Source organism: uncultured Pedobacter sp., from assembly GCF_913776295.1.
GTDB lineage: Bacteria > Bacteroidota > Bacteroidia > Sphingobacteriales > Sphingobacteriaceae > Pedobacter.
In genome coordinates this window covers 1-57,671 of sequence record NZ_CAJYOJ010000045.1, presented here as the reverse complement: position 1 = coordinate 57,671, position 57,671 = coordinate 1, and the positions used below count along the sequence as shown (strand labels likewise).

Here is a 57,671-nt window from a genome sequence, read left to right as displayed (position 1 = left end):
ATGCCGTCAATTTGCCACTGCTCAATCATATCGTCAAGAAACTCACTCTTTTCTCTATCAACTTTCATAGTTTTGGTTATACACGAAGATATGCTTTTTAGTCATTAGTCAAAAGTCTTCAGCTAATAGACTCCGGACTTCAAACTAATAACTTCTGACTAATCTATATAACCTCCTTAATCTTCTTATTGTTCCCTACAATCCAGATTACATCGCCGTTATCAAACACAAAATCCGACGAAGGGTTTAAGATGCGTTCAGCTCCTCTTTCTATACCTACAATTAAAGCCTGCGCTTTTTCGCGGATACCAGCATTTCTGATGCTCATGCCATACACAGGCGATTCATTATGAACAACAACTTTTTGCAGGGACATTTCTTTATCCGGGAAATTATTTTCTGCGGTTATTTCCGGAGCGTTAACTTCCAAAAGTGATTTAACCGCTGCAAGTTGGTCGTCTGCACCAATCAGTAACAGCTTATCATGTGGATAAAGCCGCTCATCTCTGCCCGGTGTCGGGATATTATTTCTACCACGTTCAATTAAGGCAATATTTACCCCATATTTTTCCCTGATCATTAGTTCGTTCAGCGTTTTTCCAACCACTTCCGATTCGGGTGATACCTTAAGCTCGGTAAGATGGGTATCCCAAGGTAAAATATCCGGTTTTTGATTTTCCCTGGCATTTAAATTCCGGATAAAACGGCGTTCCAGTTTATCGTAAAACGATTGCAGTTTTCTGGAGAAGATAACCATTCCCAGCACAATTAAAACCAAAGCAATCATCGCTGCAACCCATGTATCAAAAAACTCATACATCAAAAATCCGACGAAAAATATGCCGAGTGCAATCCTGAAAAACTCAATAGCAATCAGTGGACCGCGCGTATATTTTTTATTTAACCATAGGTGGGAGTAAGCGGTTTTCTGGATCCGGCGAATAGAAAGCGCCCAAAGAAAGGGGGACATTAAAATAAACGAAAGCGCAACACTGATTAAGATGGAAGGCAGACCGTTGGTGATATTTTTTACCATAAAAGGCTGTAAAAACCTTGAGGTAAGAAAAATAATGGCAATAATAATTACGGAGTGGATAATGGTGTTAAAGATATAAGAACGTAACAGGATTTTCCAATCGCTTAGTGTTGTAATTCCTGCGGTACTGGAACTATATCTCTGAATCCCATCTAACCATTTTTGTGGTAAAACCCGGTTTAAAAAGTTATAAAAACTTTCTGATGACTTGATTAAATAGGGCGTGGTAAAAGTGGTGATGGCTGAGGCTGCTACGGCAATCGGATAAAGAAATTCGCTGGTAACCTTCAATGTTAAACCCAGTGTGGCTATGATGAATGAGAATTCGCCGATTTGTGCAAGGCTCATTCCCGCCTGTACAGATGTTTTTAAAGGCTGACCGGATAATAAAGCACCTAGGGAGCTGCTGATCAATTTACCAACTATTGTAGCGAGGGTAACAATAAGAATCGGAAATGCATAATCAACCAAAACTTTAGGATCAATTAACATACCCACAGAAACAAAGAAAACCGCGGCAAACAAATCTTTAACAGACTTTGTCAGGTGCTCTATTTTTTCAGCCTGGGTCGTTTCAGCTAAGATCGACCCCATAATAAATGCGCCAAGTGCGGGAGAAAAACCAACTTTTACCGCCAGCAATACCATAACCAGGCACAAAGCCAGGGAAACCACCAACATGGTTTCATCGTTCATTAATTTTCGCGTAGCTTTTAAGAAGGTTGGAATGAGGAAAATGCCTGCTAAAAACCATAATACGAGAAAAAAGGCAAGCTTTAATATCGAAATGAGCATTTCTGAACCAGCAAATTGCTGACTTACCGCTAATGTAGAAAGGAGTACCAGTAACAAAATGGCAACTAAATCTTCCACAATCAGCACACCAAAAACCAGTCCTGCGAATTTCTTATGTTTTACGCCAAGTTCCTCAAAAGCCCGGATGATAATCGTTGTGGAAGATACGGATAAGATCCCGCCAAGGAAGATGCTATCCATTGTATTCCAGCCCATCAGTGAACCAGCTGCATAGCCAATTAAAAGCATAAACAGCACTTCAACAATGGCAGTAATTGAAGAAGAACCGCCAACTTTGACCAGCTTTTTAAAACTAAATTCTAAACCTAAACTGAATAAAAGAAATATGACACCTATTTCGGCCCAAATGGTTATGCTTTTCTGGTCGGTTACTGTTGGCAGAAAACTGAAATGCGGACCAACCATTAAGCCAGCCAATATATAGCCTAGTACGAGTGGCTGTTTAATTTTTTTAAATAATAATGTTGTTATACCTGCAGCAGCGAGTATTAATCCTAAATCGGCAATTAAATCTGGTAAATGAATCATTTGATTTTTAAAATATTAAAAACTAAAAATTTTAAATTCGGCTGAGGCAACGGCCAATGGTGATAATCGCTGGCAGCCATATGATTGTTTGATTTACCAAAAAACGTGTTTTGGATAGAGCATCTTAAACAAGCACCAATAATTATACTTTAATCTTTTGATTATAACTTTGGTATGGTTGGTTTTGTTCTTAAGAAGAAGAAATAGCAAAAAAGTGATCAGAACAAAAGCACTGAAAGATATTTTTACAGAGGAAATATTGATAAAATCTTTTTGCAGGCTTTCGTTATCCTGATTAAAACCGAAGTGTTGCTTGATGATCTTTTTCTTCGTAACAAAACTTATTTTTGTGTATTTTGATTGCACCTCATTTCTGTTTTTCTGTGATGCTGCACCTGCAAAATTTATGGAAAGGGATAGAAATAAAATGATGTAAAAAAGCCTCATTGCCGCTAATATAGCTAAAATAAGGCTTTTTCGGAAGGAAAATATTGATTAAATTTGTGTAAAGCAGGTTAAGCGATTTCTAAAATCCAAATCTAATGAAAGAAGTAACCGTAAAATATAAGAGCAATAAAACCTTGGCAGCATTGAGAGAATTAGGTAAATATTTGAATTTTTCTATTGATTAAACTAGTGCTATGGCCGCAAAAGAAAATGAGAGAGAAATCAATGGTATTCCAATAATAGAAGGAGATAAGTCCATAGATATTTCCCAATTGCATGATGTGTTTACAGATAAGAATTTAAGTGCAAAACAACTTAGAGAAATTGCATGGGAACGGAAAAAATAATTTGTGATACGGATGTATTGATAGATTATTTTGATAAAAATAATAGCCGTAATGGATCTACTACAGTGTTGCTTGAAAGAGATATCGGATTAGATAATATTATTTCATCCATTACTAAAATGGAGTTATTGTTTGGGGCGACAAACAAGTCAGATCTTCATATTATCAACAAAAAGCTAAGCAGATTTAGTATTGTGTTAATTAATGAAAGGATAAACTTAACTGCAATTAACCTAATACAAAACTATAAATTAAGCCATGGACTCGCTTTAGCTGACGCACTAATCGCTGCTACAGTTCTTAAAACCAAACTAAAGTTGTTTTCTTATAATGTGAAAGATTTTAAATTTATTACTGATTTAAGTTTATATCCGCTGTAAGATTAACCGCCAAAATAAGCTAAAGTAGCTTCCTTATCTTTTTGTAACTGAACAGTTAAAGCTTCTAATCCGGTAAATTTTACATCGTGGCGAAGAAATTTTAAGAAATTCATTTTAATATCCTGTCCATAAATTTCCCGGTTAAAATCGAAAATATTAACCTCAATATTTCTGGTCATCCCGTTAATGGTCGGCCTTTGCCCGATATAAGCCATACCTTTGAAGGCTTGAGGGTTTAGGGCTGAGGGTTTCGGGTTGAGTATTTCGGACTTCGGACTTCGGACTTCAGACTCCATTTCAACCGTAACCGCATAGATACCATCGCCTGGGATCAGTTTGTAAGTTTCTTCTATAAAGATATTTGCTGTTGGGAAGCCAATTGTCCTGCCTATTTTATCGCCTTTAATCACCCTTCCAAAAATTGAGAAAGGATAGCCGAGGTAATCGTTTGCCAGGCTAACATCGCCGGCCAAAAGTGCCTGGCGGATTTTGGTTGAACTTACCGCCACATCGTGGATATCCTGCTCCATAATTTCTTCAACCGTAAAGCCGAAATGAGCGCCGGCAGCTTTTAAAACGTCTAAATTGCCAGAGCGGTCTTTCCCAAAACGATGGTCGTAACCAATAATAATGTGTTTCGTGCCGATATGGTCAACTAAGATGTTTTTAATGTAATCTTCTGGCAGCTGATTAGAAAAATCGCGGGTAAAAGGTGTAATAATCAAATGATCTACGCCTAAACCTTTTAAAATTTCCGCTTTTTCGTTAATGGTATTGATCATTTTCAGATCCTGGTTTTCAGGATCAATAATCATTCTGGGGTGTGGGAAAAAAGTTAATATCACACTTTCGCCATGATCGGCCTTTGACTTTTGCACCAGTTGTTTAATGATTTTCTGATGTCCGAAATGCACGCCATCAAAAGTACCGATGGTAACAATGGCATTATCTAATTTTTTAAATTCCGAAAGGTTATGGTATATCTTCAATGGGGTTGGGATTAATGTAATGCATGGCGTTTTACTACGCCGCCTTTTAAATCGGCAATCTGCTGTTGGATCACAAAAGCATCCGAATCAATCTGCCTGATAGCAGTTTGCAATTTGCTCATTTCCAGCTTGGTAACAACGGTAAAAATGATATCGATATCTTTTTTTTCTCCATATCCGCCTTCGCCTTTGTAAATCGTAACACCACGTTTCATATCGTTGATAATGAAATCCTTAATGGCCTCCTGATGGTCGGAGATAACCGTGACCCCGGTGTATTGCTCTAGGCCATTTACGATAAAATCAATGGTGCTGGATGCTGATAAATAGGTTAGAATGGCATACAGTGCCGTTTCAATGTTGAGGAAGTAAGCAGCGAATGCAAAAATGATTACATTTAAAATCAGGATGATATTTCCTACGGTTAAAATGCTGTTTTTGCTGATGTAAAGTGCTAAAACCTCGGTACCATCAATTACACAGCCACCTCGCATAGCCAATCCGATTCCCCCGCCTAAAAATAAACCGCCAAAAAATGCAATCAGCAATTTATCGTGCGTAATGGGCTGGAAAGGAAGGATAATCAAAGCCAGTGAAAGTGTAGCAATGGCGATAGCTGTTTTTAGTGCAAAGCCTTTACCAATTTGCCTGTAGCCCAGAATAACAAAGGGAATGTTGATGAAGACGATCAGGTACGATAAATTCCAGCCGGTTAAGGTGCTTACCAAAAGGGATATACCAGTAACACCACCATCTATAAAATGACTGGGCATTAAAAAGCTTTTTAAGCCAAAACATGCAGAAGTTACACCTGCAATAATCAAAAGGATTTCCTTTATAAACCTGGTGTTCCTGTTTTTGATATGGTTCATACTCCTGCTTCAGTTTTAACTTCTTCTTTCTTACTGCGAATATAATTAACAAGTTCTAATACCTCAAACGCGTCTTTTAGCATAAAGTTTCCGCTTCGGGTACGGGTTAATTTGGAAAGGTAGGCACCGTTATTTAAAGTTTTACCGAAATCGGATATTAAGGAGCGGATGTATGTGCCTTTGCTGCAAACAATCTTGAAATCGATTTCGGGCAATTCAATCCTTGTGATTTCAAATTCTGGTACATTTACAAAACGTTTCCGTAATTCCACTTCTTCGCCCAATCTGGCTTTTACATATAAACGTTCGCCATTAACTTTCACAGCTGAATGAGCAGGCGGATATTGTTCTATATCGCCAATAAATGGCTTGCAGGCCGCATAAATTTCTTCTTCACTAATGTTACCGATATCGAATGTTTCATCAACTTCGGTTTCCATATCAAATGATGGAGTAGTAGCACCTAATATCATGGTACCGGTATATTCTTTCTCCTCAGCCTGAAAAGTATCGATTTGTTTGGTCAGTTTACCTGTACAGATAACCAGCAGGCCGGTAGCAAGGGGATCTAAAGTGCCGGCATGGCCAACCTTAAGTTTTAGTGGTTTTAAAGAATTACGGATTTTGCCCACCACATCAAATGATGTCCATTTGTACGGTTTGTTAATTAAAAGCAATTCGCCTTCGGCAAAATTGAAATCTTTGAATTTAGGATTTTCGGTGCTCACAAATCTTTTTTGCGCAAAGATACGGATTCAATATTGTTTTTTACCACAGATGAAAAGGATGCACACCGATTACCATTATCGGATTAACCTGTGGTTAACCGTTCGGGATTATATTATTTGTAAATTATGTCCGCTCAGCAACAGGATGATAATGATTAAACCTGCAGCAATCCGATACCATCCAAAAACTTTAAAACCATGTTTGTTCAGGTACCCGATAAAACTTTTAATGGCCAAAAGTGCTACAATAAACGCAACAACGTTTCCGATAATCAACATATTGGTTTGATCATGGGTAATGGTATGCCCTTCCTTATAGAAATCATACAGTTTTTTTGCAGTTGCCGCAAACATCGTTGGTACAGCCAGAAAAAACGAAAACTCTGCTGCTACCTTTCTGCTTAATTTTTGGCTCATCCCCCCCACAATAGTGGCTCCTGAACGAGATACACCTGGCAACATGGCAATACACTGGAAAAAGCCTATTTTAAGCGCTGTTAAATAACTTATTTTTTCCTCTTCATCAACCGTTGGCTTATTAAACCATTTATCTACAAATAATAAAATAACACCTCCAATTAGCAGTGAAATACCAACAGCCATAGGGCTTTCTAATAATTCATCTATTTTTTTGCTCAATAACAAGCCAAATACTGCTGCTGGAATAAAGGCCACAAGCAACTTAATATAGAAATTTATTGATTTAAAGAATCTTTTAAAATAGAGTACTACCACCGAAAGTATGGCGCCTAATTGAATTACGATGGTAAAAAGTTTTACAAATGGTTCTGACGCAATGCCCATTAATGACGAGGTAATAATCATGTGGCCAGTACTCGATACCGGTAAAAATTCAGTTAGTCCCTCCACAATGGCAAGGACAACAGCTTCAAAAGAATTCATATCGTTTAGTTAATGGGTTATTCCCACTCCAATTTTATTTTATAGTTTTTTAATTTTTTGTCTCGTGAAATCAATACTAAATTCTCAGAAATGGCTTGAGATACAATAATACGATCAAAAGGATCATTATTAATATATTCAAGGTTTAATAATGTAGTAAGATGTGTTTCATTAATAGATACAATCTCAATCTAGTTTCTTTCTGCAAATCTAAAAAGCTCTTCGAATTCAATTTCTAAATTGAGTTTTCCGATTTGTTTTTTTATGGCAATTTCCCAAAAAGAGGCAATACTCAAAAAGCAAGATACATCAATGTCAGATAACTTTTTTTTAATTGAAAGTGGTAATTGGTCATCACCAGCAACAAACCATAAAAAGGTATGGGTATCTAATAAATAGGCCATTAAATATAATCAGCAAACATTTCTAAAGGCTCGTCAAAATCATCTGATAATTTGATCTTACGTTTTGCATAACCAAATTCGCGTGATTTTAGTTTTGGCTTACCTTTATGTTTTGTTTTTAAGAATTCAACAAAATCTGCAACTTCCTGCCTAAGGTTTAGGGGAAGCGAATTAATTTCAATCTGCAACTTTGTTGTTGTCATATTATAAAGTTAAAAAACACTTTACTTAATACAAAGCATTTATTTTTTTAAAATGGCATAAATACCAAAAGCGAAACCTGCCAATACCACCATCGGTGCTAACAAAGTCCGTCTGAAATCGTAAATGTTACCTGTGCTCCCCATCATCAGGATAAAACCAACTGCTACAATTGCAATGCTGATTAACAATAACTGATAATTTTTTTTGGTGAAAACCAATTCGCTTTTAACGTCCTTTACCACCGGACCTGTTTTTTTTTCTGCCATTATCTATAAAGATGATAAGATTTTAAACGTAAATATCTGCTTACTGCAAACCATGTACTAATACCTGTTATAAAAATACCTACAATTAACAGGCCTATAAACACAAAGCCAAATTCCTGGTAGTTATTTAAAATAATAATTTCAGGCACTTCCTTACGTGCATAAATTAAAGTGGCCAACAAAATAATAATGGCTATAAATGCGGCAATTAAGCCATGCAAAGCAGCATACAGTAAGAAAGGACGTCGGATAAAATTTTTCGTTGCACCAACCAGCTGCATACTTTTAATTAAAAAGCGCTGTGAGTAGATGGCTAGCCTGATGGTGTTGTTAATTAATGCGATAGAAATAATTAATAACAGTGCGGCGAAGGCTAAAATGATTAAACCAATGGTGTTGATATTTTTGTTTACCATATCAATTAAAGAACTTTGGTAAACCACTTCTTTCACTACAGGATTTTTGGAAATACTGGTTTTCAAAGCATCGATGCTTTTATTGTTTGCATATTCCGCTTTTAAATATACATCGAAGGTGGAAGTTAGTGGATTGTATCCTAAGAAATTAACAAAATCCTCACCTAAATCCTGGGTCAGGTTTCTGGCTGCAAGTTCTTTATTTACATATTGGGTCTGCTTTACCGCCGGGTTGGCGTTAAGCTCCTTCTGGAAAGCCAAAACGTCGGCTTCTTTTGCGCCCTCATCAACAATAATGTTTAAAACAATGTTTTCTTTAACGTAGTTAGAAAGATTTTTGGCATGTACAAGCACTAAACCAAGTAGCCCCAGCATTAATAAAACCAACGCAATACTGATGATAGTAGAGATGTAAACGGTTTTGGTTTTCTTAGATGCATCACTTACTTCGAATTCTTCCATGTATTTCATTTTTGTTTCTGCGAAAATATAAATTATACCTGATAAACACCAATTAATGATTGTTAAATGAATACTAACGTTCGCGATCGGTTTTTAGTTTGAAGATTAAATTTTGTATCAAATCTGATTCTTTTTTAAAGGCGGTACGAAATTTGCTTAAATGGCGTTAATTAAGGATATCCTAAAACTAAATTGAACTATGAAAAGACAAATTACCATGTTGGGCTTATGCCTACTGATCGCCTCTACCATTGTTTCCTGCAAAAAAGATAGTACATCTTTAAAAGCTCAGATGTTAGGGAGATGGACGTTAAATAAAATCGTAACTTCTGGCTATACTGCTGAAGAAACATTGAAAGACCCAAAAAAAATGAATGGAACAGTTAATTATGGTACATCCAGTGATTATATTGATTTCAAATCAAATAATGATGACCAGGTAGAGTTGAGTTTATCAGGTAACAGAACGATCGGCACTTATGTAATCATCTATTCTGATCAGTTTACCATGGACATTAACGACGGGTTGAATTATTGTAAGATAAACAGTATCACGGCGAACAAATTAGAGTTTACAGCCAAAATTGATAAAACAAACGTAACTAAAGTATATTCTTTATCAAGATAAGAACTTAATCCCCCGATTATTTGCTGCGCCATTGATTCCAAGATCAATGGCGCTTTTTTTGTTGCGTCGGTTTTTGCGAACTGATGCCAAGGTAATGTGGTGTCAGTTGTTGCCAACTGACACTGAGTTATAGTAAAAGATAATTAAGATTTCACTTATCGTGAATGCCCGGATAGTCGGATGGAAGCATCTGGCTGCATAAAAGAATTGCAGATTTTAGTTATAACTTATTCTCCTGTTGTATATATTCCGGCTAAATATTATCCTGTATCTGCTTTTTAAAGCCCCTTAATTTCTGTATTTTCGCCCCTTTAAAAAATAAAAACTTGCAATGGATTACCAATTCAAAGAAATAGAGCAAAAGTGGCAGAAATTTTGGGCAGATCATCAAACGTTTAAAGCCGAAAGTAATTCTGAAAAACCAAAATACTATGTGTTAGATATGTTCCCTTATCCATCAGGAGCAGGCCTGCACGTTGGTCACCCACTGGGTTACATTGCATCAGATATTTTTTCAAGATACAAACGCCTTAAAGGCTTTAACGTATTGCACCCCATGGGATACGATTCATTCGGATTACCGGCTGAGCAATATGCCATACAAACCGGGCAACATCCGGCCATTACCACCGAAGCTAATATCGCGACCTACCGCAGACAGTTGGACCAGATCGGTTTTTCTTTCGATTGGAGCAGGGAAGTACGGACCAGCGAACCATCTTATTATAAGTGGACCCAATGGATTTTTATGCAGTTGTTCAACTCCTGGTACAACATTGAAAACGATAGGGCTGAAGATATCAGCACGCTGATCGAAAAATTTAATTCCTCTGGTACAGCCGATGTAAAGGCAGTTTGTGATGACGACACCAAAGTGTTTTTGCCAAGCGACTGGGCAACCTTTACCGAGGAAGAAAAACAGATCGAATTGCTTAAATACCGCTTAACCTATCTCCGTGAGAGTACCGTAAACTGGTGTCAGGCGTTAGGAACGGTATTAGCGAATGATGAGGTGAAAGACGGTTTTTCTGAACGCGGCGGTTTCCCGGTTGAGCAGAAGAAAATGATGCAATGGAGCATGCGCATTACGGCTTATTCAGATCGCCTTTTGCAAGGTTTGGATACCATCGATTGGCCAGAGCCGGTTAAAGAAATGCAACGTAACTGGATCGGTAAGAGCGTAGGTGCATCGGTAAAGTTCAAAATTGAGACTTCTGACTCCGGACCCCGGACTTCGGACTATATTGAGGTTTTCACCACCCGTGTGGATACCATTTTTGGTGTTTCATACCTGGTTTTGGCTCCGGAACATGAGTGGGTTGCCGAATTGACCACTCCCGAACAAAAACAAGTTGTTGAAGATTATATCGCATTGACGAAAAAGAAATCAGAGTTAGACCGTATGGCCGATACCAAAACGGTTTCTGGTGCTTTTACAGGTACTTACGTGATTAATCCGGTAAGTGGAGAACGCGTGCAGTTGTGGATTGCCGATTACGTATTGGCAGGATACGGAACTGGTGCTGTAATGGGAGTGCCGAGTGGCGATCAACGCGACTGGTTATTTGCTACACATTTTAATTTGCCTATTGTACAGATTTTAGATGCGCAAAAAGATATTGATGTGCAGGCAGATCCAACAAAAGAAGGTAAGTACATCAATTCTGGTTTTATTAACGGATTAGAATACAAAGAGGCGGTTGCCTTTTTAAATAACTGGTTAGAAGAGCGTGGCGCAGGCAAGGCAAAGGTAAACTTCCGCCAGCGTGATGCGATTTTTGGTCGCCAGCGTTATTGGGGTGAGCCGATTCCGGTTTACTTTAAAGATGGATTGCCTTATCTGGTTAAGGAAGAAGAACTGCCATTGTTGCTTCCTGAAATTGATAAATATTTACCAACTGAAAGCGGAGAGCCGCCATTGGCCAGGGCCGAAAACTGGTTGCCAAAAGATGGCGGACATTATGAACTGAGCACCATGCCGGGCTGGGCAGGAAGCAGCTGGTACTGGTACCGTTATATGGATGCCAATAACAACGACAATTTTGCCTCGAAAGAAGCGGTTGAATATTGGAAGGCTGTTGATTTGTACATCGGTGGTTCTGAACATGCAACCGGCCACTTATTGTACAGTCGTTTCTGGAATAAATTTTTGAAAGATTTGGGTTATACCAAAGAAGAAGAGCCTTTCAAAAAACTGATCAACCAGGGGATGATTCAGGGCAGAAGTAATTTTATTTATAGAGTAGGTAATTTTAGTTCGGCTTCAACAGGAGATATAGATCCTAATTCAATCTTAAGAAAAACTTTTATTTCTTTTGAAATTGTAGATAAAATCCAAAAAATATTTAAAAAATATTTAAAGTTTAAATCAATTTCATTTCATAGAGATAACTTTTCCACATACGGAGATGGAAGCGTTGAGTTTGAAAAGCAAGAGTTGGATTTATTAAATAAATTTAATACTTCATTATTTGATGTTTTAGGTGATATAAGGACTTCTTCGATAACAATCTATCCAGATACTTTTGTGCCTATACATGTAGATGTCAACATTGTTGAGAATGATATTTTAGATGTTAGTAAGCTGAAAACTTGGCGACCAGAATTCGAAGAAGCTCAATTCATTCTAGAAGGCGGAAAATACATCTGCGGTGTTGAGGTTGAAAAAATGTCGAAAAGTTATTATAACGTAGTTAATCCTGATGATTTGATTGAGCGTTATGGTGCTGATACTTTGCGCATGTACGAAATGTTCCTGGGTCCGTTGGAGCAAAGCAAACCCTGGAATACCAATGGTATTGAAGGGGTATTCAAGTTCCTTCGCAAATTCTGGAGATTATTCCACAACGAGTCATGGGAATTCACTGTATCTGATGCCGAACCGACGAAAGCGGAATTAAAATCGTTGCACAAAATCATTAAAAAGGTGCAGGATGACATTGAGCGTTTCTCGTTCAACACTTCTGTATCCAGTTTTATGATTGCAGTAAATGAATTAACAGATCTGAAATGTAAAAACCGTCAGATTTTGCAAGATATGGTGATTATTCTTTCGCCTTATGCGCCACATATCTGCGAAGAACTTTGGGTATTATTGGGTAATGAAGCAGGAACTTTATCATACGCTGCCTATCCGGCATTCAAACCGGAGTATTTGGTGGAAGATGAATTTGCCTATCCGGTTTCCATCAACGGTAAAATGAAAATGAACCTGAATTTGAGCTTAACTTTAACTCAACCTGAAGTAGAAGCAATTTTATTGGCCGATGAGCAATTCCAGAAATTTTTAGATGGAAAAGAGCCGAAGAAAATTATTTTCGTTAAAGGAAAGATTATTAATGTAGTAGTATAGAGAGGTAGAAGGCGGAAGGTAATAAGGTAGAGGGCTTTCCTTACTCTTGCTCAAGCTAAAAATATAAAAACCCGGGTTACGTTTCGTAATCCGGGTTTTTTGTCTTTTCGGGAGAGATTTCAATAGAAGGGGCGTCATCTCGACTGAAGCGTAGCGAAATGGAGAGATCTAATTCGCAGAGTTTTGGGATTCTTGGCAGCGCCGCCATTGACAGAATCCCTATTGCGGTCGTCATTCCCGCGCAGGCGGGAATCTTAAAGCTTATTACAGTAAGATTCCCAATCAAGTTGGAAATGACGTGACGCTTTTTAATTTCCTAATCACCCTGTAGCTACTGCATGGTCAGCATCTTCCTGCTATAAAGACCCTGAAATAAATCCGATGGTTATCGGATCAGGGTGACGGAGCAAATTAAATAAACGGATATTTGATGTTTAAAGATGAATCAAAGCTTCCATCCTCCAACCTTCAGCCTCACTAATCTCTCTTCCTTCTGTTTCCGCCAAATCTCCTGTTGTTGCTGGCGTTACGCGGTTTGCCGCTTATGTTGCCATCGCCGCCTTTTTTAGCACCGCCACCACCTTTAGATTGAGCCTGTGGCTTACGTTTAACCTGGTTTTTAGCCAGCATATTTTCCCAGCTTAAAGGATAAGGATGATCATCAACAATAGGCAAAGTAATTTTAATCAGTTTCTGGATATCCAGTAAATACTCATTTTCTTCGGCATCACAGAACGAAATGGCAAAGCCGTTCGCGCCCGCACGGCCTGTACGACCAATCCGGTGAACGTAAGATTCAGGAATGTTGGGTAATTCATAGTTAAAAACGTACGACAGCTGTTCGATATCAATTCCGCGGGCAGCAATGTCTGTAGCAACCAATACCCTGATATTTTTATCTTTAAAATCATTTAACGCACGCTGTCTGGCATTTTGCGATTTGTTACCGTGAATGGCAGCGGCTTTAATGCCAGCGTGACCCAGATCTTTTGCAATCCGGTCGGCACCATGTTTGGTCCGGGTAAAAACCAGTGCCGTTTCAATGGATTTATCCTGCAAAAGATGAATTAAAAGTTTCTTCTTATCCGGTTTGTCTACAAAATAAATGGATTGGTTAATGGTTTCGGCTGTTGACGAAACCGGAGTAACCTCTACCTTGGTGGGGTTTGATAAAATGGTGTTGGCCAGTTTCTGGATTTCATCGGGCATGGTTGCCGAGAAAAATAAAGTCTGGCGTTGGGCTGGCAATTTAGCCACTACTCTTTTCACATCGTGAATAAAACCCATATCCAACATCCGATCAGCCTCATCTAAAACGAACAGTTCGATGGTATTCAGATTAATAAAGCCCTGGTTCATTAAATCAAGTAAACGGCCAGGGGTGGCCACTAAGATATCAACTCCTTTTTTCAATGCCTCTACCTGCGAATGTTGGTTTACACCGCCAAAAATGACCAGATGGCGCAGATTTAAATTTTTGCCATAAGCCTTAAAGCTTTCCTCAATCTGGATGGCCAGTTCGCGTGTTGGCGTTAATACCAGTGCCTTGATATTTTTGGTTGCTTTGGTATTGATGTGTTTTTCGTGCAGTAACTGCAGCATAGGGATGGCAAAGGCAGCTGTTTTCCCGGTACCGGTTTGTGCGCAGCCTAATAAATCCTTGCCTTTTAATATGGTTGGGATGGATTGCTCCTGTATAGGTGTTGGTTGTGAATAACCTTCGGTCTCAAGAGCTTTTAAAATGGGCTCAATGAGGTTTAATTCTTTGAATAACATGTATGTTTTTATGTAATATTTATCGAAGAAGCTAGAACAATCAATTATTGAAGGACTAACTTGCGGAGAGAATATGCCATTCAGAATGGCAAGCCCTTATTCCTGCTTCGTCGGCAAAGATACAATAAAATGTGGAAAAGCAAACCTTGCCTATTTGTGCGGTGATATACCATACAGGATATAGGTACAAAGCTGTTGTAAGGAAAGCCGAATAAAATAATTGGTATTTTAATTCAATGCGGCTGTAATTATTTATTTTTTTGTATATTTATTTTATTCTTAATGTATTTTTTATGCTTAAAGTTTTGTATACATAACACATGATTTAAATATTATAACTTCTAACCAACTATCTAACCAATTATTACACTATGAAAAAAACAGTACACCGCCATTGTAGGCATTCGATTCTGATTTATTTGCCAAAGGTTTAAAAGGCAAAAAAGCCGATCAATCCAGTTATTTACTAAAAAATGCGGCAATTGAAGCCGTTGTGTGCCGCGCATTGCCATTTTTTTAGCTCAAAATCCTAAATCATAATAACCTATGAAACAAAATCTATCTTTTTTCAGGAGAAGTTATGTACTCCTGTGCCTGATTATGCTGTTTGTATTTAAGGCAAATGCCCAAACCAAAGTAACCGGGAAAGTTACTGGCAGTGATGATCAACAACCCATCGTTGGGGCAACGATAAAAATCAAAAATGGTCCTGGCGGTACCACAACCGACGCTAATGGTACATTTTCTATTGCTGCAAAACCAACCGATGTACTCGTAGTTTCCTTTATCGGGTACAGATCAAACGAAGTTGCGGTAAGCGGTCAGACGAGTCTTTCCATCGTTTTAATGGCCGAAAACAATAAATTATCAGAAGTAGTGGTAACAGGTTACTCCAGTCAGCGGAAAAAGGATCTGACGGGTGCTGTGGCAGTAGTAAGTATGGGGCTGTTAAAAGCACAGCCCGCTGCCAGTGCAGTAGAAGCATTGCAGGGCAAGGCTACGGGTGTACAGATCATCAACGATGGAGCGCCTGGTTCTACCCCGCAAATCCGCATCAGGGGTATCAGTACGATCAATAACAATGAACCACTTTATGTAATTGATGGTGTCCCTTTTGAAGGCAAGCTATCCTGGCTTAACCAAAATGACATTGAAAGCATGCAGGTGCTAAAAGATGCTTCTTCAGCTTCTATTTACGGATCGCGGGCCAATAATGGGGTTGTAATTATTACCACAAAAAAAGGGGTAACAGGATTGCCGAAAATTACGCTCGATTCTTATTATGGTACACAGGCACCACGAAAAGGCAGCTTCCCGGAAATGATGAACCCGCAGCAATATGCCCAGTACGTATTTGATGGCTATACCAATGCGGGAAAAGCAATCGCAGCTGGAAAAAACTATGGTTCCGGGCCTACTCCTGTGCTGCCTGATTATCTGGTGGCAGGTTCAAAACTAGGTCAGGACGTTACCGCTGCAGATGCAGATCCTTCCAAATATAATTACAGCCGCGATCCCAATCTGTTTTATCAGATTACAAGGGCAAACAAGGAAGGAACCAATTGGTTTGATGAGATCACGGAGTCGGCACCGGTACAGAATTACCAGATCAGCGCTACAGGTGGTGGTGAAAATGCAACCTACGCTTTTTCAGGCGGGTACCTCGATCAGAAAGGAACCATAAAATATACCGGATTTAAAAGGTACAACTTAAGATCAAATACCAGTATATCGGCTTTTAACAAGCGTGTTCGTTTTGGCGAAAATGCGCAATATAGTTATTCTGAAGGTTTTGGTTTTGGTGTTAATCCCAATACGCCAGGCAGTTATCAGGATCAGGGCAGCGCATTGGGTTGGGCTTATCGTATACCAACCATTATCCCGGTGTATGATATTGCCGGAAATTTTGCAGGTAGCCGCGGTAGCCAACTGGGAAATGCGGAGAATCCCCTCGCTTTTCTTTACCGTGCAAAAGACAATAAAAACAAAAATAATTTCTTCTTCGGAAATGTTTTTGCTGAAGGCGATATTATCCCCGGCCTGGTGCTAAGAACCAATTTTGGTTTGCGTTACGAAAACTTCAATGGCCTGTCTATGCGTTATCCAAACCTCGAATTCTCTGAGGGGAATAACTCCAATAACCTGAACGAGTACCAGGGATACAATACCGAGTGGACCTGGACCAACACTTTAAATTACAGTAAGGTTTTTAACGAAGTACACCGTGTAAATATTCTGGTGGGTACAGAAGCCATCAGGTCAAGATCACGGCAGTTAAATGCAGGCAGAAATGACTTCTTTATTTTAGGCAATCAGGATTATTATTACTTGAGTACCGGCTCTTCCAATATCAGCAATACCAGTTTTGGTTCCATAGGCTCGCTGTTTTCTGTATTTGGAAAAGCAGATTATTCTTATCGCGATCGTTATCTCGCCAGTATTACCTTCAGACGTGACGGTTCTTCAAACTTTGGTCCGAACAATAAATATGGTAATTATCCGGCAGGGAGTGTAGCCTGGAGATTATCGGAAGAAGAATTTATGAAAAGCATTAAATGGCTGAGTGATTTAAAGCTCCGTGTAGGCTACGGCCAGACGGGAAACCAGCGGATCCCACCTTATCAGTACATTAACCGTTTCCAAAGTTCCATTATCAATTCTGCTTATGCCGTTGGTGGCGCAAACGGATTAACTACGGGCGTATGGCAAAATGCTTATCAAAACGCCGATGTAAAATGGGAATCGTTAAAAGCGCTGAACATCGGACTTGATTTTAGTTTATGGGGAGGTGCAATAGATGGATCGGTTGATTGGTACGACAAAAAAACGTCCGATATGCTTTACAACCTTCCATTACCTTCCAGTGTGGTTGGTTTAGGTAGCTCGCCGTTTGTGAATATTGGTGATATGAGCAATAAAGGGATCGAGTTTAATGTGGCTTATCATTACGGTATTAAAGATGACAGTCCGCTTAAATTTGATGTGGGTGTAAATTTCTCTAAAAACAAAAATGAGATTGTGAGGCTGGCCCCTGGTATTTTTAACCAGATTTATGGTAATTACAGAAGTTTACAAACCAGTGTGCTGCAGGAAGGTGCACCATTTGGTTCTTTTTTTGGGTACAAAACTGCCGGAATTTACCAGAGCGCAGCCGATATTCAGGCCAATCCATCTTATGCCGGTGCCAGGGTTGGTGGTTTACGCTATCAGGATATTAACGGTGATGGCGTAATTGATCCAAAGGACCGGACGATTATCGGAGATCCTAATCCTGATTTTACCGTGGGTGTAAACTTAAATGCCTCCTATAAAAACTTTGATATTGCCGCATTTATCTATGGTGTTCAGGGCAATGATATTTTTCAGGCCACACGTTATTTTACCGATTTCCCTTCTTTCGATGGGGCAAAAAGTACCAGGCTGTTAAACGCATGGAGTCCTTCCAATCCAACCAGTTTAATACCTTCTGCCTATGCAGGCGCATCAGATCTGGAATTTGCCTCATCAAGCTATTATATTCAGGACGGAAGTTTTTTAAGGTTAAAGAATATACAGCTTGGTTATTCGATTCCTACAGCTAAGGCATTTGGTGCCAATTCGCCCATCAGCAAATTGAGGGTGTATGTTAGCGCAACCAATTTATTTACGATAACGAAGTATACTGGTATGGACCCGGAGGTGAGTCAGATTACAGATACTTTTTCTGCACCGGGAGTAGATCAGGGTGTTTATCCTTCTCCACGTCAGTTTTTAATTGGTATTAATGTTGGATTTTAATTAAAAATAAAGATGAAACATATAAAATATATTCTGCTCTCCTTTCTGATCTTTTCTACCTTCTCGTGTAAAAAAGAATTTTTGAACCTGCAACCGCAGGGCGAACTGACAGAAGCACAACTCACCACACAAGATGGGGTGGAGGGTTTACTGGTAGGTGCCTACAGCCTGCTAAATGGTAACGTAAACGGTACTTATGGTAATTATGGCGCTGCACCCAGCCAATGGCTTTTTGGAGAAGTAGCTTCGGATAACGCCCATAAAGGTAGTAGTGTTGGCGATCAGCCCCCTATGAATGCCATTGAGCAACATTCTCCAACCAGTACAAACGATAACTTATCGAATCTTTGGGACAGGTGTTTTGAAGGCATTCAGCGCTGTAATAACACCCTTAAAATACTGGCCAATTTACAGGCAGGCAATGGTTCTGCCAAATTTAGCGATGCCCGTGCCAAGGAAATACAGGGTGAAGCCCGTTTGTTGCGTGCGCATTATTATTTCTTTTTGGTTAGGGTATTTAAAATGGTGCCGTATGTAACAGAGGCCAGCAGTGGTACATTTGTACCTAACGATAAAGATATTTATCCTAATATCATAGCTGATCTTCAGTACGCAGTAGATAATTTGACTACAACCAAACCCAAAAATCAAAAAGGGAGGGTTGATAAATATGCGGCCCAGGCTTATCTTGGTAAGGTTTACCTGTATCAGAAAAAATATACGGAAGCTTACGATTTGCTGAACGCGGTAATTTTGGCTAAAGCAGACTTAACCACCATGCCTTATTCGGATAATTTTGATATCACCAAAGAAGACGGTCCGGAAACCATTATGTCTGTTCAGCACTCCGTGGGTACTGATGGAACCGGTGGAGATAATGGAAATGTTGGCGATATCCTGAATTTCCCGTATGGCAACACCCCGATCAACTGCTGTGGATTTTTCCAGCCAACAATTGATTTGGCGAATTCTTTTAAGGTTGATATAGCTGGATTGCCTTTATTGGATGGCAGTTACCGTAACAACCCCTATAAATCAGATTTTGGTTTAACCGGATCAGCAAAAGACAACTACGTAGTAGATAAAACCTTACCTTTTGATCCACGTATAGAATCGACCATTGGCAGGCGTGGTGTTCCTTATCGCGATTGGGGGATTATGGCAGGCGATACCTGGATTCGTGATGCTTCAAATGGCGGTCCTTTTGTTGCCGTTAAAAACACCATAGAGGCTGCACAGATTGCCAGTGGCACCGCGCCGGGCACCACCAACGTAACCGGATTAAATGTAAACCTGATCCGTTTGGGCGATGTATACCTCATGGCTGCAGAATGTGCGGTAGAAAAAGGCGACCTGCCGAGGGCTTTAGTACTTGTAAATGCGGTAAGGGCCAGGGCTGCAAAAATTACCCCGCAACAAATAAACGATGCGCCTGCTGCTGCCTATAAGGTTAGTCTGTACACCTCATTCCCTAATGTTACCTATGCCCGAAATGCCGTTCGGTTTGAGCGCAGACTGGAGCTGGCAATGGAAGGTCACCGGTTTTTTGATCTGGTACGTTGGGGCATAGCGAAACAAACACTCGAAAGCTATTTCTCTTTTGAAGGTGGATATTTCGATTATCTGAAAGGCATAACCTTCGAAAGCAGGGATGAATATTTTCCTTTACCACAGGATCAGATTGACAGAAGTAAGGGTACATTAAAACAAAATACCGGATATTAGATGAATTTATAAATGAAAGCTGTATCATAATTTGTGATTTCGCATCCAATTTGTCACGTTAAGCCTGTCGAAACGCCTTTAAAGCATTTGGAACAAGGTTCTTCGACAAACTCTGGATGACAATTCCACTTATGATACAGCCTCTTACGTTTTAATTCACAGCCAACTAAAGAAAATCTTATGTAACCTTGTAGCCATTTTGGTCATAATAATGATTCTTTCACTCGTATATTTTTCAGCCTCTGATCAATAAAAAAGCGTAACGCTTGGATAAAGGTTTTTAGGTGAGTGAAATATGGTTACTGCAGTAAGTAAAATAAACCCGACCGACAGCGTTATCCCGATTAGAAAGGGTTAAATTTCTACGACCTTTTATCGGGATTAAGCAAAGGGCGGGGCCACAGTAACCGAAGCAACACCGCAATTGCTTTCCTAAAAAAACAGATATTATAAACCTGAGTTCGATGATTGATATGACGAATTGGTATGGGTAAGGGTGTTTAGAACACAGCTTTTCATCAAATAATTATCGAGTTCAGGTTATAACAGTTTGCTATTAATAAGGTTATCAGATGATAATTTCCCCATCTTAATACTACTTCTCTTCTTTGAACCTGCTAAAAAATAACAGTGCGATTAAACAAAGTCCAAAACCGACCACACCATTTAACCTTAATCCATAATCATTGCCGGGGTCTTTGCCATAAATGGTGAGCATAGCAAAAATGGCAATCCCCAGGGTTTGACCAAGTTTCACAAAAAGATATTTCACCGCGAAGAACATACCTTCATGGTTTTCGCCTGTTTTTAAGGTGTCTCTTTGGGCGATATCGGCCAAAATTGCAGTAGGTAAAATGCCAAGTGCTGCCAGTGGAAAAGAGGCCGATAATACGAGCATATATATCTGCGTATATGGCCCTAAAGGTAATTTACCCAAAAAGAAAATAGTAACAAAGATTAAGCACAACACCGCAAAGGCAAGCAATACAAAAGGCTTTTTGCCGATTTTAGCAGAACCGAAATTTACGATTGGATAAAATAACAAAGAGGCCATCACCATGGCACCCATAAATTTGCCTCCTTCTGATTCTGGTAAACCCAATAAAACGGTACAAAAGAACAATAAACCGCTTGATATGATGCTCAATGCGGTATAGAAGGCAAAGTCAGAGATAAGGTAGTATTTAAAATTGCTGTTTTTAAACGTGCTTTTTATCGCTGGCCATAACGGAACGTGAGTAGGCTTGGCCACCGAAAATTCTTTTTCGTTGATGAATAGAATGGGCAGCAACATCACCAATCCGGATACGATGCATAAACCCCATATGGCCGACTGAATGGCTTCACTGCGGTTGGCTACCTGAAAATTAGCTTCAACCAGATCGGCAAAGTTATTGGTGCAGGCCGATAAAATAATACCGATAACAAAGCCCACTTGCTGGTAACTGGATAACTTAACTTTTTGTCTAGGGGTGTTGGTTACTTCGGCCAGTAAGGCATTGTAGGGAATAATATAGGTGGTAACCGATATGAAAAACAAACAAAGCGTGATGGTGAGCCACCAGGCATTATGCAAACTTTCTGTTTTTTGAATGGGATAAAAAACCAGTCCGCAGAAAAGCATAGCCGGCACAATAGCCCATTTCATAAAAGGCATCCTGCGACCATTTTTATTGGTACTCGCATCACTTCTGGAGGCGATGAAAGGATCGTAAATGGCATCTACCAGTCGGCCAGAGGCCGCAATGATCGAAAGGATATTAAATGCACCCAACAAAACAAGTTGTGGTACCAAAGGCGGTAAGCCGGCGTTACTTGGGGGCAGGTAAAAATAGGGAAGCATGACGATGATGATGTTGGTCATCGTGCTCCAGCCAATCATACCCGCGGCGTATGCAATTTCTTGTTTTAAAGAGAGTGTTTTGTTCATTAATTATTTAAAAAGTGTTTTCTAAACCTCACAGGTTTCAAAAACCTGTGAGGTTTAAACCCGGGATCAATTATTTCTTGTTGAACCATCTGCTTATAAAATAAATCGCCAGAAAGCCGGCAAAAATGTATAAACCATTAAGTGCTGCATTTTGATCGTCAGCGTAAATACTGAAAGCAACAAAGGTATAAGCAGCAATAAATATAATAGGCAATATAGGATATAAAGGAACAGTATAGATGGTTTTTTTATCAAGATGTGCGGTTCTTTTTCGAAGAATAAAAATGGTAGCTGCAGAACTGGCCATACTGATGCTTTCTAAAAAAATGGTATAGTTTAAAATTTTATCGAAGGTTTTGGCATAGAAAATAATCACCACCGAAATCAAGCTGAAAACGGTTAAGCTAATGGTTATCACTTCTGTTTTTTTGTTCATGCTGCTAAAAATTTTTGGCAGCGCGCCTTCTTCGCCCATGGCAAACATGGCTCTTGGGTTACTTAGTAGGTTGACGTTTACATAACCCATTACCGAGAAAAAAATAATGACCGAAAGTGCATTAAATCCGGCCGGACCAAATATTTTTGAAGCTAATATTGCTGCTATACTCTCAGCTGATTTTAGTTCTTCGAAGCCGATTACTTTCACATAGACATAGTTAATGGCCATGTAAAGGATTACAATAATGGTTAAACCGATAATAATGGAACGTGGAATTACTTTTTTGGCTTCTTTAACCTCGCCACCAAAGTTGATGGTCTGCGCATAGCCCGCATAAGAAAAAGAAACGGCAATTAAGCAGAGGCCTAATGCCTTTCCATAATCAGACCAGGTTGGTAAAGCACCGGTTGCGGTTTTAAAAACCGGCGTAACACTTTCAGCTTGTCCGCTAAAAAATACGGCGCAGATGAGCGTTAAAATCATTCCGATTTTAATTACCGTTAATATGTTTTGTGTTTTGGCACTCGCTTTTAAGCCTAACAGATTAATTAGATAAAATACCAGAATGGTGGTAATAGCTATCGCTACTCTTGATGTTTCGGTTTGGATACCCGGGGGTAAAATAATTTTACTCAGGTATTCTGCTCCAATAATAGAGATGGCCGCTACCGATGCTGCACTTGAAATAATTACGATGCAATTAATGGCAAAGGCGATGGAAGGGTGGTAGGCTACCGAGAAAATTTTATAGTAGCCACCGGTTACGGGAAAACGCGAACCGATTTCGGCATAAGTTAATGCCCCGCAAAAAGCTACAAAACCGCCGATAAACCAGGCCAGGTAAAACAGTTCGGGAATTTGAGCTTTTGCAGCCACGTTTACAGGTGTACGGAAAACACCCATCCCAATAACCAAACTCACCACAATCATGGATAAATCAAAGAGCGAAAGCTGTTTTTTAGGTTGCATCAATAAAGGATATTAAATAAAGTGATGAAGATAGGGAAATTATGTAAAGATGGAAGGCGGAAGAGGCAAGATGGGGGTGTAATTGTTCTTTTGGTCATTGGTCATCAGTCTGTTGGTTATTTGTCATTAGTTCACTGGGCTATTCGTTTCTTGCTATTGGCCATCATACTATCAACTATTAAACTATGAACCATCAAACTATGGACCATCAACCCGCTGAACGGTCATTATCTGTTCTGCCTGTTCCATGCTCCATGTTTATATGTTGAAACTTTCTTTTGCTTGCCTCACAGAATAAATCTATTATTGTATGATAATTCTGAGAGACTTATTTGAAAAATGTTTTTATTTCGATCATCAGGGTTATTTCTATAAATTCTTCATCACTTTGCAGGTCAAAAAATGCAGGGTTTTTCATTGAAGAGCAGATAAACACATTATGGCAGAAGTAATTTATAACGACGACAGTATCCGCTCATTGGATTGGAAAGAGCACATCAGGTTACGTCCGGGTATGTATATCGGTAAACTTGGCGATGGCTCTGCACAAGATGATGGTATTTATGTTTTGTTAAAGGAAATTGTAGATAATTCTATTGATGAGTTTGTGATGGGAACCGGAAAAACCATCGAAATTACACTATCCGAACAAAAAGTTAACGTTCGCGATTATGGACGGGGCATTCCACTAGGTAAAGTAATAGATTGTGTAAGCAAAATCAATACGGGTGGGAAGTACGATAGTAATGCTTTCCAAAAATCGGTAGGTTTAAATGGAGTGGGTACAAAAGCAGTAAATGCTTTATCGACCAGCTTTACCGTTCAATCGTACCGTGACGGAAAAACCAAAAAAGTGGAGTTTTCAAAAGGTGAAATCGTAAATGAGAATCCGGTAATCGACACTACACAACGTAACGGTACCGCCATTACTTTTTATCCTGACGAAAGTATTTTCAGAAATTATCACTATATCCCTGATTTTGTGGAGAGCATGGTTTGGAACTACGTTTTCTTGAATACAGGTTTAACAATCAATTTCAATAATCAGAAATATTTTTCAGAGAGAGGCCTTTACGATCTGCTTTCCAAATTTAATAAGCCCGAAGAAATCAGGTACCCGATTATTCACATGGTTGGCCCCGATATCGAAATTGCGATGACTCACGGTCAGCAATATGGCGAAGATTACCATTCGTTTGTGAATGGGCAGCATACCACACAAGGTGGAACCCACCAGGCAGCTTTTAGGGCAGCAGTAGTGAAAACGGTTCGGGAGTTTTTTAAAAAAGAGTTTGATGCTGCTGATGTGCGTTCATCCATCATTGCAGCCATTTCCATCCGTGTACAGGAACCTGTTTTCGAATCGCAGACCAAAACTAAACTGGGATCTCAGAACATGGGACCGGAAGGGCCATCTGTAGCTACCTTTATCAACGATTTTGTTAAAAAAGAACTGGATGATTATCTACACAAAAACCCTGATGTTGCCGATGCCCTGTTAAAAAGGATTATGCAATCGGAGCGGGAGCGTAAGGATATCGCAGGAATTAAAAAACTGGCTAACGACAGGGCTAAAAAAGCATCCCTACATAACAAAAAACTACGCGATTGTAAGGTTCACTTCAACAGCACGCACGAAAAACGTTACGAAACTACGTTGTTCATTACCGAGGGAGATTCGGCGTCAGGTTCAATCACCAAATCACGCGATGTGGATACCCAGGCGGTATTTAGTTTGAAAGGAAAACCCCTTAACTGTTACGAACTGACCAAAAAGGTCGTGTACGAAAATGAAGAATTTAACCTGCTGCAACATGCTTTAAATATTGAAGATGGTTTGGACGGGCTTCATTATAACAATATTGTCATCGCTACTGATGCCGACGTGGATGGAATGCACATTCGCCTGTTGATGATGACTTTCTTTCTGCAGTTTTTCCCTGATTTGGTAAAAGCAGGCCATGTTTATATTTTGCAAACACCGCTTTTCAGGGTTCGGAATAAAAAGGAAACCATTTATTGCTATAGTGATGAAGAACGTAAAAATGCAATCGAAAAACTGGGCAATAAACCCGAAATCACCCGATTTAAAGGATTAGGTGAAATTTCTCCGGACGAATTCGGTTTGTTTATTGGCAAAGACATCAGATTGGATCCTGTTATTTTAAAAGATCAGACAATCAAAGGCCTGTTAGAATATTACATGGGAAAAAATACCCCAGACAGGCAACAGCACATTATCCGCAACCTCAGGATAGAGAAGGATGAAGTAACTGAAGAGCCTAAAGTGATTACGGAAGAGGTAGCTTAGCTTATCCATGGTTTATGTCTTCCTCGAGCCAGTGATGAGTGTGTTAGAAGATCCTTCAACTTTACATATTAAAGAAGTCAAGTTTTCAAAACTTGACTTCTTTGTTAGTGGCTTTCCTTCAAAAAAACCTACTACTTCGCTACCATTTGGGAGAATCCATTAATGCGGTCATCATCTCGACCGAAGCAAGGCGCAGTGCCTGCCCGCCCGTACAGGCGGGGAGAGATCTTTGTACTAAGCTATTGAAATCAAATTTAAAAGATTTAGCTGCGCTGAGCCTTCGGGTTCTCCACTGCGGTCGAAATGACAATACTTCGATATTATTCAGATTTCTTAATATCTGTACATTTTAATATCTGTACATTCATATTGATTTTTATACAATAAATTATCACTCAGAATGATTGCTGTGATCTCAAATTGTTATTACTCCTCAGGTGCATTTACTGTATTTTCCGGATGCTGCGGTGGCAGTACATCTACCTTTTTCTCAACAATGGTGATTTTGGTGAACACCGCGTATTTACTGGGAGCGATGCCATTATCATACTTTTCGGCATAAGCCTGGGTAAATTCAGCGCCAAAATAGAGGATAATTGATGTATAATAAATCCACAATAAGATCACAATGATGGAACTGGCCGCTCCGAAGGCAGAACCCGGATTGCCTTTTTCGATATAAATTCCGATGAGGTATTTACCCAAACTGAACAGGATAGCCGTAAATAAAGCACCGATGATTGCCGATTTCCAACGGATGATCACATCTGGTAAGACTTTAAAAATAACAGTAAAAACAGCGGTTACGGCGGCAAGCGTAATCACGTTGTTCAAAATATAAATCAGCAAGGTCATGGTGTCGTTGGCTACCGGGATAACTTCCTTTATTTCGCTTTGTGAAATCAGGTTGGCTAATTTTGAACCCAAACCCACTACTACACTATTGATCACCAGCGAAACCAGTAATAAAAAACCCATTGAAACGATTAAAGAAAATGACAACAATCGGTTAGAAAGCATTTTCAGCCAACCTTTTTTGGGTACAGCCTTTACCTTCCAGATCATGTTGATACTATCCTGTATTTCAATAAAAATGGCCGTAGACCCAATGATCAGCGTAGCTATACCAATAATTAAACCAATGGTAGATTGACCAGATTTATTGGCATGCTCCACAAAACCCTGAATTTGTGTAGCTGCATCATTGCCCACCATTTCGGTCACCTGGCCATAAAACTGGCCCCTTGTTTTTTGGTTTCTTTCGTCGCCAAAAAACAAAGTGGCTGCCGAGAGGAGAATGATAATGAGCGGGGTAAGTGAGAAAATAGTGTAGTAAGCCAATGAAGCACTCAATTTAGTTACCCGATCTTCTACAAAACCTTTTCCTGCAGCAACAAAAAGGTGATAAAGCGCAATAAAGAAATTTTTGATCTTGGTGATTACTTTCATCTGAAAATTAAAACGGATAGCCTATGCCTATATTAAAAATTAAATTTTGTCTGCGCCAATCTTTATTGCCAAAGGCAATATCATCAAACACCCATCTTTGTCCTTCAGGCAGATATGGTTTTCGCACCGGGAAGGCCACATCTAAACGGACTACAAAGATTGTTGCATCTACACGTAAACCAGCTCCGGTACCTACTGCCAACTCGTTGAAAGCATTCTTTAATTTAAAACCTGATCCTAATCTTGCTGTTTCTGGCTTACCTGGCTCTCCAACATCTTCTTTTCTAAGCCAGATATTTCCGGCATCTACAAACAATGCGCCATATAAAACACTTACAATTTTAAAACGAAGTTCTGAATTAAGCATTAACTTAATATCACCACCCTGATCGGCAAAAAGTGCAGTGTCTGGAACTTTATAGGTACCAGGCCCTAAGGTTCGTGCCGGAAAGGCCCTGATATCGTTGCTACCGCCTGCAAAAAACTGCCTTACGAAAGGTAGTGAACTACTATTGCCATAAGCGTAACCATAGCCCAGGTTTAAACGGTTCGCCCAAACCAGGTTGCGGTTGATTTTATAAAAATCTCTTAAATCAGCCTCAGCTCTGATAAACTGCGTAAGTGGGGTATTAAATAAAGTTTTCTGCCCCTTATCGTTTGTTGGCGTAAACAAGCCCCAAACATTGCCACCTGTTTCCAAACCGCCATAAAAATAAACGTTGTTACGGCGATTGGTTTCCATTTGGTTAGTGTAGGTAAAGTTATAATTACTACCAATGATAAACTGATTTTCAAGGGTATTTCTTAATAAGGGGTTTTGCGTAAATATCCTTTCCCTTGTCGTATCAGATGGGAAAGAGGTTGATACGTAACTAATTGAAATCGGATTCAAGTTATGTTCTTTGTACTGATTTTCCTTAAAATTATAACCATACTCACCTTTTATCGCGTGTAGGGTATATTCAGAACCACGGTTTAGCATCTGGTAAGAAAGCGATGTAATGGTTTTCGGGATAAAAGCATTCGTGCTGTTAGGTTTGTAAAATGGTACAATCAGCCTTGGGAAAGTTAGTTTTCCTTCAGCTGTAAATGATAAGGAGTTTCGGCCCAGCGAAGTACCTCTAACCTGTGTTTCGAAACCACCACTCACACTCACATCCAATTGCTCTGCGCCCCTGAACAAATTTCGGGTAGTTTGGGTAACCTTTAATTCTGAACCTACAAAGTTGTTTGATTTGCTGGTACCGGTAACCGAAAAACTCAATGAATTTTTCTTTAACGGGGTAAGGTAAATATTCAGGTCCAACTGATTATTTTTGAAACTATCAACCGGTAAAAACTCTGCCCTCACATCTCTGAAAGCACCAATATTGACCATTCTGTTTAACGATTGATTATGATCTTTACGGTTGTAATGTTCACCTTTCTGGAAGAAAACCAAACGGTCGAACAACCTTGGCTTAAAGGTATTGCGGTCATCATAAATGCTGAAATCGTGATATTCAAGCGGTTTTAACTTTCTTAAGAGGGTGTCTCTACGGAGGCTATAGCTTGGATAAATGTTAATATCCCTAATGCTGTAAGGTTTCAATGCAGCGTCAGGCGTAATGTCTTTAACTTTGATGTTTACATTTACCAGATTTTTGCCTATGGTGCTATCCACCTGCATAATCAGGTAATCGGGACTAAAGTAAAAGTATCCCTGCTCTTTAAGGTCATTGTCAATTCTGATGCGCTCGTTTTTGTAATTGTCGAGGTCGTAGTAATCTCCTGCCTTTATTAGGGTTTTATTTTTATTCTGATTGATGATTTTAGTCAAAACGCCGGTATCAGGAGGGAAAGTAACTTTATTGATTTTATACCGGTTACCCGTTTCTGCAGTGTAAACGGCTTTACCTTTTTTGTCTTTCACTATTGTATCGCCGGTAACAGATGCCTGTAAATAACCCTCGCTAATTAAATAGCTGGTCAGTACATCATTATTATATTTTAGTTTTACCTCACTCACTAACACAGGAGGTTCACCCTGTCTGCGTAACCAGTTCCTAAAACCTTTAGGTTTTTTTGGTTCGCCTGCCAGGTTATAAATACCCAGTTTATATCTTATACCTAAAATAGAGCTATTGGGGCGCGGTCTTGTTTTACTTTCTAAATCTTTTTTTACCTGTTTTTCATCATCAATTTTACCTGATGAATCCGGATTGATCTTTACTTCGGCACCTGTATATAAATGTTGCCCCGGCTTTAACGATTTGGTGGAGCTACAAGCAGCCCAAACTAAGCAGGCCAGTACAAATAAAATTGGTCTAATTAGTTGTCTCATTTTTAGGTTTTTGTTCAATGTTTCTTCTGTTGCGTTTTTTCTGGAAAATCTCTCTGAATTTATTGTAATCTACTACCAGGGTAAAACCCAAACCGGTTTCGATAATCTGTCCCTGCACAATTACATCGTTTTGGTTGCGTCGGTAAGCTCTTAACCGATATCTTCCGTCGGCTGATAAAGCATATTCAACATTTACATTTCCGCCAATATCTGTCGATTTTTCGCCTGGTGCCTGCGGTCCTTCCAATGCGAAAGAACTTCCCACGGTTACCGTAAGCCTATCGTTTAATAATTTTTTTGATAAACCGACTTCCAGGTCTGTTTTTTGCTGAAGTGAGCCGGTAGAATAATCTTCTGATGAATTTACACCAAAATTCAATTCTACACCTTGAATTAAATCGGAAGCAAGGTTATTTAACTGTTCTGTCAACAATTTACTCACACTTGATCTGGCCAGGGTAGAAACACCACCGCCACCGCCTGCCAAACTTTGGAAAGGGTTATTAGCGATAAACCTGTTCAATGCCAATAGTGCAAAAACCTGTTTATTTAATTCACTTTCATCGCGGTTTACATTGATCAATTTGGTGTAAACCGTACCATTTAATGCACCACGTTCGTTTTCCGGCAAATCAAGTTTGAAAGAAATAACCGGTTTCAATAACTCACCTTTCATCATCAGATAAACCTGGAAAGGCAATTTGGTTTTGGCCTGGATATTATCCGGCTCATTGATCAGATCGATAGGGGCCGCATTCACTTCGTACAGTGCGGTTAAGTTCACATTAGCTGAAGTAGGTTCGCCTGTCCATACAATGGTACTTCCTTTAACCAGTTTGAAGGCTTTTTTGCCTAGCGGGCCAACAGATAAATTGTATGAACCATCAATAATTTCATAGCGGCCTGTTAAACTAATCTTTCCACTTGGGTCCATTGTTGCATTCAGGTCGGCTTCACCTTTGATATTCAGGGCATCACCATTTGACGGATCAACCACCACATTCAGTTCGGCTTCAGGATCAATGGTGATGGCTGCAACCAGGTTAATGCCTTTCATGGCAGATTTACTTATGCTATCTACTTTTAAAGCTTTCTGACCATTAAACGGAGGGGAGTCAGCATCAATAAACTGGACAATTCCTTCCTGATCAATAACTGAAGGGTCGTTTGACGGTAGGGCGAAGAAGAATTTTGTGCCTTTGTTCACCCTAACATTCATGTTCACATCAGGCTGATTCAGATCACCGCGTACTTTAATATCGCTGGTTAAAAATACCGTTCCGTAGATCATATCATTATCGGCTGCGGTCGAATTGATTGCCCTGAAGTTGTTCATGTTGATATCCAAACCAAAACGATAGTCTCTGAAATTGCTGGTATAAACTTTTCCGTTGATGGTGGCTTTCTGATTTAAGGAATCGATCAGCGTAAAGTTGTTAAAACTGATTCCTTCATTCGTAAACGAAATCTTCTCGTTAGGCAGTCGGAAATATGAATTCACGTAGGCCACTCTGACCCCCGCATTGTTGAAAGTTAAATCGCCCAATATTTTTGGAGCAGTTAGTTCGCCTTTCACACTTAGTGCCCCTGTTAGTGTACCCGTTCCGTTTTTAAGCTGACCCGCAGATAAACTCTCAATATTTTTCATTTCGATCTTATCTATATTCACGGTAAGATCTAACGCACTTTTCGGTGCGGTATAATAGAACCCATTTACCCTTAGTTCATGCACGCCGGTTAAGGCCACATTTACCTCAAAGGCATTTTCAGTATTGTTGTTTACTGCCAAACGCAAGGTACCCAGCTGATCTTTCTGATAACGCAACTGATCTATGGTAAGGTTTGCTTCAAATTTTGGTGTACTGGCCAAATCTTTAACATTGGCAGTTCCGTTTAAACGGCCACCAACCAAAGTGGTATCAGTTTCGGCAAATTTGGTCAAGGTTTCCAGCTGGAAATCTTTAAAAGCTACAGCTAAAGGTGCATTGGGTTGGGTAGGATTACTGTTAACGGATAGTGACTGGCCATTGTTGCTGATCTGAAACTGGTTAACCAAAATGCCGGAGGCACCGAACTGGATATAGTTATCCTGCGATACCATCCATTTTTGATAATCGAGCAGGAGTTTCTGCGGATCTAAAGAGAATTTAAAATCTTTATTGATCGATTGGAAATTACCACCAATAACGTATTTGTCTTTCTTCTGCCTGTCACGCAGGAAAATGTTAACACCTAAATTGTTATTTGCTGCATCGCCACTCACTTCGGTGTTAAAAAGTGCTACAGACGGACTCTGGAGGCTTTTAACGGTTAAGCTATAGCCTAATTTATTGTTATCGTTATTAATATTTAAAACCGTTGTATCTACTTTAAAATCTCCATAAACTACCTGAGGGAAATTACCCTTAATCTGCAGACTATCTTTCTGCGTATCAATCAATCCGTAAAACTGAGAGGGTTTAAATACCGTTAATTCCGGCACAAAATTCTTCAATAATTTAGAATCATAAACCTGAACAAAAAACCTTAAACGCTGATCCGGGATTTTGGTTACGGTGCCAAAAGCATAATATTTATTGATTTCATTAATGATGGCACTGCCTACTTTGGTGAGTTGATATTTTCCGTCAATCTTTGCCGAAAGTATTTCGGATTTAAGGGTAAGTTCATTTTCGGTGGCCGTAGATTTTGCCCGTATCGAAATCGTGTCGACATTGATTCTTTGTTTATCTTTTACCAGTTGTAAACCGGTAACATCCACCGATCCATTTAAGTAATCAGCATCAGCAGTGAGCAGATCTACTTTAACTACACCGGCAGCGCTTAACACCGTTGGACTGAAGTTGAGCGCCTGTAGATTTACCTGTTTTAAATTCAGATCAGCTTTTACCGCCGGATATTTACCTGCAAGATTTACTTTTGCATTTAAATTAAAGTTGGCATTGCTATCGGGCATGTTGCTTTTGATGCTAATGCGCTGGTTGCTGTAATCACCGGCAAGTGTTAAATTACGGTAAGTGTATTTATTATAATAAGCATTTAATACTTTGGCATTAAACTTTGCATTGATTTTTTTAGGATCGAGGCCTGTACCTACCACATTGGCCCTAACCGAAACGCGACCGAGTTTAGGCTGCATTTTTAATAGGCGGCCAACGTTGAAATTATTTAAACTAACATCTGCCTTGTAACTTTCTTTGCCTTTAGGGCCATTCATTCCCGCAACTACCACCGCGCCTCCCATATCGGTATTAATGTTTAGGTTGGTGTTAAAATCAGTCATTGAGCCTTTAAAATTACCTTTCGCATCGATCACGTTAGGCAGTTCAATGGAAGGGGGAAGTGATTTTTTAGGTACAGCTACCAGAATATCGCCCTTGGTGACGTGAAGCCTTTTGATGTTTAAATCGAGAAAGGTTTTGTTAATGTCGGGTAAACCTTTTGCTTTCCCACTGATATCAATCTGCGTATTTTTTAAACCGCTAATCTGTAGTCTTGGAATATTCAGGTCGTTCAGATAGCCATTAACATCAGCATTGATTTTTATCTTTTCGTTGCGATAATTTGCGGGTACAGCATTGCTAAAATATCCGGCATCCTTTAAACCAATGGTGGTGTTTTTAAGGGCTATATTCAATTTTACGCGTTCAGGATGTTTGGTCAGATCCTCCATTGACGTAAAATTTAATTCCGTAGCATTTTCAATACTGGTATTTGGTGTTTTCAGGATAAAATTGCTCAGCTTGATCTGTTTATCATTGTACACCGCATCGCCACGTAATTCATCCAAAACAAAGCCGCTTTTCTCTTTCAATGATCCATTTTTAACATTGGCTTTTATTCCTGCCGCACTATAGCTTACATCGCTGGCACCTAAGTTTAACTGATTTATTTTAAGATGGTTAAAGTCCATACCTTTAGGCGCGGGTTTTGCGCCCAGGTTATCAAACTGTACATTGTTATCGGCTAAGCTGATATTCTTGATGATTAATCCCAAAGGTGACTTTTCTGGAACAACGGTATCTTTCACTTTTTTTAAATCATTGCTTGGCGCCGGCTTAAATGCGAAAAGAATATTCGATTTATTTAAGTGTGCATCATCTACCGAATATTTACTATTGGTTAAATCTACTTTCAGGTTTACCAGGCCCAGATCGTTTACATCTGCAACTGCCTTCGTTGTCGAAACCTGGTCGTCGTAGTTTACCTTAACATTACTGAAAACGAAATTCTGTACCTCAATTAACGGCAGTTTACCCTCTTTTTTTTCCGTACTATCTACGCTGTTGGTAATGTGCTGTACCAATTTAACCAATGGTTTTTGTTGTAAATAACGCAATGAAGTATTTACCAGGGTCAACTCTTTAATAACATAGTGCTGGTTGGCCAGGTCGAAATCTTTGATTTTCGTTTTAAATGCACCTAAATATAATTTCACATCATTACCTGCAACATCATCGCGGTAGTTAATGCCAATATCTTCGAAAGAAACTTTATCAACAGAGAATTTAAGGGTAGAAGTGCTATCTTTTTTTACCTGCTCCTCTGGTTTTTTTTGATCGCTGGCAAAAGCGTCAACCAGAAAGGAGAAATTAAAGGTGGTATCAGGGTTGACGCGCTTTACATTTGCGCGTACGTTTTTAAGTTCAATGTTATTGACTTCGACCGTGTTTTTTAACAATTTGAATAAACTGATATCAACTGCAAGTTTCTCCGTATATAATAAAGTATCACCCTTGAGGTCTTGAATGTAGAATTTGTTCAGAACCACGTCTTTTGGCAAAGCAATTTTGATGCTTTCCAAACTGACTTCTGTTTTGGTTTTGTTTTTAAGATAGTTGATCGCTTTCCCTTTAACAAAATTCTGAACAGCTGGAATATTTAGAGCAAGGGCCACACCAACCACCAGAAAGATGATGGAAGCAATTACCCACAATAAAATTTTAAGACTTTTGCGTACGTATTTATTCAAAGCTAAGTGTGTTTGGTATTTAGATAAATGCCTAAAGCATGCCGATAAAATTAATTTTAGGGCAGGTTTACTAAATAATACAAAAAATAACCTAAATTGTTCGCCCGCTGTAAAAAAAATTAGCATTAGCGGTTCCAAATCACTTTGAAATGAATTCAATAAATTTGAATATAACTTTTGAACAATATGCTGGTATTTCGGAACTGACATTGGCCGATAGAAACCTTTGCGAAAGTGCAGAACAGGCTTTACGTAGTTCTTATTCGCCATATTCTAAATTTAGAGTAGGTACGGCCATCCGCCTGGCCTCAGGAGAAACTGTTTTAGGCAGCAACCAGGAAAATTTAGCCTATCCCTCAGGACTTTGTGCAGAACGGGTTGCACTTTTTAGTATTGGGGCAACTTATCCGGATGCGGTGATTGAAAGTATGGCAATTACGGCCCAGACCGATAATTTTGAGATTTCAAAGCCGGTAACCTCTTGCGGAGGTTGCCTACAGGTGATGGTCGAATTTGAACGCAAACAAAACAAACCTATTGAGGTAATTTTTTACTGTTTAAACGGCGAAGTTTTAAAAGTGCCGAGTGTAAAGAGTTTGATACCATTTGCTTTTGTTGAGGATCGGTTGGAACGGTGATCAGTTTTCAGTTCTAAGTTGTTAGTTTGCAAAGCATGTTATATGTTATGATTTCAGCAGTATCTTATTGAGGTTTATATTTATTTTCGCTGATTTAAGACTTAATAGAATTTACGTTATCCTGCTTTTCAAAACATGACAAGCAAATCTTAAGTTCCGCAGGTGAGGACCAGATGGATAGCTGTCATACTGAACGTAGTGAAGGATTTTTTAATCTTTTTATTTTTTACAGTAGAAGAAAGGTTAAGAATATAAGCTTTTCTGCTCTATACCCCATTAATAGCAACACAAAACTATCCACCTAAACCGGATCGAAGGGGAGATCCTTTTTTGTGAATGAGCATGGTTTGCGGGCAAAAAAGATCGCATCGGAAAGCCGGACTGACACTTAATGCAACTACGGAACCCTGCTTTCCAAATCAACATAATTAAGTTAAAATTTAGGCAGGTTAGACATCACTGATTGGATTTATCAATCCTGAACGCAGTAGCGGATCTTTTTTCGCTTCTTTTACCATATAAGACATTTAAGGTAATATAAGCTTAACCCTGCTTTTCAAAACATGACAAGCAAATCTTGATCTCGTCAGGTGAGGACCAGATGGATAGCTGTCATACTGAACGTAGTGAAGGATTTTTTAATCTTTTTATTTTTTACCGTAGAAGAAAGGTTAAGAATATAAGCTTTTCTGCTCTATACCCCATTAATAGCGGCACAAAACTATCCACCTAAACCGGATTGAAGGGGAGATCCTTTTTTGTGGGCCGAGCATGGTTTGCGGGCAAAAAAGATCGCATCGGAAAGCCGGACTGACACTTAATGCAACTACGGAACCCTGCTTTCCAAATCAACATAATTAAGTTAAAATTTAGGCACTTCCGACATCAGCCGATAGGATGGGTGCACTTTGCAAAATGTGAATAACCTCTCTTCACGCTGTGCCATCATTTTTATTATATTTACGGCTGCCAATTTCTGTAGATAAATGAGTGAAGAATTAGATCAAAACGTAAACGAAGAGCACAAACATACCATAACCCCAATCAACGGTTTATACGAAAACTGGTTTCTCGATTATGCGTCTTATGTAATTCTTGATAGGGCCGTTCCGCATATCAACGATGGTTTAAAGCCTGTTCAACGCCGTATTATGCATTCTCTTAAAGAGATGGATGACGGACGCTTCAACAAAGCGGCCAACGTCATTGGTAATACGATGAAGTATCATCCGCATGGTGATGCCTCCATCGGCGATGCGATGGTACAGATTGGGCAAAAGGATTTACTGATTGATATGCAGGGTAACTGGGGCGATCCGGTTACGGGTGACAGCGCTGCAGCACCACGTTATATCGAGGCGCGTTTATCCAAATTTGCCAATGAAGTGGTTTTCAATCCTGATACGACCGAATGGCAGTTAAGTTACGATGGGCGTAACAATGAACCGATTACTTTACCTGTTAAATTTCCATTATTGCTTGCGCAAGGCGCAGAAGGTATTGCAGTAGGTTTGGCTACCAAAGTAATGCCGCACAATTTTATCGAACTGCTGGATGCATCGATGGAAGCCTTACGGGGCGTGCGCCCCAATATTCTGCCCGATTTCTTTACGGGTGGTATGGCCGATTTTTCGAACTATAACGAAGGTCAGCGCGGCGGCAAAATCCGGGTACGTGCCAAAATAACCGAAAAGGATAAGAAGACGCTGGTTATTAGCGAAGTTCCGTTCAGTACTACTACAGGATCCGTGATCGACAGCATTTTATCTGCCAATGATAAAGGCAAGATCAAGATCAAAAAGATTGAAGATAATACGGCCGCCAATGTTGAAATTGTGGTGCACCTGGCGCCGGGTATTTCGCCTGATGTAACCATCGATGCCCTTTATGCTTTTACCGCCTGTGAGGTATCGATCTCGCCAAATACCTGTATTATTCAGGACGATAAGCCGCACTTCTTAAGTGTGAACGATATCCTGATCGAAAATACAAAACACACCAAGGGTTTACTTAAAAAAGAACTCGAAATCCGCCTGCACGAATTACAGGAGAAAATTTTCTTTAGTTCCTTACTCAAAATATTTATTCAGGAGGGCATGTATAAGAATCCTGAATATGAAAACTCAGCCAATTTTGATACCGTGGTTGAGGTATTACATATTTTATTTGAACCATTTAAACCATCGCTTTACCGCGAAATACTACCTGAAGATTTTAAGAAGCTGATTGATAAGCCAATGAGTAGCATCACCCGTTTTGATGTGAAAAAAGCCGATGAGCAGATGAAAAACCTGGAAGATGAAATTAAGGTGGTTAAAAATCACCTAAAACATCTGACTGATTATGCCATTGCCTGGTACCAGAAACTGAAGGATAAATACGGAAAGGGAAGGGAACGTAAAACCGAAATCCGTTTGTTCGATCGGGTTGAAGCGTCGAAAGTTGCCCTGGCCAACGTAAAATTATATGTAAACCGTGCCGATGGTTTTGTGGGTTCGGGCTTACGGAAGGATGAATTTGTGGCCGATTGTTCGGACATTGATGAGATAATCGTTTTCCGTGAGGATGGAAAATGCATCATTACCAAAGTAGCCGACAAAACTTTTGTGGGTAAAGGCATTATCCATGTGCAGGTTTTTAAGAAAAACGACGAGCGCACCATTTATAATATGGTTTATAAGGATGGAGCAAGCGGTACTTCCTATATTAAAAGGTTTGCTGTAGTAGGGGTAACCCGCGATAAGGAGTATGATTTAACCAAGGGATCGAAAGGATCTAAGGTTTTATATTTTACCGCTAATCCTAATGGAGAAGCTGAAGTGATTAATGTAGCGCTGAAGCCGCACTCTAAATTGCGTAAACTGCAGTTCGATCTTGATTTTGCTGAAGTGGCCATCAAAGGACGTGGTTCTCAGGGTAATATCGTTTCCAAATACCCGGTTAAGAAAATTGTGCTGAAGAGTAAAGGCGTTTCTACTTTATCCGGACTAAAAATCTGGTACGATGATTTATTAAAGCGACTGAACGTTGATGGTCGCGGAAAATACCTGGGTGAATTTGATGGCGACGACCGTATTTTGCAGGTACATAAAGATGGATACTACGAATTGAGTTCTTTTGAACTGAGCAATCATTTTGATGATGGGTTAATTTTGATCCAGAAATTTGATCCCGAGCAGATTTTTGCCGCAGTGCATTTTGAAGGCAAAGCACAAAATTATTTTATAAAACGTTTTGTGTTCGAACTGCAGGCCAATGGCAAGAAAACCATCTTTATCAGTGAAGAACAAAAATCGAAGTTGTTATACCTCACTTCAAATCCAGCGGCAAAAGTTATTGTTGATGTGTTAAAAGGCAAAACTCAAATTCCGGAAACACTGGATTTGACCTTGGCAGAACTGATTGATGTTAAAGGATTAAAAGCGAACGGTAACAGATTATCTCCGCATGATGTTCAGAAAGTTGCTTTAGAAGAACCTGAAATAGTTGTTGAAGAAACAGATGAGAAAATTACGGAAGAAGGTGGCGAAGAGGAGTCAATGTATGGATCGGAAGCTGTTGATGAGAAACCGGTAATCGATGAGGGGACTGAATCCACAGTAACGGATGAACCTGTTGTATTACCACCAAAACCAAAGTTCGAACGTACAGAAGTGCCAGCGGTTAAGGCTGAAGAACCAGAAGTTAAAGAAAAGCCTGCTGCAGTAGAAAAACCGAAATCAGAGCTTGATGTAGAAAAAAAGGAAGATGTTAAAGCCGGTGATAAATCCAAGATAGACGAAAAGCCCGTAAAAAAGGTAGATTTCGAAATCACCAACCCGGATGATATCGATATTGACGATAAAGGGCAGTTGGGATTGTTTTGATAAACTCTACAGCTATCAATTTAATTCAATTGGTTATCTGCCGTTCATCATTCCAACATAGATAGGAATTCTAATGCGATGAGCTTTGAGAGTGTCGCATGCGTGGGAAAAATTTTATTTTTACATTGATATAGGTATGAGGAATTAATTCGCCGCTAAAAGTTTAATTATATTGCTATTTCAACCATAGTGTAGAGGGTTATGAAATCATAGTGTTTTTGATTTCATCTTCAATAAGTTTTTTGAAAAGGCATCAGTTGGAAATCCGTTAATTTTTGCCGTATTGATTGCAGTTTCCTGGGTTTTGATCGCTTTTTTAAAGTTTTGCAACGAATAGAATAAATGTGCCAGGGTATCAAAATTATTTGGATTTGGATCTAATTTAATAGATCTTTTACTCCATTTTACAGCTTTTAAAAGTTGCTCGCGATTTTTGGTGCCGGATGAATAAAAGTTCCAAGCCACCTCATTCAATCCATCTGGGAATGACTTTGCTTTCCATCCTGGTTTAAACCGCGATGTACTATCGGTCCTCTCCAGTAACTTTAAATTTTCAATACTATCGATGCCAATGCCCATATAATATTTATCATAGTGATGGGTGGCCAGCTTAAAATAGCTACTAGTGTCTTTAACAGCATTATAGTAAAAAAGCATTTTTTCATTATAGATTTTTTGGCCATTAAATTGGTTATTTTGCCATTGGTTTTTATGGAAATTGGCTGTATTCTGAGCATCAGCCAAACAAATCGTTTTTATGGCAGTAAACATGGTGTTATTTGAAATAACATTCAATATAAATGCCCTTGTTTGTTCTGGTTCCTTTCTGAATATACTGTCTATTATAACCCGATTTGCAAAAACTTTTCTGTAAGCAATTCCATTAATGATTGGACCTGCTTCCAATATGTATAGTATTGTTTGATAGTCGTTAAAAGATGCCGGACTTAATTTTTTGGCGTATTGTTCGATATAATATGCATTATTCGTTACACCCCGCTTTTTAAGTATATTGATTAATCGTTTTAATTTAGTGATGTCAGAAGTATCTTGTAAATAATCTTCTTTTGCTCTTTTAATGGTTGTTTCTTGTGAGGCTTCCTCTGCCTGTTTCAATATATCTAGAAATTGTTCCTTTGGCGCTTCAGATTCTAAGCTTCTGTAAAACAACTCCATATCGCTATGTAAAAAAATATAGGTTGGGCAGTTTTGGATATTATAATATTGAATTATTGATTTTAAAGTAGTGTCGCCATAATTTGTTTCGTAAGAAATAAAATGTGCGTTTACCTTATTTACGATTTCTGGATCGTTAAAAAGCAGGTTTTGTTTTTCTCTATTTGTGTTTTCTGACTTGATGATCACCAAAACATCCTTTTTAAGATATCGGGCTGATTGTAGTGCATGATACAGGGAAGAGCTATAATGAAGTTTTTGGGCCAATAAAATAGAAGGCAAGAAAAATAAGATAAGGAGAGAGAGTGAAATTTTCATAATAATCGCTTTCCATAAAGATAGAGAAACCTAAATGAAAAAGGAATAGAACTGATGATGTGTTCCGTTACAAAGCAGCAAAGGAGTGATATCATAACTATAAATTTGGCTTTTGAGCTTCCAGTGAATCAATATGAGTATTTTATTGGAATTTAAATATGTTCCGAGACTCAACATGACAGTATCTTATATGAATTTCTTTCATGATCCTTTGAATATCGAGGCTCGACCAATATGTTAGTCCGGTATATGCATTGATAAAAACAATATTTTATTGCTCATGTATTCATTGAGGTAAGTAGATTAGGGGTGGCTTATTATATTTTAAATCTCATTAATATAAAAAACCTATATTTGCCTCACTCAAAGGGGTGCTTGTTGATGCTGCAATTTCTGTTGCCGTCAATTTGCTGAGATTATACCCATTTAGAGGTTTAAGGCAAAAGGCTTAAGGTTTAGGGTTATTTAACCTTAAACCCTACACCCTAAACCTTCTACCTTTAATGAACCTGATGCGGATAATACCGACGTAGGAAAGAGGTTAGCATTACCTTGCTGTTTTGCCCTGAAAGCAGTTTTCAATGATTTTAACAAATATTGTAAATGAGTTTTCAAGACTGGTTTAAGCTTTTTCAGGAGCAGATTTTACACACCTCATTAATCGAATGGCTGGCTGTGGGTTTTGGTGTAGCCGAAGTTTTATTGGCAAAAAAAAATAGCATCTGGCTTTATCCAACCGGAATAATTTCTGTTCTATTGTGGATGTTTTTACTGCTGGGCGTAAAACTATATGCTGAAGTGCTTCTCAACGTCTATTATCTGGCAATGAGCATTTATGGTTGGTTTATCTGGAAAAAAAGAAAGCTGGATGGCGAAAACCAGGTATCTTGGTCAGGCAATAAGGAATTAACCATTGCAGTTTTGATCTCTATTGTAGGTTTTGGGGTGCTTTATCTGGTATTGAGGCATTATACTGATTCGGATGTACCTTTGTTTGATGCTTTTGTATCTTCAACAGCATGGGCAGGCATGTGGTTATTGGCCAAACGCAAAATTGAAAACTGGATATTCCTGAATATATCCAATATTGTGGCCATCCCATTGCTCTTCCACAAAAAACTTCCACTAATGGCCTGTTTAACAACGTTTTTGTTCATCGTAGCTATATTTGGTTTTTTTGAATGGAAAAAGATCATTGACAAAAATAGACTCAGCATAGCCTAATCATCCTTTCTACTCACCAGTTATGAACAAAACATTAAACCCTACCTGGCAGGAAAAAGTTAAAGCTTATGCCGCAGTTTCTGAAGAAATGGGCAGGTTACATCCCGAAATTCTGGAACTTGCCTATCAGGAAAATTGGTTTAAGCTTTTCGTACCAGAGGTTTACGGTGGGCCAGGGAAAAAGCTTCCGGAAATTTTAAGGTTGGAAGAAGAATTAGCAGAAGCCGATGGAAGTTTAGGCTGGACCGTTACACTTTGTGCAGGCGCAGGCTGGTTTGCCGGATTTCTAAATCCTGCATTGGCCGCAGAGATTTTCGCTGACCCTGAGGTTTGTTTTGCAGGAAGTGGCGCTGTTGGTGGAGTAGCAGTTAAAACTCGGGAAGGTTATCTGCTTAATGGGAAGTGGAGTTACGCCAGCGGTGCATTACATGCTACTATATTTACCGCCAATTGTACCCTCCAAAATGAAAGCGGTGATGATATTCTGGATGAAAACGGATTGCCTAAAATCAAGTCATTTATTCTTAAAAAAGAAGAAGTAAATATTTTACCAGGCTGGTCGTATTTTGGTTTAATAGCTACAGGAAGCCATGCTTTTGAAGTTTGTAATTTAAATGTGGATGAAAATCGGACTTTTGAAATTAACCAGCAAATTGAAGTGGCCGATTGCGGGTTTGATTTTCCTTTTTTGCAGCTGGCAGAAACCACACTGGCAGTAAATAGCTTAGGAATGACCAATCATTTTATTAAACTGGTTGAACAATCTTTTTATGCCCGGTCTGGATTGGGAAGATATAGCGAAACGCAGATTTTGTTTTTTAACAATGTGCTTAACAACTGCAAAGCTGAATTGTTAAGCCTACGTACGCAATTTTACCTTTCTTTTGATCAGTCATGGGATGAGTTAATGAATAAGGGTAAAATTAGCGATGACAAGTTAAAGGAGGTAAGTTCAAACAGCCGTAAATTGGCGCATGCCTGTTGGAAAATAGTAGCCATGTTGTTCCCATATTGTGGTTTAGAGGCGGCAAAGAAAGAGTCGGAAATCAATAGGGTTTGGAGGGATCTTCACACCGCCAGCCAGCATGCCTTACTTACTTTTGATAGCTAACTATTCTAAAAGTGCTGATTTAACTTTATCTTTGAAATCTACCATAAACTTGTTCAGTTTAGGTTGTATTACAAAGGCGCAATATGGTTTTGACTGGTTGTGGCCAAAATAGTTTTGATGATAATCTTCTGCTTCATAAAATTCGCTTACCGGGGCAACTTCTGTAGCAATAGGCTTGTCGAAAATATGTTGTTCTGTTAAATCTGCAATCATTTTTTCTGTCTGCTTTCTCTGGTCCTCATTTTCATAAAAGACTACTGATCGGTATTGAGTGCCAACATCGTTACCTTGTCTGTTTAAGGTTGTTGGATTGTGGGTTTTAAAGAATATCAATAAAAGTTCAGCGAACGTTATAATAATTTCATCAAATGTGATTTGAACCACCTCTGCATGCCCGGTATCGCCGTTACATATTTCCATATAGGTGGGATGTTTTAAATCCCCTCCCATGTAGCCTGATGTAACCTGGCTTACACCATTTAAAGTTTGAAAAACGGCTTCGGTACACCAAAAACAGCCTCCGCCAAATGTTGCTATCTGCATAATCTTCTTAATATAAAATCTATTCCAAATTTTAGATTAATTCAAAAAAAAGACATTTTTTTGATATTGCAATAGGTTTAGCGCTTGATTATTCTTACAGGTTTTGATTCGCGCTGATTTTATAATTATGAACAGCATTCGTTAAGGGATTAAAAAAAAGCCTGTAATGTTGATTACAGGCTGGAAACTTATTGATATTGTATATATATCGGCTTTGGAGTTAGCTTTAACAGCTCTTCCGGAGTCATTAACCGCTTTGGTTCTTTTTTCAGGTCATTTTTGTAAAACAACTTAAAACCAGTAAACTGTACCGGTTCGCTTTGTATAAAGTGGCGATAGGTGCCTTTTTTTAATTCGGGTTCGCCCCATCCATCCATGTGCATCACTACCTGTACTTCCGGACGTAGTTTAATGTTAGCTGAATTGGTTACCATTTTTTTTGTAAAGCGGTGTAATACAAATACTTTCGGAGGCAGATTGTGCTTTTTAACAATATCTGCAAGGTATTGTGTTACATAATTTACATCTGCAGCATCATAGGTGCCAATTTTCTTACCAGGCAACGAACCATCCTTCATTGAAAATTCTGGATCGATTCCTAAATGTACATAAGGCAGTTCAAGATATTTTTCAATACGGGGCAATTCTGCTTTTATGGTACTTAAAGCAACCTGAAGATCTAAAAAGACAATGGTATTGGGTTGCATTTTGGCAATTTTCAAAACAGAATCGATTTGTTTATCACCCATCCTGTTGATATACTTTCCATCTTTTCCGGGTGTTCCACTGGCTACTGCGGCAATATAGTGTAATCCTGGTTGTACAGGTGTAGAAGGATCAGCTTTTTCCCAATGTTTAACTTCAGCATTCAGGCGTTGCCACATTTCTTTAGGCGCATATTCGCCAAGTGCACCCATCTTTTTCGAGTGCAGGTTCCCATAGTAAACAACAATGCGTTTAAAAGGTAAAATAGCGCCTGCCAAAGGATATGGTTGCTTTTTAACCGGCCATCTTCCCGTAGTATCTCCGTTTGCTAGTTTTTTTACTAATGAATCGTAAAGTTTTGGATCAACCGGTTTCATAACATTTGCGGTTGAGTCGGTTTTCTTTTTAGTGGTATCAGTTGAAAAGATTTTACCAATGCTGCTTCCGCCCTTACTGTCTGAATTACAGTTGGCAAATAAGCTGATTGCGGCAAAACCAAGTATGATGGTGCCTGCTAATGAAGGGAATTTCATAGATATAAGATAATTAAATTTTAGTCTTTTTCCGGACCAATGAAAGTAGGGCGGAAATATGGTAGTTTAAAATAAAGTATTCAACATTTACACATTACAGAATTTGCCAAAAACGCCTAACGGCAATTTAATGCCTGAAGTGGCCTGTAAATAAAGTTCTCCTGTTTCGAGATTTTTAACTGCAGGGAAAGAAGTACGGATTAAATTTTCAACAATTACTGAAGAAAAACCAAGAGAGTAAGTATTTAGGATAAGGAAATGTTCTTTTTCATCCAATAATTGCACCACGTCCTGCATCATTTCCTGGATATGGTCTTCCAGTTTCCATTTTTCTCCATTAGGGCCATGGCCGTAAGCTGGCGGGTCCAAGATAATTCCATTGTATTTTTTACCTCTTTTTAATTCTTTTTTCACATACTTTAGCGCATCCTCAACCATCCAGCGGGTATCTTTCAATCCCGAAAGCTCCTGGTTTTCATTTGCCCAGGTTACCACCTGTTTAATCGAATCTACATGGGTAGTTTCTGCGCCAGCCGCATTTGCAATGAGCGATGCCGCCCCGGTATAGGCAAAAAGATTTAAAACTTTAGGCTGTGGTGTTTTAAACTTTTTTATTGATGAGGAGATATAATCCCAGTTTACTGCCTGCTCCGGAAATACGCCCACATGTTTAAATGAAGTTAAACCCAAACGAAGTTTAATGGCAACTTCATTATTTTTATATTCTACATGCCAGCGGTCTGGAATAGACTGATTTTTTTTTACCCACTCGCCTGAAGTTGCCGAACGGCCTTTAAAAGTAATGTTGGCTGCTTTTCTCCAATCCTGTTCTGATAATGTTTTTTTCCATACCGCCTGCGGTTCGGGACGGATGAGGATGACGTTTCCGAAACGTTCTAATTTTTCAAAATCCCCGCAATCTATCAGTTCATAATCTTTCCAATGGGTGGGGGCGAGTAATTGTATCATTTAATATTGTATGTGGTCCGTCACTGCGAGGTACGAAGCAATCTTAATGCAATACATACAGAAGGAGATTGCTTCGTGCCTCGCAACGACGATTTTATTTAGTAAAATTTAGACGCATTACATATAATCCTTTAGTTCATCTAATGGTTCATTAAAATCATCAGAGATATAAAGAATTGTACCTTTCGCAGCACCATATAAGCTTTTTGGTTCTTCAACAACATTTGCTTTTTCAACTGCTGATTTAGGGAAACTTTTTGAATGTTTGGCTTTTAAAAAATCAATAAAATCTTCAACCTCATTTACCATGCTTTCTGGTAAGGTTTCCAATTTGTGAATGATATTTTTGGTAGCCGTAGTCATATACAAATATACAAATTTTCTTAAAACTTATCTTTTGCAGCTTTCATAAAACGGCTGGCAAATACGAAGTCATTCAGTTCCTGAATATCGGTATGGGCAATTTCCTTGTTGCTGCCTTCCCAAAATTTCTTTCCTTCGTGCAAAAATAGAATGTAATCGCCAATACCCATTACCGAGTTCATATCGTGCGTCACCACAATGGTAGTGGTTTTATATTCTTCCGTAATTTCCTTGATCAGTTCGTCAATTACAATGGAAGTTTTCGGGTCTAAACCCGAGTTAGGCTCATCACAGAACAAGTATTTTGGATTCATGGAAATAGCACGTGCAATACCTACCCGTTTTTTCATGCCACCAGATAGTTCAGCCGGGAATAATTTGTTTTTGCCAGCCAGGTTTACCCGTTCCAGACAAAAATCTACCCGCTCCAGCTTTTCCTTTCTGCTTTGATCGGTAAACATGTTTAACGGAAACATGATGTTTTCTTCAACTGTCATACTATCAAACAGGGCAGAGCCTTGAAATAACATGCCAATTTCTTTACGTACCTCAATACGCTGCTCATAGGTCATCGGGGTAAAATCGCGTCCATCATACAATACTGAGCCAGAATCTGGTTGGTGCAGGCCCACCATACATTTTAGTAAGGTTGTTTTTCCCGAGCCGGAACCACCAATAATTAAATTGGTTACACCTTCTTCAAACTTTCCGGAAATACCTTTTAAAACCTCATTTCCGGAGAATGACTTATAAATATCTTTAATTTCGATCATTACAATAACAATTGGGTCACGATATAATCGCAAGCTAAAATAGAAATACAGCTAATTACAACAGCTCTTGTACTGGCCTGAGAAACTTCCAGTGCACCACCGCGAACATAAAATCCTTCGTAAGCCGGAACAGATGTGATAATAAATCCGAATACAAATGCTTTTACCAAAGCAACGGTAATGGTATAAGGGTTAAAATCGGTGGTAATACCTTGAATATATTCTGCTGGTGTTACTGCTCCCGAAACCGAGCCACCAATATAGCCACCGGTAATGCTTAAAAACATCGAAATAATAACCAGCATGGGTACCATGGTTATACCCGAAATAATTTTTGGGAGAATTAAATATCCCGGTGCATTAATACCCATGATTTCCAGGGCATCAATCTGCTCGGTAACCCGCATTGATCCAATTTCAGACGAAATGGCCGAACCGATTTTTCCTGCCAGTACAATTGCACTAATAGTTGGACTTAATTCCAATATACTTGAATCGCGGTTTACAGAACCGATAATGGTTTTTGGAATAAAATCACTAACCAACTGGAAAGCAATTTGTAAAGTCATTACTGCACCGATAAAAGTAGAAATAATAGCAATTAAACCTAAAGAGCCAACGCCGACATAATCCATTTGTTTGGCGATTTCTTTCAGGTATATTTTCAGTTTTTCCGGCCTTCTGAATACAGACTTAAGTAGCAGGATGTATCTGCCGAAATTGGTAAAATTCATTCCGTATGTATTTGCTTAATTTAAATGATCATTCTATACTACTACAAAGAAACGATAAAAAAGTTGGAGCGCTTTGCTAATTACAAAAATATTCGTGGTTTTGAATATAATTATGGTTTTTTGTTAACAAAAATTAAACCATAAATAATGAAAGCGGTAATAACAGGTGCAACTAAGGGGATTGGAAAAGCTATTGCGACTAAATTTGCCCGGAACGGGTACGATTTGATTTTAGTAGCGAGGAGTTTAAGCGACCTTAATAATCTTCAGGAGGAGTTAAGCCCTTATGGAAATGTCATTTTTATCCACGCAGCAGATTTTTCAGTTAAAGAAGAAGTATATGCTTTTCTAAATTCGACCACCATAAATTTTGATAATATAAATGTTTTAATCAACAACGTAGGGGTTTTTTTGCCTGGCAGCATGCTTGATGAGGATGACGAAACCTTTGAAAAACAACAACATTTAAACACAAATGCCACTTATTATTTGAGCAAATTCTTTGGCAAAAGGATGCGCTTAGCGCAGCGGGGCCACATATTTAACATCTGTTCGATAGCAAGTAATGTACCTCCAAAAAATGCCGGAAGTTATAGTGTAACAAAAGCAGCGATGTTGAGTCTTAATCATGTATTGCGGCAAGAGTTAGCACCTCACCATGTTAAGGTTACAGCTTTTTTGCCAGGCGCTACTAAAACTTCATCCTGGGAAGGCACAACAATTCCGGATGAAAAATTTGTACAGCCTGAAGATATTGCTGAAACTTTATTTACCATTTTAAACTTAAGTAAAGGGGTAAATGTAGATGAGGTTTTAATTACTCCGCTTGATTTTTAAACACAAAATGAACAACGTTATGGAAAAGAAGCTTTTTAGGAACGAACACGATAAGATGATTGCAGGGGTAGCTTCGGGACTTGCTGATTATATGCAGGTGGAGGTTACCATAATCAGGTTATTGTTTGCATTATCGGCCATATTTATGGCCGGAGGTGGCTTAATTGCCTATATTATCATGTGGATTATTGTTCCGGTGAATAACGATCCGGCAGCAAAATTCTCTAAATTTAACGATTACTTTGGTAACAAAAACCCAAATGCACAGCCATTTGGAACCGCCGATCCTTTCGCCGGACCTGCTAATCAGGGAAATCAGAATTGGACACAACCTGTAGACGGCACACAGAAAACACCGTTCGAAACACAGCCTGATTTTAGTAAGTTTAATAAATCGAATGATACCGGCCGCACCATCGGCGGATTGGTACTACTGGTAATCGGATGTTTTTTCCTAATGCGCGAAATGGATTTTATACCTGATTGGTTTAGTATTCGTAACTTATTCAGATACATGTGGCCATTGATATTTATTGCTCTAGGCATCAGTATCATAGCCAAATCAAAAAGAAAAAATGACTGGGCGGCTTTTCAACAGCAACAGGATGCTGAACAACAAAAAACAGCTGATTTTTCGGAAACGATAGTAGAAAACGAACCTGCATCACCAGTCAAAACAGACGATCATTCAACATCCGCTCACCCTCAAGTTTAAAGAAATGAAATTAGATAGATTAATGTGGGGTATCATCCTGCTTTTTATTGGCGGTGTACTTCTATTGGAAAACTTTGGCGTAATCACTTTTTATTGGCGCAACGTGTGGAGCTTCTGGCCCGTATTCTTAATTATTGCAGGTTTAAATATCCTGTTTAACAGAAACAATTCGCAAACCGGCAGCATCATTTCAATTGGTGTTTTAGTGGTGGCCCTTTCGTTTCTTTTTTATAGAGGACAACAGGTACCTGAACAGGGCAATTGGTGGGGACGCCACTTTAAAAAAGATGTCGACATTAATATCGAACACAATAATGATGATAACGACGATGATGATAACGACACTTCGTATAATCACATGAGCTTATCTGAGCCATTTGTAGCAGCAGATAATGCTAAAAAAACAATATTAAATATTTCCGGAGGAGGTATCTCATTTAATCTTGATGGTGAAACATCCGAATTGATCAATGCTGACGTTAAGAAAAAACATGGTAATTTCTCTTTGAAGAAATTACTGACCGATAGTGCTACCATACTTACCTTCCAGATGGACGATAAAAAGAATAAATGGAATTTTGGTGATGGCAGTAACGATGTTAACTTTAAACTGAACAAAGAAGCCAACTGGAATATCTTGATGAAACTTGGAGCCGGCGAAGCCAACTTTGATTTTGCCGACTATAAAGTACGTACTTTCCGCTTTGATGGCGGAGCAGCAGCTTTGGATATTAAATTCGGAGATTTATTGCCAATAACGGATGTAATCGTAAAATCTGGCGTAGCCGATGTAAAAATTGCTGTGCCAACTAATTCAGGTTGCCGGATTAAAACCAAAACAGGCTTATCAGCTAAGGATTTTGATGGTTTTGAAAAGTTAAGTGATGGCGTTTACGAAACTTCAAACTACAAAACCTCAACCAAAAAAATCTTTATCAATTTAGATGGCGGATTAAGTAACTTTGAAGTGAGCAGATACTAGAAAGGTTAAGGGTTGGAAGGTAGAAGGCGTAAGGCTAAGACTTCGTCAACGAAATCTTTATTAAATGCTGATCTTACAATCCTAAAATCTCATAATCCTGATCCTATTTGATGAATCCTGATCAATATACTGTTGTAATTAATGGAAAGCCGCAGGGGCCGTATAGTTTAAACGAACTGAAAGATTTAAACATCAGTGCGAATACCTTTATACGTAAACCCGGGATGGACGATTACAAAGAAGCTCACGCCATTCCTGAAATGCGTGAGCTTTTGGGTTTTACTTATCAAAAAACTGCACCTCAATATTTCGCCGCTTTCGATCAAAGACTGTTGGCTTCGGTAATTGATCATTTTATGATTTTCGGTTTCTATATCGTTATCATTTTAACCAGTTATTTATACATCGAAGGAAAAGAACAGCGGATTATGGCCTTTTTAGCTCCGTTTCCTTTGATATTTCTAGTCAAATTGCTTTATGGCAGCATCGCTGAAGCAACTAAGAACCAGGCAACCATTGGTAAAAAACTGCTCAATATTAAAGTAACCGATTTAGAAGGGAGCAGGGTTTCTTTTGGTAGTTCCCTGGCCAGAAATCTTTCAAAAATCATGTCTGTAGTTCCGGTTTTCTTTGGTTATCTGTATAGTTTTCTGAATAAGAAACATCAGTGCTGGCATGATATTGTAGCCAATACTTTGGTAATTAAAGATCGGTTGATTTAGTTAGTAGAGCCTGGTAACACTTATCCGGGAGCATGCTCTAGTTAGGCTGGTTCAATACGGCTAAACCCACCCAACGTTAAAGAATAAACCCGAGTGGAGCGAACACGAAGTGCAACGGAGTAAAGCAAAAAGCGGGGCTGCATTTGCCATGCAATACTGCTCTTCCGTTTCCAAAAAAAAATGTCATTAGGATTACTGCGATTTAATTACAACATAACAACATCAAAAATTCTAACAATCCTTATCTTTGCAGATAGATGGAAAATATATTGGCAAAACATGATCTGGCTGGCGGATATTGCAACAGTTTAACAGATTATTCAAGGTTTTTAACCCGTGAAGTAAAGATTGGTGATATAGCCTTGGGCGGCCATAACCCTATTCGTATCCAGTCTATGACTACTACTGATACCATGGACACCCTCGGAACGGTAGAGCAAACCATCCGCATGGTAGAATCGGGCTGCGAATATGTCCGTATTACCGCACCAAGCATCAAGGAAGCCGAAAATCTGGCCAATATTAAAAAAGAATTGCGTTTGCGCGGCTATAAGGTGCCTTTAATTGCCGATATCCACTTTACGCCAAATGCCGCCGAGATGGCAGCCCGTATAGTAGAAAAGGTACGTGTTAACCCAGGCAATTACGCAGATAAAAAGAAATTCGAGAATATAGAATATACGCAGGATGCCTACAATGCAGAGTTAAGCCGGATTTATAAAAAGTTTATTCCGCTGGTGAAAATCTGTAAAGAGTATGGCACGGCGATGCGCATCGGTACCAATCACGGTTCACTTTCCGACCGGATTATGAGCCATTATGGCGATACCCCACGTGGTATGGTCGAATCGGCAATGGAATTTATCCGCATGTGCGAAGACCAGAATTATTATAACCTGGTGATTTCGATGAAGGCCAGTAACACCCAGGTGATGGTTCAAGCTTATCGCTTGTTGGTAGAAACCATGGCTAAAGAAGGAATGAATTATCCTTTGCATTTAGGTGTTACTGAAGCTGGTGATGGTGAAGATGGTCGTATTAAATCAGCAGTTGGTATTGGAACTTTATTGGAAGATGGTTTGGGCGATACCATCCGTGTTTCTTTAACTGAAGATCCTGAATTTGAAGCACCAGTAGCAAAAGCTTTGGCAGACCGATATGCTTTAAGAAGTCCGAAGTCCGAAGTCCAGAGTCCGGAGTCAAATCAGCTACGCTCTACGCTCAACGCTCCGCGCCCAACTTACAGCCCTTACGAATATAACCGCCGTATAGCCGTTCCTGTGCAACATATTGGCGGGCATCACCATCCGGTAGTAATGATTGATGTTTCAAAAGAAAATTTAAAAGATCCTTACTTCTTGAGTTCGGTTGGCTATAACTATAGCGCAGGTTTAGATAAATATAATCTGGCCGATCAGGCCTGTGATTTAGCCTTTTTAGGTGATCAGTTACCATCTTTTTCATTTCCAGGAAATTTAAAACAGGTTTATCATTATGCAACCTGGTTAAAGCTAAAAGACAAAACGAATTGTCATCCTTTATTCTCTTTAGAAGAATTTATCAAAGCTGATCATAAAGATGATCTATTGAACTTTGTTGAAATTGATGCGACGCAGTTAACCAGTTTAACAGTTAACCAGTTAACCAGCGTAGTGCTGATCGTTAAAACTTCTGCTATTCACGGCATGGCCGAACAAAGGGCATTTTTTGTGGCGCTGCAAGAGAAAAATATCCAGGTTCCGGTGATCATCAAGAGAACTTACCAGGATGTAGATGCCGATCATTTAATGCTTTATGCCGCTACCGATCTGGGGGCCTTGCTTACCGATGGCTTTGGCGACGGTGTGTGGATTGACGCAAAAGGACAAAGTCTTTCATTAATCAACTCGACCAGTTTTGGTATTTTACAGGCTACCCGTACACGCATCAGTAAAACAGAATACATTTCTTGCCCCAGCTGTGGGCGAACGCTTTTCGATCTGCAGGAAACCACTCAATTAATCCGGTCCCGTACCGACCATTTGAAGGGGATAAAAATAGGGATCATGGGCTGTATTGTTAACGGCCCGGGCGAAATGGCTGATGCCGATTATGGCTATGTGGGTACAGGTCCAGATAAAATTACTTTATACCGGGGTAAAGAGGTAGTAAAGAAAAATGTAACTACAGCCTATGCTCTGGATGAATTGATCGATATCATTAAAGGCGACGGGAATTGGGTAGAAAAGAATTAATAATAATTGCTTAAGAGGCATGGCAATTAAGCGTAAGCTGTGGTCTGCGTCCTCATAGATCACGATATTGTTCGGGGACCATTAAATTTTCTAATCAATAAATCCTAAATTGCCTTGATGAAAATACCCGAGTTTCAATATCTGTTTAACGAGCTTAGAAACTGGCTGGCTGAGAATGGCCTTGCAGGTAACGAACTCATTTATGCTTATTTTTTTATCGGGCTTATTGCCGTTATTTTATTCTTATTTGTTACCATTTTTGTAACCCGGCAGGTGTTTATTGGCGTGGTAAAAAGTGCCAAAACTAAATCGGACTGGCAAAAAGCATTATTCGAATTCCGTGTTTTTAGGGCTTTTGCCCTAATTTTTGGCGCTTACATTATTTATAATGTTGTTCCTTATCTTTTTATCTACTTTAAAAACTGGCATTTCTATGCTTTGATTTTAGCTAAAATCTACATGGTTTTAGCGGTAATGTTTGCGGTAAATGCATTTTTGAATGCGGTGGTTTCCATTATGGAATCATCGAAGAAATATGCCGATAAACCCGTTAGAAGTTATAAACAGGTAGCCAAAATTGTCTTTTACATTGTTGGTTTTGTACTTATCCTTTCGATTATCCTGGGGGAATCACCGGTATATGTTTTTGGTGGTTTTGGTGCCGTTACGGCTGTTTTTATTTTAGTATTCAGAGATCCTATTTTAGGTTTTGTCGCCTCGGTACAAATGAGTGCAATTGATCTGGTTAGGGTTGGCGACTGGATTACCGTAGAAAAATATGGTGCCGATGGCGAGGTAACCGAAATCAATTTAACCACCATAAAAGTACGCAACTGGGATAAAACGGTAACTATTGTACCCAGTTATGCCATTGTCAGCGAATCTTTTAAGAACTGGCGAGCAATGGAAGAAAGTGAGGGAAGGCGGATTAAACGCCACATCAATATTAAAATTTCCAGTATCAAATTCTGCGATGAGGAACTGATCGGCAGATTACAGAGCATCGATTTCCTGAAAGATTACCTCCGGGAAACCCAGGCCTTTATTGAGCGTTACAATGCTGAAAATACGGTAAATCCTAATAATCTGGTTAACGGCCGCCACATGACCAACATCGGGACTTTTAGAGTATATGCAGAAAAATACCTGGAAAGCAATCCTCATATTAATAAGGAACTCACCTTTATGGTGCGCCAATTACAGGCTACAGAACACGGATTGCCTATTGAGATTTATGTATTTTCGAAGGAAAAAGGTTTAAAACGTTTTGAAGAAGTGGCTGCTGATATTTTTGACCATTTATTGGCTGCGGTACCTTACTTCGATCTCGAAATTTTTCAAAGCCCTAGCGGCAGCGATATGCGGAATTTTGTGAGGAGAGGGGATGATTAAATTTGATGTAATTCTGAGCGCAACGAAGAATCTGCTCGTGGATGCTCCGTAATAAAAGCACATGCCCCATTTACAGGCAGTGTTTTGCAAGCCACAGATTCTTCGTTGCTCAACATAACAAGAACCTACTCTCCCAAGAACAGTAAAACCTTTTCGCAAACCTTAAATAAAAGTGGTGGTAAAGTTTCGCTGATGTAAGGTTGTGTAGCCCCATAAACATGGTTCGCTCCTTCAATTTTAATCAATCTGCTATTTGTGTTGGCTTCTGCCAGCGTTTGCGCAGTTTCGAAAGGAACATTAACATCATCATCGCCATGAATAATTAACCAGGGGATATTGATGCGCTTTGCTGCATCTATAATATTTAATGTCGCTGCATTTTCTTCGAGATCTTCCAGCAAGGTCACATTCAGCGGCATTTGTTCTTTAGTGCGGGCATTGGTTACAAAGATTTTTCCCGTTTTTTTCCATTCTGCCTCCTGTTCCTTTTTCCAAAGGCTATTAAAATCAGCAATGGCACTCCAGGTAACCAGTTTGTCAATCCTTAAATCGTTGGCTGCTTCTATGATGGATAATCCACCGCCCCGGCTATGGCCAATTAAATTTACTTTAGTGTTTGCACCATAAGCTTTTTCTATAAAATCCAATACTGCATTTACATCAAAAAGTTCTTTGGATACGGTGTTGCTGGCAAAGGCTTCCATATCGGTAACATCTTTTGGATCATCAACCGGTACGCCACTATGCGATAAATTAAACTTAACGTAACGGTAACCATTACTGGCAAAATATCTTGCGACTAAATTATGGGCGCCCCAATCTTTAAAACCTTTAAAGCCATGTACAAAAAGTACGATGGGAGTATTAGGGTTTTTTTCATCAAAAGTAATGTCACCAATAATTAATTTTCCGTCTGCACCGCTAATGCTAAAATTGCTTTGTGTAATCATAATTTTAAGGATTGGTATAGAATGTAAACCTACAAAATTTCATTTTGTTGTGGTTAGGATAGTAAGAAACTGATTACAACCTTAGCTAAAATAGCCCTGATGGAAATGAAAATCCCTTTTGGAACCGTCAAATTGTCATTTAAGGGTGTTGTCCAAAAGGATTGTAATGTACAGCAGGACGGAACCTTTATTATTAGTACTGTCACTGCGCTTCAAAAAAATAACCCTATTATTTTTAATCATAAATTATTCTTTAAAGTAATAATACCGTGCCCAGCCGATAAACAATAATTGAAAAGGCAACCTCAGCCATGCAATTAGTTGAGTAACCCGTATTTGACCCAACATAAAAGGCGCTTTCTGGATCATGTAGATGTGTGCAGGCATAAACGCAATCAGCATGAGTATTATCATCACCGCTGCAATCTTTCTGCTCTTTTTAAATAACAATGATAGCCCTAAAATAATTTCTAATAGTCCAGAAAAGTAAATTAAAAAACCAGGTGCAGGCAACCAATCTGGCATGATTACGTAATATGCTGCAGTGGATAGAAAGTGGTTACATCCGGCCAGAGCATAGAAAAGGGCATAAACCCAAAGAAAAAAAATATAGATGAGTCTGTTCATCATGTATCGACATAGTTTTTCAATCTTTAGGTTTGCTATTTAAAACCGTTCTAAATTGATGTAAATTACAGGTTAATGACAGTGACATGCCTTTACCATGTTACTTTTGTATCCCGATAATAGTTAATAACGGAAGCACTTGGAATATTTAAAAGTAATAGCTTTTACGCATCACCACATCGACCTGAAATCTTTAGGGAAATTAGTTATTTGTGACCAGAGTTTAGATAGCAGGTTGAAGAATGTTCAAGCAGAGCTTCCCGTTAGCGAAATTTTTTATGTCGGAACCTGTAACCGTGTAGAATTTGTTTTCCTGACCAAGGAGAAAACTGACAAGGAATTTGTAACTAGATTTCTTACCGTTTTAGATATGGGGCTGCCTCCTGAATTTATGGAGCGTTTTCTGGATAATGTTACGGTGTATGAAAATGAAGAAGCTTTTAATCATCTACTCAGAACATCGTGCTCTTTGGAGAGTTTGGTGGTTGGTGAAAAGGAAATTCTTGCTCAAATCCGTAAAGCTTACGAAAACTGTCGCGATGCCGGATTTACCGGCGATTACATGCGCATGATTATGGATCGCGTGGTTAAAACAGCAAAAGAAGTTTATACGCATACCAATATCTCCAAAAATCCGGTTTCTGTGGTTTCATTGGCTTACCGCAAGCTAAAAGAGTTAAATATGTGTGGTAACTCCCGTGTCTTGATTATTGGTGCCGGCGAAACCAATCAGAACATTGCAAAATATCTTAATAAACATAAATATTCTAATTTCTCCATTTTCAACCGTACGTTCTCTAAGGCTGAATCTTTGGCAGAGGAGCTGGGTGGTAAAGCTTATCCGTTAGCTGCACTGGAAGATTTTAATGAAGGATTTGATGTAATCATAACCTGTACGGGTTCTACTGAAGCAATTATCACTGAAGCGTTATATGCCAAACTGCTAAATGGCGATCAGGGCAAAAAGGTAATTGTAGATTTGGCCATTCCGAATGATGTTGTGCCTGCAGTGATCCATAATAATCCTGTACATTATATTGAGGTAGAATCGTTGAAAGAAGTAGCACGCAAAAATATTCAGGAACGTTATAACGAACTGGTGCATGCTGAAGAAATTATCAGTAATAACATTACCGAATTTTTCTCTGTTTTAAAACAACGCCGTATCGAATTAGCGATGCAGGAAGTGCCAAGAAAGATTAAAGAAATCAAGAATACAGCCATCAATGGCGTTTTTGCTGATGAAATCAGTCAGATGGACGAAGCCTCTCGTGAAGTTTTAGAACGCGTAATGAACTACATGGAGAAAAAATACATCAGCGTTCCGATGGTCATGGCAAAAGAAATTCTGGTTAACCAACCTTAATTTAAACGTATCGTTTTTTTTGTCATCCTGAATGAAATGAAGGATCTTTTCCATAATATGGAAACATGTTTGCAGACAGATTCTTCGCTGCGCTCAGAATGACAACAGATAGATTGCGAAGTCAGGTGCTACCATCTGATTTTTTTGTTTGCAGCATTTAGTAAGTTTAAGATGGTAACATCTTACACCATGGATATTCCTTTTTTTGTCATCCTGAATGAAATGAAGGATCTTTTCCAAAATATGGAAACATGTTCGCAGACAGATTCTTCGCTGCGCTACCATTGACATTATTTTGCAATTGTCTATTAATGAGTGACTTGCGGAACCTATGCATTTCGGCGTAGCTAGGCCGTAGCACCGTATCTCCGTTCCGCTTAAATCCGGCCTAACAAATTTTTCGGGCTCCACTGACAAAGCCATCCCACTGGCTTCGAAAGAAAA

Annotated in this window: 44 protein-coding genes (1 of these 44 running past the window's edge); 19 read left to right on the top strand and 25 right to left on the bottom strand. The window is 39.1% G+C overall.

Annotation, left to right across the window (positions count from 1 at the left end; genetic code table 11):
* Positions 1–68, bottom strand: the beginning of a protein-coding gene (locus QZ738_RS09265; RefSeq protein WP_293786823.1) for a DUF2157 domain-containing protein. Its footprint begins 967 nt before the window's first position; only the first 68 of its 1,035 coding nucleotides appear in the window; the start codon lies at positions 66–68; the stop codon falls past the left edge of the window.
* A 95-nt stretch (positions 69–163) separates the two neighbouring features.
* Positions 164–2,380: a cation:proton antiporter gene (locus QZ738_RS09260; protein WP_293786821.1), complete on the bottom strand. Its 2,217-nt coding sequence runs from the start codon at positions 2,378–2,380 to the stop codon at positions 164–166.
* A gap of 641 nt (positions 2,381–3,021) precedes the next feature.
* Between QZ738_RS09260 and QZ738_RS09255 the strand changes: the two genes are divergently transcribed.
* Together QZ738_RS09255 and QZ738_RS09250 are read left to right on the top strand one after the other, a co-directional pair.
* Positions 3,022–3,174, top strand: a complete 153-nt coding sequence (locus tag QZ738_RS09255; protein WP_293786819.1) for a hypothetical protein — start codon at positions 3,022–3,024, stop codon at positions 3,172–3,174.
* On the top strand, positions 3,156–3,554 hold the full coding sequence (locus tag QZ738_RS09250; RefSeq protein WP_293786817.1) for a PIN domain-containing protein: 399 nt from the start codon (positions 3,156–3,158) through the stop codon (positions 3,552–3,554). The genes QZ738_RS09255 and QZ738_RS09250 overlap by 19 nt, the downstream gene beginning before the upstream one ends.
* A 2-nt stretch (positions 3,555–3,556) precedes the next feature.
* On the opposite strand, the gene QZ738_RS09245 is transcribed toward QZ738_RS09250, so the two are convergent.
* The 9 genes from QZ738_RS09245 to QZ738_RS09210 form a co-directional block, all read right to left on the bottom strand.
* Positions 3,557–4,543: a bifunctional riboflavin kinase/FAD synthetase gene (locus QZ738_RS09245; protein WP_293786815.1), complete on the bottom strand. Its 987-nt coding sequence runs from the start codon at positions 4,541–4,543 to the stop codon at positions 3,557–3,559.
* A gap of 11 nt (positions 4,544–4,554) precedes the next feature.
* The gene (locus QZ738_RS09240) at positions 4,555–5,415 is read right to left on the bottom strand and encodes a YitT family protein (RefSeq protein ID WP_293786813.1); all 861 of its coding nucleotides are present in this window, start codon (positions 5,413–5,415) and stop codon (positions 4,555–4,557) included.
* On the bottom strand, positions 5,412–6,143 hold the full coding sequence (truB, locus tag QZ738_RS09235) for a tRNA pseudouridine(55) synthase TruB (RefSeq protein ID WP_293786811.1): 732 nt from the start codon (positions 6,141–6,143) through the stop codon (positions 5,412–5,414). The genes QZ738_RS09240 and truB overlap by 4 nt, the downstream gene beginning before the upstream one ends.
* Before the next feature lie 108 nt (positions 6,144–6,251).
* A complete protein-coding gene (locus tag QZ738_RS09230) occupies positions 6,252–7,046 on the bottom strand; it encodes an undecaprenyl-diphosphate phosphatase (RefSeq protein ID WP_293786809.1) in 795 nt (264 codons plus the stop codon).
* A gap of 17 nt (positions 7,047–7,063) precedes the next feature.
* Entirely contained in the window at positions 7,064–7,231 is a 168-nt protein-coding gene (locus QZ738_RS21305; RefSeq protein ID WP_367268578.1) for a PIN domain-containing protein, read from the bottom strand.
* A 6-nt stretch (positions 7,232–7,237) separates the two neighbouring features.
* Positions 7,238–7,450 carry a type II toxin-antitoxin system VapC family toxin gene (locus QZ738_RS09225; protein ID WP_293786807.1) on the bottom strand — a complete coding sequence of 71 codons (213 nt, stop codon included), beginning with the start codon at positions 7,448–7,450 and terminating at the stop codon, positions 7,238–7,240.
* On the bottom strand, positions 7,450–7,653 hold the full coding sequence (locus QZ738_RS09220; RefSeq protein WP_293786805.1) for a DUF2281 domain-containing protein: 204 nt from the start codon (positions 7,651–7,653) through the stop codon (positions 7,450–7,452). The genes QZ738_RS09225 and QZ738_RS09220 overlap by 1 nt, the downstream gene beginning before the upstream one ends.
* A gap of 39 nt (positions 7,654–7,692) precedes the next feature.
* Positions 7,693–7,920, bottom strand: coding sequence for a DUF3098 domain-containing protein (locus tag QZ738_RS09215; protein ID WP_293786803.1), 228 nt, complete (start codon positions 7,918–7,920; stop codon positions 7,693–7,695).
* Positions 7,920–8,798, bottom strand: a complete 879-nt coding sequence (locus tag QZ738_RS09210; RefSeq protein ID WP_090499014.1) for an ABC transporter permease — start codon at positions 8,796–8,798, stop codon at positions 7,920–7,922. The genes QZ738_RS09215 and QZ738_RS09210 overlap by 1 nt, the downstream gene beginning before the upstream one ends.
* 199 nt (positions 8,799–8,997) lie before the next feature.
* On the opposite strand from QZ738_RS09210, the gene QZ738_RS09205 reads away from it, so the two are divergent.
* Entirely contained in the window at positions 8,998–9,426 is a 429-nt protein-coding gene (locus QZ738_RS09205; protein ID WP_293786798.1) for a hypothetical protein, read from the top strand.
* Positions 9,427–9,757: 331 nt separating this feature from the next.
* The gene (locus tag QZ738_RS09200; protein ID WP_293786796.1) at positions 9,758–12,778 is read left to right on the top strand and encodes a leucine--tRNA ligase; all 3,021 of its coding nucleotides are present in this window, start codon (positions 9,758–9,760) and stop codon (positions 12,776–12,778) included.
* A gap of 477 nt (positions 12,779–13,255) precedes the next feature.
* Here the strand turns inward: QZ738_RS09200 and QZ738_RS09195 are convergent, their stop codons facing one another.
* Complete coding sequence (locus tag QZ738_RS09195) at positions 13,256–14,554, bottom strand: DEAD/DEAH box helicase (RefSeq protein WP_293786794.1); 1,299 nt, start codon at positions 14,552–14,554, stop codon at positions 13,256–13,258.
* Between the two features lie 546 nt (positions 14,555–15,100).
* Between QZ738_RS09195 and QZ738_RS09190 the strand changes: the two genes are divergently transcribed.
* Both QZ738_RS09190 and QZ738_RS09185 read left to right on the top strand, forming a co-directional pair.
* Positions 15,101–18,331: a TonB-dependent receptor gene (locus QZ738_RS09190; protein WP_293786792.1), complete on the top strand. Its 3,231-nt coding sequence runs from the start codon at positions 15,101–15,103 to the stop codon at positions 18,329–18,331.
* Positions 18,332–18,343: 12 nt separating this feature from the next.
* Positions 18,344–20,056 carry a RagB/SusD family nutrient uptake outer membrane protein gene (locus tag QZ738_RS09185; protein WP_293786791.1) on the top strand — a complete coding sequence of 571 codons (1,713 nt, stop codon included), beginning with the start codon at positions 18,344–18,346 and terminating at the stop codon, positions 20,054–20,056.
* 595 nt (positions 20,057–20,651) lie between these two features.
* On the opposite strand, the gene QZ738_RS09180 is transcribed toward QZ738_RS09185, so the two are convergent.
* Together QZ738_RS09180 and QZ738_RS09175 are read right to left on the bottom strand one after the other, a co-directional pair.
* Positions 20,652–21,986: an MFS transporter gene (locus QZ738_RS09180; protein WP_293786790.1), complete on the bottom strand. Its 1,335-nt coding sequence runs from the start codon at positions 21,984–21,986 to the stop codon at positions 20,652–20,654.
* A gap of 70 nt (positions 21,987–22,056) precedes the next feature.
* Entirely contained in the window at positions 22,057–23,394 is a 1,338-nt protein-coding gene (locus QZ738_RS09175; RefSeq protein WP_293786789.1) for an APC family permease, read from the bottom strand.
* Between the two features lie 439 nt (positions 23,395–23,833).
* Here QZ738_RS09175 and QZ738_RS09170 point away from each other — a divergent pair, with 439 nt between their 5' ends.
* Positions 23,834–25,705, top strand: a complete 1,872-nt coding sequence (locus tag QZ738_RS09170) for a DNA topoisomerase IV subunit B (RefSeq protein ID WP_293786788.1) — start codon at positions 23,834–23,836, stop codon at positions 25,703–25,705.
* A 426-nt stretch (positions 25,706–26,131) separates the two neighbouring features.
* On the opposite strand, the gene QZ738_RS09165 is transcribed toward QZ738_RS09170, so the two are convergent.
* From QZ738_RS09165 to QZ738_RS09155, 3 genes are read right to left on the bottom strand one after another with little or no spacing between them, the layout of a single operon-like run.
* Positions 26,132–27,154, bottom strand: coding sequence for a YihY/virulence factor BrkB family protein (locus tag QZ738_RS09165; protein WP_293786787.1), 1,023 nt, complete (start codon positions 27,152–27,154; stop codon positions 26,132–26,134).
* A gap of 7 nt (positions 27,155–27,161) precedes the next feature.
* A complete protein-coding gene (locus tag QZ738_RS09160; protein WP_293786786.1) occupies positions 27,162–29,477 on the bottom strand; it encodes a BamA/TamA family outer membrane protein in 2,316 nt (771 codons plus the stop codon).
* Positions 29,461–34,449 carry a translocation/assembly module TamB domain-containing protein gene (locus QZ738_RS09155; protein WP_293786785.1) on the bottom strand — a complete coding sequence of 1,663 codons (4,989 nt, stop codon included), beginning with the start codon at positions 34,447–34,449 and terminating at the stop codon, positions 29,461–29,463. The genes QZ738_RS09160 and QZ738_RS09155 overlap by 17 nt, the downstream gene beginning before the upstream one ends.
* Before the next feature lie 149 nt (positions 34,450–34,598).
* On the opposite strand from QZ738_RS09155, the gene QZ738_RS09150 reads away from it, so the two are divergent.
* Together QZ738_RS09150 and QZ738_RS09145 are read left to right on the top strand one after the other, a co-directional pair.
* Positions 34,599–35,087 carry a cytidine deaminase gene (locus tag QZ738_RS09150; protein ID WP_293786783.1) on the top strand — a complete coding sequence of 163 codons (489 nt, stop codon included), beginning with the start codon at positions 34,599–34,601 and terminating at the stop codon, positions 35,085–35,087.
* Positions 35,088–36,073: 986 nt separating this feature from the next.
* Positions 36,074–38,953, top strand: a complete 2,880-nt coding sequence (locus QZ738_RS09145; protein WP_293786781.1) for a DNA gyrase/topoisomerase IV subunit A — start codon at positions 36,074–36,076, stop codon at positions 38,951–38,953.
* A 207-nt stretch (positions 38,954–39,160) separates the two neighbouring features.
* Here the strand turns inward: QZ738_RS09145 and QZ738_RS09140 are convergent, their stop codons facing one another.
* A complete protein-coding gene (locus QZ738_RS09140; protein WP_293786779.1) occupies positions 39,161–40,447 on the bottom strand; it encodes a hypothetical protein in 1,287 nt (428 codons plus the stop codon).
* 603 nt (positions 40,448–41,050) lie between these two features.
* Here QZ738_RS09140 and pnuC point away from each other — a divergent pair.
* Both pnuC and QZ738_RS09130 read left to right on the top strand, forming a co-directional pair.
* A complete protein-coding gene (pnuC, locus tag QZ738_RS09135) occupies positions 41,051–41,671 on the top strand; it encodes a nicotinamide riboside transporter PnuC (protein WP_293786777.1) in 621 nt (206 codons plus the stop codon).
* A gap of 22 nt (positions 41,672–41,693) precedes the next feature.
* Entirely contained in the window at positions 41,694–42,782 is a 1,089-nt protein-coding gene (locus tag QZ738_RS09130; RefSeq protein WP_293786775.1) for an acyl-CoA dehydrogenase family protein, read from the top strand.
* On the opposite strand, the gene msrA is transcribed toward QZ738_RS09130, so the two are convergent.
* The 6 genes from msrA to QZ738_RS09100 all read right to left on the bottom strand — a co-directional run bounded on the left by msrA (position 42,783) and on the right by QZ738_RS09100 (position 47,402).
* Entirely contained in the window at positions 42,783–43,325 is a 543-nt protein-coding gene (gene msrA / locus QZ738_RS09125) for a peptide-methionine (S)-S-oxide reductase MsrA (RefSeq protein WP_293786773.1), read from the bottom strand.
* Positions 43,326–43,513: 188 nt separating this feature from the next.
* Positions 43,514–44,563: a hypothetical protein gene (locus tag QZ738_RS09120; RefSeq protein WP_293786771.1), complete on the bottom strand. Its 1,050-nt coding sequence runs from the start codon at positions 44,561–44,563 to the stop codon at positions 43,514–43,516.
* 87 nt (positions 44,564–44,650) lie between these two features.
* Positions 44,651–45,532: a class I SAM-dependent methyltransferase gene (locus QZ738_RS09115; RefSeq protein ID WP_293786769.1), complete on the bottom strand. Its 882-nt coding sequence runs from the start codon at positions 45,530–45,532 to the stop codon at positions 44,651–44,653.
* A 117-nt stretch (positions 45,533–45,649) separates the two neighbouring features.
* Positions 45,650–45,862, bottom strand: a complete 213-nt coding sequence (locus tag QZ738_RS09110) for a DUF2281 domain-containing protein (protein WP_293786767.1) — start codon at positions 45,860–45,862, stop codon at positions 45,650–45,652.
* A gap of 53 nt (positions 45,863–45,915) precedes the next feature.
* Entirely contained in the window at positions 45,916–46,668 is a 753-nt protein-coding gene (locus QZ738_RS09105; protein ID WP_205056221.1) for an ABC transporter ATP-binding protein, read from the bottom strand.
* Complete coding sequence (locus tag QZ738_RS09100; protein ID WP_113949422.1) at positions 46,668–47,402, bottom strand: ABC transporter permease; 735 nt, start codon at positions 47,400–47,402, stop codon at positions 46,668–46,670. Before QZ738_RS09100 ends, QZ738_RS09105 begins: the two co-directional genes overlap by 1 nt.
* Positions 47,403–47,549: 147 nt before the next feature.
* On the opposite strand from QZ738_RS09100, the gene QZ738_RS09095 reads away from it, so the two are divergent.
* From QZ738_RS09095 to QZ738_RS09070, 6 genes are all read left to right on the top strand, one after another.
* Entirely contained in the window at positions 47,550–48,239 is a 690-nt protein-coding gene (locus QZ738_RS09095) for an SDR family oxidoreductase (protein ID WP_293786762.1), read from the top strand.
* A 19-nt stretch (positions 48,240–48,258) separates the two neighbouring features.
* A complete protein-coding gene (locus QZ738_RS09090) occupies positions 48,259–48,954 on the top strand; it encodes a PspC domain-containing protein (protein WP_293786761.1) in 696 nt (231 codons plus the stop codon).
* A gap of 4 nt (positions 48,955–48,958) precedes the next feature.
* Positions 48,959–49,936, top strand: coding sequence for a DUF5668 domain-containing protein (locus QZ738_RS09085; protein WP_293786760.1), 978 nt, complete (start codon positions 48,959–48,961; stop codon positions 49,934–49,936).
* 110 nt (positions 49,937–50,046) lie between these two features.
* Entirely contained in the window at positions 50,047–50,658 is a 612-nt protein-coding gene (locus QZ738_RS09080) for an RDD family protein (protein ID WP_293786759.1), read from the top strand.
* 257 nt (positions 50,659–50,915) lie between these two features.
* Positions 50,916–52,892, top strand: a complete 1,977-nt coding sequence (gene ispG / locus QZ738_RS09075; protein ID WP_293786758.1) for a (E)-4-hydroxy-3-methylbut-2-enyl-diphosphate synthase — start codon at positions 50,916–50,918, stop codon at positions 52,890–52,892.
* Positions 52,893–53,009: 117 nt separating this feature from the next.
* Entirely contained in the window at positions 53,010–54,284 is a 1,275-nt protein-coding gene (locus tag QZ738_RS09070; protein ID WP_293786757.1) for a mechanosensitive ion channel domain-containing protein, read from the top strand.
* A gap of 125 nt (positions 54,285–54,409) precedes the next feature.
* Here the strand turns inward: QZ738_RS09070 and QZ738_RS09065 are convergent, their stop codons facing one another.
* The gene (locus tag QZ738_RS09065; protein WP_293786755.1) at positions 54,410–55,234 is read right to left on the bottom strand and encodes an alpha/beta hydrolase; all 825 of its coding nucleotides are present in this window, start codon (positions 55,232–55,234) and stop codon (positions 54,410–54,412) included.
* 99 nt (positions 55,235–55,333) lie between these two features.
* Here QZ738_RS09065 and QZ738_RS09060 point away from each other — a divergent pair, with 99 nt between their 5' ends.
* A complete protein-coding gene (locus tag QZ738_RS09060) occupies positions 55,334–55,525 on the top strand; it encodes a hypothetical protein (protein ID WP_293786753.1) in 192 nt (63 codons plus the stop codon).
* Positions 55,526–56,000: 475 nt separating this feature from the next.
* A complete protein-coding gene (gene hemA / locus QZ738_RS09055) occupies positions 56,001–57,227 on the top strand; it encodes a glutamyl-tRNA reductase (protein ID WP_293786751.1) in 1,227 nt (408 codons plus the stop codon).
* The last annotated feature ends 444 nt before the right edge of the window (positions 57,228–57,671 follow it).

Bases quoted from the DNA above. Each gene is read 5' to 3' on its own strand.
- QZ738_RS09260 (WP_293786821.1), bottom strand. From the start codon at position 2,380: ATGATTCATTTACCAGATTTAATTGCCGATTTAGGATTAATACTCGCT.
- QZ738_RS09255 (WP_293786819.1), top strand. From the start codon at position 3,022: ATGGCCGCAAAAGAAAATGAGAGAGAAATCAATGGTATTCCAATAATA.
- QZ738_RS09250 (WP_293786817.1), top strand. From the start codon at position 3,156: ATGGGAACGGAAAAAATAATTTGTGATACGGATGTATTGATAGATTAT.
- QZ738_RS09240 (WP_293786813.1), bottom strand. From the start codon at position 5,415: ATGAACCATATCAAAAACAGGAACACCAGGTTTATAAAGGAAATCCTT.
- QZ738_RS09230 (WP_293786809.1), bottom strand. From the start codon at position 7,046: ATGAATTCTTTTGAAGCTGTTGTCCTTGCCATTGTGGAGGGACTAACT.
- QZ738_RS09225 (WP_293786807.1), bottom strand. From the start codon at position 7,450: ATGGCCTATTTATTAGATACCCATACCTTTTTATGGTTTGTTGCTGGT.
- QZ738_RS09220 (WP_293786805.1), bottom strand. From the start codon at position 7,653: ATGACAACAACAAAGTTGCAGATTGAAATTAATTCGCTTCCCCTAAAC.
- QZ738_RS09215 (WP_293786803.1), bottom strand. From the start codon at position 7,920: ATGGCAGAAAAAAAAACAGGTCCGGTGGTAAAGGACGTTAAAAGCGAA.
- QZ738_RS09210 (WP_090499014.1), bottom strand. From the start codon at position 8,798: ATGGAAGAATTCGAAGTAAGTGATGCATCTAAGAAAACCAAAACCGTT.
- QZ738_RS09205 (WP_293786798.1), top strand. From the start codon at position 8,998: ATGAAAAGACAAATTACCATGTTGGGCTTATGCCTACTGATCGCCTCT.
- QZ738_RS09200 (WP_293786796.1), top strand. From the start codon at position 9,758: ATGGATTACCAATTCAAAGAAATAGAGCAAAAGTGGCAGAAATTTTGG.
- QZ738_RS09195 (WP_293786794.1), bottom strand. From the start codon at position 14,554: ATGTTATTCAAAGAATTAAACCTCATTGAGCCCATTTTAAAAGCTCTT.
- QZ738_RS09190 (WP_293786792.1), top strand. From the start codon at position 15,101: ATGAAACAAAATCTATCTTTTTTCAGGAGAAGTTATGTACTCCTGTGC.
- QZ738_RS09185 (WP_293786791.1), top strand. From the start codon at position 18,344: ATGAAACATATAAAATATATTCTGCTCTCCTTTCTGATCTTTTCTACC.
- QZ738_RS09180 (WP_293786790.1), bottom strand. From the start codon at position 21,986: ATGAACAAAACACTCTCTTTAAAACAAGAAATTGCATACGCCGCGGGT.
- QZ738_RS09175 (WP_293786789.1), bottom strand. From the start codon at position 23,394: ATGCAACCTAAAAAACAGCTTTCGCTCTTTGATTTATCCATGATTGTG.
- QZ738_RS09170 (WP_293786788.1), top strand. From the start codon at position 23,834: ATGGCAGAAGTAATTTATAACGACGACAGTATCCGCTCATTGGATTGG.
- QZ738_RS09165 (WP_293786787.1), bottom strand. From the start codon at position 27,154: ATGAAAGTAATCACCAAGATCAAAAATTTCTTTATTGCGCTTTATCAC.
- QZ738_RS09160 (WP_293786786.1), bottom strand. From the start codon at position 29,477: ATGAGACAACTAATTAGACCAATTTTATTTGTACTGGCCTGCTTAGTT.
- QZ738_RS09150 (WP_293786783.1), top strand. From the start codon at position 34,599: ATGAATTCAATAAATTTGAATATAACTTTTGAACAATATGCTGGTATT.
- QZ738_RS09145 (WP_293786781.1), top strand. From the start codon at position 36,074: ATGAGTGAAGAATTAGATCAAAACGTAAACGAAGAGCACAAACATACC.
- QZ738_RS09140 (WP_293786779.1), bottom strand. From the start codon at position 40,447: ATGAAAATTTCACTCTCTCTCCTTATCTTATTTTTCTTGCCTTCTATT.
- pnuC (WP_293786777.1), top strand. From the start codon at position 41,051: ATGAGTTTTCAAGACTGGTTTAAGCTTTTTCAGGAGCAGATTTTACAC.
- QZ738_RS09130 (WP_293786775.1), top strand. From the start codon at position 41,694: ATGAACAAAACATTAAACCCTACCTGGCAGGAAAAAGTTAAAGCTTAT.
- msrA (WP_293786773.1), bottom strand. From the start codon at position 43,325: ATGCAGATAGCAACATTTGGCGGAGGCTGTTTTTGGTGTACCGAAGCC.
- QZ738_RS09120 (WP_293786771.1), bottom strand. From the start codon at position 44,563: ATGAAATTCCCTTCATTAGCAGGCACCATCATACTTGGTTTTGCCGCA.
- QZ738_RS09115 (WP_293786769.1), bottom strand. From the start codon at position 45,532: ATGATACAATTACTCGCCCCCACCCATTGGAAAGATTATGAACTGATA.
- QZ738_RS09105 (WP_205056221.1), bottom strand. From the start codon at position 46,668: ATGATCGAAATTAAAGATATTTATAAGTCATTCTCCGGAAATGAGGTT.
- QZ738_RS09100 (WP_113949422.1), bottom strand. From the start codon at position 47,402: ATGAATTTTACCAATTTCGGCAGATACATCCTGCTACTTAAGTCTGTA.
- QZ738_RS09095 (WP_293786762.1), top strand. From the start codon at position 47,550: ATGAAAGCGGTAATAACAGGTGCAACTAAGGGGATTGGAAAAGCTATT.
- QZ738_RS09090 (WP_293786761.1), top strand. From the start codon at position 48,259: ATGGAAAAGAAGCTTTTTAGGAACGAACACGATAAGATGATTGCAGGG.
- QZ738_RS09085 (WP_293786760.1), top strand. From the start codon at position 48,959: ATGAAATTAGATAGATTAATGTGGGGTATCATCCTGCTTTTTATTGGC.
- QZ738_RS09080 (WP_293786759.1), top strand. From the start codon at position 50,047: ATGAATCCTGATCAATATACTGTTGTAATTAATGGAAAGCCGCAGGGG.
- ispG (WP_293786758.1), top strand. From the start codon at position 50,916: ATGGAAAATATATTGGCAAAACATGATCTGGCTGGCGGATATTGCAAC.
- QZ738_RS09070 (WP_293786757.1), top strand. From the start codon at position 53,010: ATGAAAATACCCGAGTTTCAATATCTGTTTAACGAGCTTAGAAACTGG.
- QZ738_RS09065 (WP_293786755.1), bottom strand. From the start codon at position 55,234: ATGATTACACAAAGCAATTTTAGCATTAGCGGTGCAGACGGAAAATTA.
- QZ738_RS09060 (WP_293786753.1), top strand. From the start codon at position 55,334: ATGGAAATGAAAATCCCTTTTGGAACCGTCAAATTGTCATTTAAGGGT.